Source organism: Halonotius aquaticus (genome assembly GCF_003605575.1).
Classification (GTDB): Archaea; Halobacteriota; Halobacteria; order Halobacteriales; family Haloferacaceae; genus Halonotius; species Halonotius aquaticus.
Map to the genome: position 1 here is coordinate 1 of NZ_QKNY01000009.1, position 55,120 is coordinate 55,120.

62 protein-coding genes and 2 tRNA genes (1 of these 64 cut by a window edge) are annotated in these 55,120 nt (G+C 61.6%); 29 read left to right on the forward strand and 35 right to left on the reverse strand.

Going from position 1 to position 55,120, the window contains the following annotated elements:
- Positions 1-447 precede the first annotated feature (447 nt).
- Positions 448-996, forward strand: a complete 549-nt coding sequence (locus DM826_RS13360) for a GNAT family N-acetyltransferase (RefSeq protein WP_394338543.1) — start codon at positions 448-450, stop codon at positions 994-996.
- A 52-nt stretch (positions 997-1,048) separates the two neighbouring features.
- On the opposite strand, the gene hypF is transcribed toward DM826_RS13360, so the two are convergent.
- From hypF to DM826_RS06305, 12 genes are all read right to left on the reverse strand, one after another.
- Positions 1,049-3,355, reverse strand: coding sequence for a carbamoyltransferase HypF (gene hypF, locus DM826_RS06250; RefSeq protein WP_205738806.1), 2,307 nt, complete (start codon positions 3,353-3,355; stop codon positions 1,049-1,051).
- A 26-nt stretch (positions 3,356-3,381) separates the two neighbouring features.
- Complete coding sequence (gene hypB, locus DM826_RS06255; RefSeq protein ID WP_120102547.1) at positions 3,382-4,179, reverse strand: hydrogenase nickel incorporation protein HypB; 798 nt, start codon at positions 4,177-4,179, stop codon at positions 3,382-3,384.
- Positions 4,176-4,568 carry a hydrogenase maturation nickel metallochaperone HypA/HybF gene (locus tag DM826_RS06260; protein WP_120102548.1) on the reverse strand — a complete coding sequence of 131 codons (393 nt, stop codon included), beginning with the start codon at positions 4,566-4,568 and terminating at the stop codon, positions 4,176-4,178. Before DM826_RS06260 ends, hypB begins: the two co-directional genes overlap by 4 nt.
- Positions 4,569-4,570: 2 nt before the next feature.
- Complete coding sequence (gene hypE / locus DM826_RS06265; protein WP_120102549.1) at positions 4,571-5,605, reverse strand: hydrogenase expression/formation protein HypE; 1,035 nt, start codon at positions 5,603-5,605, stop codon at positions 4,571-4,573.
- Entirely contained in the window at positions 5,602-6,744 is a 1,143-nt protein-coding gene (gene hypD, locus DM826_RS06270; protein ID WP_120102550.1) for a hydrogenase formation protein HypD, read from the reverse strand. The genes hypE and hypD overlap by 4 nt, the downstream gene beginning before the upstream one ends.
- Positions 6,734-7,054, reverse strand: a complete 321-nt coding sequence (locus DM826_RS06275) for a HypC/HybG/HupF family hydrogenase formation chaperone (RefSeq protein WP_120102551.1) — start codon at positions 7,052-7,054, stop codon at positions 6,734-6,736. The genes hypD and DM826_RS06275 overlap by 11 nt, the downstream gene beginning before the upstream one ends.
- On the reverse strand, positions 7,054-7,233 hold the full coding sequence (locus tag DM826_RS06280) for a hypothetical protein (RefSeq protein ID WP_120102552.1): 180 nt from the start codon (positions 7,231-7,233) through the stop codon (positions 7,054-7,056). Before DM826_RS06280 ends, DM826_RS06275 begins: the two co-directional genes overlap by 1 nt.
- Positions 7,230-7,721 (reverse strand): hydrogenase maturation protease, encoded by a 492-nt coding sequence (locus DM826_RS06285; protein WP_133304646.1) that lies wholly within the window; start codon positions 7,719-7,721, stop codon positions 7,230-7,232. Before DM826_RS06285 ends, DM826_RS06280 begins: the two co-directional genes overlap by 4 nt.
- Positions 7,705-8,556, reverse strand: a complete 852-nt coding sequence (locus tag DM826_RS06290) for a cytochrome b/b6 domain-containing protein (protein WP_120102554.1) — start codon at positions 8,554-8,556, stop codon at positions 7,705-7,707. Before DM826_RS06290 ends, DM826_RS06285 begins: the two co-directional genes overlap by 17 nt.
- On the reverse strand, positions 8,553-10,118 hold the full coding sequence (locus tag DM826_RS06295) for a nickel-dependent hydrogenase large subunit (RefSeq protein ID WP_120102555.1): 1,566 nt from the start codon (positions 10,116-10,118) through the stop codon (positions 8,553-8,555). The genes DM826_RS06290 and DM826_RS06295 overlap by 4 nt, the downstream gene beginning before the upstream one ends.
- Positions 10,119-10,120: 2 nt before the next feature.
- A complete protein-coding gene (locus tag DM826_RS06300; protein WP_120102556.1) occupies positions 10,121-11,353 on the reverse strand; it encodes a hydrogenase small subunit in 1,233 nt (410 codons plus the stop codon).
- A gap of 230 nt (positions 11,354-11,583) precedes the next feature.
- Positions 11,584-12,069, reverse strand: coding sequence for a metal-dependent hydrolase (locus DM826_RS06305; protein WP_120102557.1), 486 nt, complete (start codon positions 12,067-12,069; stop codon positions 11,584-11,586).
- Between the two features lie 175 nt (positions 12,070-12,244).
- On the opposite strand from DM826_RS06305, the gene DM826_RS06310 reads away from it, so the two are divergent.
- The gene (locus DM826_RS06310) at positions 12,245-12,427 is read left to right on the forward strand and encodes a hypothetical protein (protein ID WP_120102558.1); all 183 of its coding nucleotides are present in this window, start codon (positions 12,245-12,247) and stop codon (positions 12,425-12,427) included.
- A gap of 80 nt (positions 12,428-12,507) precedes the next feature.
- On the opposite strand, the gene DM826_RS06315 is transcribed toward DM826_RS06310, so the two are convergent.
- Both DM826_RS06315 and DM826_RS06320 read right to left on the reverse strand, forming a co-directional pair.
- A complete protein-coding gene (locus DM826_RS06315; RefSeq protein ID WP_120102559.1) occupies positions 12,508-12,858 on the reverse strand; it encodes a hypothetical protein in 351 nt (116 codons plus the stop codon).
- Between the two features lie 85 nt (positions 12,859-12,943).
- Positions 12,944-13,681, reverse strand: a complete 738-nt coding sequence (locus DM826_RS06320) for a DUF5806 family protein (RefSeq protein WP_120102560.1) — start codon at positions 13,679-13,681, stop codon at positions 12,944-12,946.
- Positions 13,682-13,801: 120 nt separating this feature from the next.
- On the opposite strand from DM826_RS06320, the gene DM826_RS06325 reads away from it, so the two are divergent.
- Both DM826_RS06325 and DM826_RS06330 read left to right on the forward strand, forming a co-directional pair.
- Positions 13,802-14,164, forward strand: a complete 363-nt coding sequence (locus DM826_RS06325) for a universal stress protein (RefSeq protein WP_120102561.1) — start codon at positions 13,802-13,804, stop codon at positions 14,162-14,164.
- Positions 14,161-14,706, forward strand: coding sequence for a GNAT family N-acetyltransferase (locus tag DM826_RS06330; protein WP_120102562.1), 546 nt, complete (start codon positions 14,161-14,163; stop codon positions 14,704-14,706). The genes DM826_RS06325 and DM826_RS06330 overlap by 4 nt, the downstream gene beginning before the upstream one ends.
- 1 nt (position 14,707) lies before the next feature.
- Here DM826_RS06330 and DM826_RS06335 read toward each other — a convergent pair whose 3' ends face one another.
- Entirely contained in the window at positions 14,708-15,157 is a 450-nt protein-coding gene (locus DM826_RS06335) for a universal stress protein (RefSeq protein ID WP_120102563.1), read from the reverse strand.
- A 110-nt stretch (positions 15,158-15,267) separates the two neighbouring features.
- On the opposite strand from DM826_RS06335, the gene DM826_RS06340 reads away from it, so the two are divergent.
- Both DM826_RS06340 and DM826_RS06345 read left to right on the forward strand, forming a co-directional pair.
- Positions 15,268-15,708, forward strand: a complete 441-nt coding sequence (locus DM826_RS06340) for a universal stress protein (RefSeq protein WP_120102721.1) — start codon at positions 15,268-15,270, stop codon at positions 15,706-15,708.
- Between the two features lie 60 nt (positions 15,709-15,768).
- Positions 15,769-16,212 (forward strand): type IV pilin, encoded by a 444-nt coding sequence (locus tag DM826_RS06345; protein WP_120102564.1) that lies wholly within the window; start codon positions 15,769-15,771, stop codon positions 16,210-16,212.
- Between the two features lie 18 nt (positions 16,213-16,230).
- Here DM826_RS06345 and DM826_RS06350 read toward each other — a convergent pair whose 3' ends face one another.
- Positions 16,231-17,316 (reverse strand): geranylgeranyl reductase family protein, encoded by a 1,086-nt coding sequence (locus DM826_RS06350; protein ID WP_120102565.1) that lies wholly within the window; start codon positions 17,314-17,316, stop codon positions 16,231-16,233.
- 66 nt (positions 17,317-17,382) lie between these two features.
- A complete protein-coding gene (locus DM826_RS13145; RefSeq protein ID WP_133304647.1) occupies positions 17,383-17,850 on the reverse strand; it encodes a hypothetical protein in 468 nt (155 codons plus the stop codon).
- A 449-nt stretch (positions 17,851-18,299) separates the two neighbouring features.
- Here DM826_RS13145 and DM826_RS12825 point away from each other — a divergent pair, with 449 nt between their 5' ends.
- The gene (locus tag DM826_RS12825) at positions 18,300-18,932 is read left to right on the forward strand and encodes a hypothetical protein (protein ID WP_133304648.1); all 633 of its coding nucleotides are present in this window, start codon (positions 18,300-18,302) and stop codon (positions 18,930-18,932) included.
- Between the two features lie 61 nt (positions 18,933-18,993).
- On the opposite strand, the gene uvrA is transcribed toward DM826_RS12825, so the two are convergent.
- A complete protein-coding gene (gene uvrA, locus DM826_RS06360; protein WP_120102722.1) occupies positions 18,994-21,942 on the reverse strand; it encodes an excinuclease ABC subunit UvrA in 2,949 nt (982 codons plus the stop codon).
- A 223-nt stretch (positions 21,943-22,165) separates the two neighbouring features.
- On the opposite strand from uvrA, the gene DM826_RS06365 reads away from it, so the two are divergent.
- The 8 genes from DM826_RS06365 (at position 22,166) to DM826_RS06400 (ending at position 27,097) form a co-directional block, all read left to right on the forward strand.
- Positions 22,166-22,459 (forward strand): DUF7562 family protein, encoded by a 294-nt coding sequence (locus DM826_RS06365; RefSeq protein WP_120102567.1) that lies wholly within the window; start codon positions 22,166-22,168, stop codon positions 22,457-22,459.
- Between the two features lie 167 nt (positions 22,460-22,626).
- A complete protein-coding gene (locus tag DM826_RS06370) occupies positions 22,627-22,941 on the forward strand; it encodes an EMC6-like membrane protein (RefSeq protein WP_120102568.1) in 315 nt (104 codons plus the stop codon).
- Positions 22,942-24,777 carry a ribosome biogenesis/translation initiation ATPase RLI gene (locus tag DM826_RS06375; RefSeq protein ID WP_120102569.1) on the forward strand — a complete coding sequence of 612 codons (1,836 nt, stop codon included), beginning with the start codon at positions 22,942-22,944 and terminating at the stop codon, positions 24,775-24,777.
- A 66-nt stretch (positions 24,778-24,843) separates the two neighbouring features.
- Positions 24,844-25,275: a hypothetical protein gene (locus DM826_RS06380; protein ID WP_120102570.1), complete on the forward strand. Its 432-nt coding sequence runs from the start codon at positions 24,844-24,846 to the stop codon at positions 25,273-25,275.
- Positions 25,276-25,371: 96 nt separating this feature from the next.
- On the forward strand, positions 25,372-25,647 hold the full coding sequence (locus DM826_RS06385; protein WP_120102571.1) for a ribonuclease P protein component 4: 276 nt from the start codon (positions 25,372-25,374) through the stop codon (positions 25,645-25,647).
- A 158-nt stretch (positions 25,648-25,805) separates the two neighbouring features.
- Complete coding sequence (locus DM826_RS06390; RefSeq protein ID WP_120102572.1) at positions 25,806-26,207, forward strand: response regulator; 402 nt, start codon at positions 25,806-25,808, stop codon at positions 26,205-26,207.
- A gap of 70 nt (positions 26,208-26,277) precedes the next feature.
- Positions 26,278-26,472 carry a methytransferase partner Trm112 gene (locus tag DM826_RS06395; protein ID WP_120102573.1) on the forward strand — a complete coding sequence of 65 codons (195 nt, stop codon included), beginning with the start codon at positions 26,278-26,280 and terminating at the stop codon, positions 26,470-26,472.
- Positions 26,473-26,518: 46 nt separating this feature from the next.
- Positions 26,519-27,097: a DUF7524 family protein gene (locus DM826_RS06400; RefSeq protein ID WP_120102574.1), complete on the forward strand. Its 579-nt coding sequence runs from the start codon at positions 26,519-26,521 to the stop codon at positions 27,095-27,097.
- A 3-nt stretch (positions 27,098-27,100) separates the two neighbouring features.
- Here the strand turns inward: DM826_RS06400 and DM826_RS06405 are convergent, their stop codons facing one another.
- Positions 27,101-28,219, reverse strand: a complete 1,119-nt coding sequence (locus tag DM826_RS06405; protein ID WP_165853260.1) for a DR2241 family protein — start codon at positions 28,217-28,219, stop codon at positions 27,101-27,103.
- Positions 28,220-29,098, reverse strand: coding sequence for a CbiX/SirB N-terminal domain-containing protein (locus tag DM826_RS06410; protein WP_120102724.1), 879 nt, complete (start codon positions 29,096-29,098; stop codon positions 28,220-28,222).
- 168 nt (positions 29,099-29,266) lie between these two features.
- Between DM826_RS06410 and DM826_RS06415 the strand changes: the two genes are divergently transcribed.
- From DM826_RS06415 to DM826_RS06430, 4 genes are all read left to right on the forward strand, one after another.
- Positions 29,267-29,776: a DUF7523 family protein gene (locus DM826_RS06415; RefSeq protein ID WP_120102575.1), complete on the forward strand. Its 510-nt coding sequence runs from the start codon at positions 29,267-29,269 to the stop codon at positions 29,774-29,776.
- A gap of 57 nt (positions 29,777-29,833) precedes the next feature.
- A complete protein-coding gene (gene cysS, locus DM826_RS06420) occupies positions 29,834-31,312 on the forward strand; it encodes a cysteine--tRNA ligase (protein ID WP_120102576.1) in 1,479 nt (492 codons plus the stop codon).
- A 43-nt stretch (positions 31,313-31,355) separates the two neighbouring features.
- Positions 31,356-32,189, forward strand: a complete 834-nt coding sequence (locus tag DM826_RS06425; RefSeq protein WP_120102577.1) for a hypothetical protein — start codon at positions 31,356-31,358, stop codon at positions 32,187-32,189.
- Between the two features lie 93 nt (positions 32,190-32,282).
- A complete protein-coding gene (locus DM826_RS06430) occupies positions 32,283-33,047 on the forward strand; it encodes a pirin family protein (RefSeq protein WP_120102578.1) in 765 nt (254 codons plus the stop codon).
- 51 nt (positions 33,048-33,098) lie between these two features.
- On the opposite strand, the gene DM826_RS06435 is transcribed toward DM826_RS06430, so the two are convergent.
- Positions 33,099-33,173: transfer RNA gene (locus DM826_RS06435), tRNA-Glu, on the reverse strand.
- 233 nt (positions 33,174-33,406) lie between these two features.
- Between DM826_RS06435 and nadA the strand changes: the two genes are divergently transcribed.
- Genes nadA through nadC form a run of 3 tightly spaced genes read left to right on the forward strand, consistent with a single transcriptional unit; the run spans position 33,407 to position 36,904 of the window.
- Positions 33,407-34,540 (forward strand): quinolinate synthase NadA, encoded by a 1,134-nt coding sequence (nadA, locus tag DM826_RS06440; RefSeq protein ID WP_120102579.1) that lies wholly within the window; start codon positions 33,407-33,409, stop codon positions 34,538-34,540.
- 1 nt (position 34,541) lies between these two features.
- Complete coding sequence (locus DM826_RS06445; protein ID WP_120102580.1) at positions 34,542-36,086, forward strand: L-aspartate oxidase; 1,545 nt, start codon at positions 34,542-34,544, stop codon at positions 36,084-36,086.
- Entirely contained in the window at positions 36,086-36,904 is an 819-nt protein-coding gene (nadC, locus tag DM826_RS06450; protein WP_120102581.1) for a carboxylating nicotinate-nucleotide diphosphorylase, read from the forward strand. Before DM826_RS06445 ends, nadC begins: the two co-directional genes overlap by 1 nt.
- Positions 36,905-36,922: 18 nt before the next feature.
- Here nadC and DM826_RS06455 read toward each other — a convergent pair whose 3' ends face one another.
- The 3 genes from DM826_RS06455 to DM826_RS13015 form a co-directional block, all read right to left on the reverse strand.
- Positions 36,923-37,774: an MOSC domain-containing protein gene (locus DM826_RS06455; RefSeq protein WP_120102582.1), complete on the reverse strand. Its 852-nt coding sequence runs from the start codon at positions 37,772-37,774 to the stop codon at positions 36,923-36,925.
- Between the two features lie 85 nt (positions 37,775-37,859).
- On the reverse strand, positions 37,860-38,603 hold the full coding sequence (psmA, locus tag DM826_RS06460) for an archaeal proteasome endopeptidase complex subunit alpha (protein WP_120102583.1): 744 nt from the start codon (positions 38,601-38,603) through the stop codon (positions 37,860-37,862).
- Positions 38,604-38,747: 144 nt separating this feature from the next.
- A complete protein-coding gene (locus tag DM826_RS13015; protein WP_165853261.1) occupies positions 38,748-38,924 on the reverse strand; it encodes a DUF7501 family protein in 177 nt (58 codons plus the stop codon).
- 183 nt (positions 38,925-39,107) lie between these two features.
- On the opposite strand from DM826_RS13015, the gene DM826_RS06465 reads away from it, so the two are divergent.
- Complete coding sequence (locus DM826_RS06465; protein WP_120102584.1) at positions 39,108-39,530, forward strand: DUF2391 family protein; 423 nt, start codon at positions 39,108-39,110, stop codon at positions 39,528-39,530.
- 24 nt (positions 39,531-39,554) lie between these two features.
- Here DM826_RS06465 and DM826_RS06470 read toward each other — a convergent pair whose 3' ends face one another.
- The 3 genes from DM826_RS06470 to hpt all read right to left on the reverse strand — a co-directional run bounded on the left by DM826_RS06470 (position 39,555) and on the right by hpt (position 41,812).
- Entirely contained in the window at positions 39,555-40,976 is a 1,422-nt protein-coding gene (locus tag DM826_RS06470; protein ID WP_120102585.1) for a sensor histidine kinase, read from the reverse strand.
- Between the two features lie 106 nt (positions 40,977-41,082).
- Positions 41,083-41,156 (reverse strand) — tRNA-Thr (locus DM826_RS06475).
- Positions 41,157-41,245: 89 nt separating this feature from the next.
- Complete coding sequence (gene hpt / locus DM826_RS06480) at positions 41,246-41,812, reverse strand: hypoxanthine/guanine phosphoribosyltransferase (RefSeq protein WP_120102586.1); 567 nt, start codon at positions 41,810-41,812, stop codon at positions 41,246-41,248.
- Positions 41,813-41,934: 122 nt separating this feature from the next.
- Between hpt and DM826_RS06485 the strand changes: the two genes are divergently transcribed.
- Positions 41,935-42,201 (forward strand): HAH_0734 family protein, encoded by a 267-nt coding sequence (locus DM826_RS06485; protein WP_120102587.1) that lies wholly within the window; start codon positions 41,935-41,937, stop codon positions 42,199-42,201.
- A 27-nt stretch (positions 42,202-42,228) separates the two neighbouring features.
- Here DM826_RS06485 and DM826_RS06490 read toward each other — a convergent pair whose 3' ends face one another.
- From DM826_RS06490 to DM826_RS06500, 3 genes are all read right to left on the reverse strand, one after another.
- Positions 42,229-42,417 (reverse strand): hypothetical protein, encoded by a 189-nt coding sequence (locus DM826_RS06490; RefSeq protein ID WP_120102588.1) that lies wholly within the window; start codon positions 42,415-42,417, stop codon positions 42,229-42,231.
- 41 nt (positions 42,418-42,458) lie between these two features.
- On the reverse strand, positions 42,459-42,725 hold the full coding sequence (locus tag DM826_RS06495) for a hypothetical protein (RefSeq protein ID WP_120102589.1): 267 nt from the start codon (positions 42,723-42,725) through the stop codon (positions 42,459-42,461).
- A gap of 90 nt (positions 42,726-42,815) precedes the next feature.
- Positions 42,816-43,334 carry an HNH endonuclease gene (locus DM826_RS06500; RefSeq protein WP_120102590.1) on the reverse strand — a complete coding sequence of 173 codons (519 nt, stop codon included), beginning with the start codon at positions 43,332-43,334 and terminating at the stop codon, positions 42,816-42,818.
- 1,029 nt (positions 43,335-44,363) lie between these two features.
- Here DM826_RS06500 and DM826_RS06505 point away from each other — a divergent pair.
- Positions 44,364-45,512, forward strand: a complete 1,149-nt coding sequence (locus DM826_RS06505; RefSeq protein ID WP_120102591.1) for a hypothetical protein — start codon at positions 44,364-44,366, stop codon at positions 45,510-45,512.
- Between the two features lie 118 nt (positions 45,513-45,630).
- Positions 45,631-46,524 carry a bifunctional methylenetetrahydrofolate dehydrogenase/methenyltetrahydrofolate cyclohydrolase gene (locus tag DM826_RS06510; protein ID WP_120102592.1) on the forward strand — a complete coding sequence of 298 codons (894 nt, stop codon included), beginning with the start codon at positions 45,631-45,633 and terminating at the stop codon, positions 46,522-46,524.
- Positions 46,525-46,529: 5 nt separating this feature from the next.
- Here DM826_RS06510 and DM826_RS06515 read toward each other — a convergent pair whose 3' ends face one another.
- Both DM826_RS06515 and DM826_RS06520 read right to left on the reverse strand, forming a co-directional pair.
- A complete protein-coding gene (locus tag DM826_RS06515; protein WP_120102593.1) occupies positions 46,530-46,760 on the reverse strand; it encodes a DUF7385 family protein in 231 nt (76 codons plus the stop codon).
- Between the two features lie 32 nt (positions 46,761-46,792).
- The gene (locus DM826_RS06520; RefSeq protein ID WP_120102594.1) at positions 46,793-47,584 is read right to left on the reverse strand and encodes a DUF7117 family protein; all 792 of its coding nucleotides are present in this window, start codon (positions 47,582-47,584) and stop codon (positions 46,793-46,795) included.
- Between the two features lie 269 nt (positions 47,585-47,853).
- Here DM826_RS06520 and DM826_RS06525 point away from each other — a divergent pair, with 269 nt between their 5' ends.
- Positions 47,854-48,126 (forward strand): helix-turn-helix transcriptional regulator, encoded by a 273-nt coding sequence (locus DM826_RS06525; protein WP_120102595.1) that lies wholly within the window; start codon positions 47,854-47,856, stop codon positions 48,124-48,126.
- A 49-nt stretch (positions 48,127-48,175) separates the two neighbouring features.
- On the opposite strand, the gene DM826_RS06530 is transcribed toward DM826_RS06525, so the two are convergent.
- Entirely contained in the window at positions 48,176-49,426 is a 1,251-nt protein-coding gene (locus tag DM826_RS06530; protein WP_165853262.1) for an AI-2E family transporter, read from the reverse strand.
- Positions 49,427-50,055: 629 nt separating this feature from the next.
- On the opposite strand from DM826_RS06530, the gene DM826_RS06535 reads away from it, so the two are divergent.
- Both DM826_RS06535 and DM826_RS06540 read left to right on the forward strand, forming a co-directional pair.
- Positions 50,056-50,985, forward strand: coding sequence for an HhH-GPD family protein (locus DM826_RS06535; RefSeq protein ID WP_120102597.1), 930 nt, complete (start codon positions 50,056-50,058; stop codon positions 50,983-50,985).
- A 73-nt stretch (positions 50,986-51,058) separates the two neighbouring features.
- Entirely contained in the window at positions 51,059-52,645 is a 1,587-nt protein-coding gene (locus DM826_RS06540; protein WP_165853263.1) for an FAD-binding domain-containing protein, read from the forward strand.
- Between the two features lie 102 nt (positions 52,646-52,747).
- Here the strand turns inward: DM826_RS06540 and DM826_RS06545 are convergent, their stop codons facing one another.
- Entirely contained in the window at positions 52,748-54,523 is a 1,776-nt protein-coding gene (locus tag DM826_RS06545) for a histidine kinase N-terminal 7TM domain-containing protein (RefSeq protein ID WP_133304649.1), read from the reverse strand.
- 82 nt (positions 54,524-54,605) lie between these two features.
- Positions 54,606-55,120: the 3' portion of a class I SAM-dependent methyltransferase gene (locus tag DM826_RS06550; protein ID WP_120102600.1), read on the reverse strand. The gene runs 259 nt beyond the window's last position; 515 of the gene's 774 nt are visible here — the last part of the coding sequence; the start codon falls outside the window, past its right edge; its stop codon occupies positions 54,606-54,608.

Sequence of the window (55,120 nt, forward strand, 5' to 3'; positions counted from 1 at the left end):
GAGGTTGTTGACGACAAAATTAAGCAAATGTTCCTCCTTTAGCTCGTTGTCAGCTCGGGGTGTTTGCACACCTTCTCCGAGCGGACACTTCTACTAACCCGATGTGATCGACTGAGTATCGCTTTCTGCAGTTCGCAGCTTCACGTTGTCATCGACCGCAGTCACCGCTTGATGCACCGCTATTCGAATTGCTCATCTAAAAGCGACCAGCGCCGCAGGTGACGAGCAACGATTCCCGAGACCGTTCGCGGCGCATCGTAACAGCTTCGTTGACTGGGTGGGATCACGTATGGCTCGACGCTGCAGCAGATGGTGACCAGTAGCCGTGTCGGTTGCTGTGTTGGTGACGCTGACAGACGAAACCAGTAGGATTATATAGAACATAATGATTAATCATGTTGTATGGGTGAGCCACCTGCGATTGGCTATGAGCGGTGTGAGGGCCGCATGTGCACGTGTTCACGATACTGTCCGCCCCGCTGCCCACGGTTCGTCGACAAGCAGGGCAGTCGCTGGACGGTTCGCCCGGCTCGGAAGGATGATGCCGACAAACTGGCAGCGTTGTATCAGTCCTTCGGTGCGGCCGACCGCACACTGGGGGTCCCACCGGCTGTGGATCACCAACGCCGGGCGTGGATAGAGCGATCGCTTGCAAATGGCCGGAATATCGTCGCCGAGAACCAAGAGCGAGTAGTCGGGCATGTCTACTATACGCCGGCGGATGCCCCTCGGCCCGAACTAGCCGTGTTCGTTCATCCAGCGTTTCACAACCGCGGCATCGGAACGGAACTGTGTAAGCATGCAGCGGCCGCCGCGGTGGAAGCTGACTGTGAGGCACTCGAATTACACGTCAGCCAGACCAATCGCGCCGCGATTACCGTGTACCAGCGACTCGGGTTTGAAGTCGTTGACAGAGACCACACCATACAGATGACGCTTCCGCTGCAGGCGCAACGCACAGAGACAGTGGCCACCGAGAGAAACAGACAGTCCTGAGTTGGCTCAAGCCGGTAAGACCATGGTGAAGATATCTCTTCGGCACCGCATCTCATCGATTGTCTGCAACAGAGATGTTTCTGGCAGTCGCGACGATGGCTTGTCCGTATGCGATCCCCCCGTCTCCTGGTGGTACCGCAGCTGGTTGGAGATAGCGACAGTCGCTCGGCTCGACGTGAGTTCGGAGCTGCCGCGAGATGGCACCGTTGTAGGCTACCCCGCCGGTAAAGCCGACAGCTCCGACATTCCGCTCGGCAGCCGTGTCGAGCGCGATCGTCGCTAAGCCGCTCGCTAACGCATGTTGTGCTGTTGCAGCGACATCGGCTGCCGACGCGTCGGCTGTGAGGGCAGCCAGCGATCGGACGAGCGTCTGCACATCGAGGACACGATCGCCAGAGCGTGTCTTATAGGGGATATCGATCGGCTGCGGGGTTCCGTCGCGTGCGAGCCCTTCCAGCCGCTGGGCGGGTTCACCCTCGTAGGTGCGGCGGTCACAGGCACCGACCAACGCGCTCACCGCATCGAGATACCGACCCGCGCTGGTCGTTGTCGGGGCGTTCACCCCGCGTTCAGCCTGCTGGCGGACGACAGCGGCATCATCGCGGCTTTCGACGGCACCGGTTTCCAGCAACCGGTCGTCGATCCGATCGGTATCCGCAAGCAGCGTCGCTAAGATGCGTGCTGGATATTCGATGGCAACCTCACCACCGGGCAGCCCAAACGACGAGAGGCCCCCAACACGTTCGAACCCCTCGTAGGTCACGTCCAACACTTCACCGCCCCAGATAGTGCCGTCCGGGCCGTAACCGGTGCCATCGGCCACGACCACAATCGCTCGGTTGACGTCGTGTTCGGCACACAGCGCAGCTGCGTGGGCATGATGGTGTTGGACAGCAACTGGGCCGGCCATCCCATCTGCCGCATACTGTTCGGCCTCCGTCGTCGTCAAGAAGTCGGGATGGCGGTCACAGGCGACGACATCGGGAGAGAGGTTCGTAAGCTCCTGAAGATGGGTAACCGCGTCACGGTGAAACGCCAGCGTGTTCGGGGAGTCGACAGCACCGATGTGTTGTGAGCTAACGACGCCGTCACTGCCGGCGACTGCGACCGTCGCATCCCGTTCGGGGCCAACGGCCAGCACGACCGGTGACTCGCCGTCGACACCGGTCGGATTCGGCAGCGTCGTCGGCGTCCAGCCACGTGATCGGCGGACGAACCGCGGGGTGTCGTCGACAACGCGTACCACGCTGTCATCACAGCGGGCGACGATCTCACGGTCGTGTCCGACCACGCCATCGACGACATCGCCGAGTCGATCCCAGACGCTCTCCGTCGTCGTACACATCGGCTGCCCGGGGCGGTTCGCACTGGTCATCACCACGGGGTCGTCCACGTGGTCGAACAGCAGGTGGTGCAGGCCAGCGTATGGGGTCATGACCCCAACCGTCGATAGCCCCGGGGCGACGACATCGAGCCACGACGCCGCTGTCGTCGTCTCAAGCAGCACAATCGGACTGCGGACGTCGGTCAGCAACTCTCGGGCCGTGTTGTCGACCTCGGCGAAGGCTTCGATAGCGTCGACCGACCGAGCCATACACGCGAAGGGTTTCGCCGGTCGTCCGGTTCGGGCTCGGAGCCGGCCGACTGTCTCGGGGTCAGTCGCGTCACAGACCAGGTGGATGCCGCCGGTGCCTTTGATCGCAAGGATCGAGCCGTCGGTCAACGCGTCGCCGGCCCGAGCGATGGCGTCGGTGCCTGTCGCCACACACTCAGCACCTGTCGCCACGCACTCGGCGTCGATCTCGTAGCGAAGCGTCGGCCCACAGTCCGGACACCCGATGGTCTGGGCATGACAGCGACGGCTTGTCGGCGTTTCGTATCGCTCGCGGCAGTCCTCACACAGTGGGAAGGCGGCCATCGAGGTACGGGCGCGGTCGTACGGCACGTCCTCGACGACAGCAAAGCGCGGGCCGCAGTCGACGCAAGCGGTCGCCCAGTACTCGTGGTAGCGTGAGTCAGGATCACGGAGGTCGTCGAGACACGCCTCACAGATACCCGTATCCGGCGGTACCGGCGCATCAACGCCCCCGGCGTGCTTGCCGGTCGAGTCACAGATCTCGAAGCCTTCGACGCCGGTTGGATCGCGCCACTCGACATCGACCGCCTCAACGGTCGAAAGCGGTGGCGGGTCGGTACGAACCGTCTGGAGTACCTGTTCGATAGCCGCTTGCGGCCCCTCGAAGGCGGCCTCGACAGCACCCCCTGTATTGCGGACGTAGCCAGCGATACCGGCGTCAACGGCCGTTCGGTAGACAAACGGGCGGAAGCCGACGCCCTGGACTGTCCCTGAAATCTGCACGGCGGCACGACAGCGCTCATCCATCGTCAGTGGTGGGCGTGGTCGTGTCCGGCGGCGCGCACGTCGGTGAGAAACGACGCCACCGCGTCGAGTCCGTCGCCGTCGCGGCCGTTCGTTCGGAACACGTCCATCTCGGGGGCAACATCGGCGATGTCCGACGCCATCCGGTCGATATCAGCACCCACGGCATCGGCAATGTCGATCTTGTTGATCACGGCGGCATCACAGGCCTCGAACAACAGCGGGTGTTTGCGAACCACGTCGTCGCCCTCGGTCGTACTCACGACGAGTACCCGGGCCTGTGCACCGAGTGGGAAGTCAGCCGGACACACCATGTTCCCGACGTTCTCGACGTACAACCGGTCGAGTGCGTTGAGGTCGAGATCGGTGAGCGCATCTCCAAGCAGCCCGGGATCGAGATGGCACTCCTTGCCTGTCGTGACGTTGGCAACGTCGACGTCGTGCGTGCGGAATCGACGTGCATCGTCGTCGCCGGCCACGTCGCCGACGACGACGCCGATGGCTTCGTCCGACGGCGCGCGCTCGATCAGGTGTTCGATCAGGGTCGTCTTGCCGCTCCCGGTGGCACCGAGAAACTCGACGACTGACACGTCGTGGTCGTGAACCAGCCGCTCGTGGAGGGCACGCGCCTGCTCGCGGTATTGGGCGAGCACGTCGTCGCTCATGTCGGTTCCATCGGCGTCGTCACCGTGACCGAACCGATGGGCGCGGGCGACCGGGAGCGGATTCTTGCGGCGCAGGACGCGGCGGAGTCGATGGATCGGGAATCGATGCGACCGTCGTGGGTGGGTGAACAGTGTCATGTGTGAACTCCCTCGTTGCATTCTGGGGCATCCGGAACGGTGATCGACGCCAGCCGACACTCCTTGCCGCTGGTGAACTCGACGCTCGACCCGCAGTCGGGACAGCGCGCCGTCGGCACCCGGCCGGCCGTCGCCCCGAACGACGGCGGCTCACCGGCCCAGCCACAGTCACAGGCCGCCTGTGGGTCGACCGACTCGATCTCGACTGTCAGGTCGGAATCCCCCCGGGTTTCGGCGACAGTTTCGAGACAAAACCGTAACTGGGTGGGATTGACGTGTGTTGCCACCCCGAGCTCGACGGTCAGCGTCTCGACGGTGTCGGCCCCGTGGTCGGCTGCGGCCTCGCTGGCGCGGGCGAGCAGTTCCTCGGCGACACTGAGTTCATGCATTATCAGCAGATTCGTGGGAGCTGTTCGCCCTCCGGTTCGCTCAGATAGCGACGCCCGAAGCCGGTATCGAGGACGACCCGCCCGGTGTGTTCGTCGGTCACCTCGCCGATCACCGCGGCATCGGCCCCGACGGACGTGGCCTGCAGGGCATCGACGACGGCGTCGGCGTCAGCCGCGTCCACGCCGAAGACGACTTCTCCCTCGTTGGCCACGTCGAAGGGATCGATCCCGAGGAGTTCGCCCGCCGCCGACACCGCGTCGTGCACCGGCACGGCTGGTTCGTCGACAACGATTCCAGCGGCGCCCTTCGTCGCCATCTCGTTGAGTGCGGTCGCAAGCCCGCCGCGCGTCGGATCCTTCATGGCCGTGATCGTGCCCGCATCGAGTGCCGCAGCAACAGCGTCGTTGACCGGGGCGACATCGCTGCGAAGCTCGCCATCGATATCGAACCCCTCGCGTTCGGCCAGCAGCGTGATGCCGTGATCACCGACGGCCCCTGAGAGGACGAGCTTGTCGCCCGGTGAGAGACCAGCATCCGGCACATGCGCACCCTGTGGGATGACGCCGACGCCCGTCGTGTTGATGACGACGCCGTCGACCTCGCCGCTGCCCATGACTTTCGTATCGCCGGTCGTGATCGCACAGCCGGCGGCCTCGCAGGTCGCCTCCATCGAATCAAGGATGTCCTCAAGCAACTCGACGGATGTGCCTGCCTCAACGATAAGCGAGCAGGTCAGCGAGAGCGGCTCGGTCGCGCCCATCACCGCCAGATCGTTGACGGTGCCCGCGACGGCCAGGCGGCCGATGTCGCCACCCGGAAACGAAAGCGGCGACACGACGTGGCTGTCGGTCGTGACGACCACTGATCGATCATCGATCTCGTGAACCGCACCGTCGTCGAGGGCGTCCAATCCGACCGCAAGATCGTCGCCCGCGCCGTTTTGGGCAAATCTGGAGACGACGCTGTCTTCCAGAAACGCACGGGTCTTACCGGTGCCCGCGCCGTGGGCAACGGTCACCGTGTCGTCGTCGCTCATAGATCGGGCTCGCCCCCGTATTCGTGCCAGATCTTGCAGGTGCCTTCGTCGGAGACCATACACGCACCGACCGGATTCGACGGCGTGCACTCCTCGCCGAACAGCTCACACCCCTCGGGGGAGGCCGTGCCGGCCATGATATCCCCACAGATGCACTGTTCGGTGAGTGGATCTCCAGCCCCGTCGACAGCGTCGATATCGAACTGGGCTCGGGCGCTGTGATCGGCGTAGGCCTCCCGCAACACGAAGTTGGCGTCCGGGATCTCGGCGATCCCGCGCCACTCGCCGGACGTGAGCGTGAACACGTCGTCGATGGCGGCCATCGCCGCCTCGTTGCCCTCCCGGGAGACACACCGCGGATAGGCGTTGTCGAGACCTCCCTCGCCGGCCTCGATGAACTCCAGGATGCGCCGGACGCCGTAGAGTACGTCCAGCGGTTCGAACCCGCCGACGACGACTGGGAGATCGTACTCGTCGACGAACTCCTCAAACAGCCCGTACCCCGTGATGGTCGCGGCGTGGCCGGCGGCGAGAAACGCATCGACATCCGTCTCGGGCATCTCCGCGACGACTTCCATCGCCGGCGGGACGTACTTGTGCGCCGAGAGCACGGAGAAGTTCTCGGGTGGATCGGCCTGAAGGACGGCTGCGGTGGGTGCGGCGGTTGTCTCGAATCCCGTGGCGAAAAAGACCACGTCCTCATCTGGGTTGGTTTCGGCGAGTTCGACGGCCTCGCTGGCGCTGTAGACGACCTCGACCGACGCCCCCTCGGCTTTGGCATCGGCGAGGCTTTTGACGGTGCCTGGCACGCGAAACATGTCGCCGTACGTTGCGACCGTTTTGCCAGCCTCCGCTAGCGCGACCGCCTCGTCGACCTCGGGCATGTTCGTCACACAGACCGGACACCCCGGCCCCATCGTCACTGAAAGGGCGTCGGGAAGCATGCTTCGCAGGCCGAACTTCGCGATGACCTGCTCGTGGCTCCCACAGACGTGCATGATCTCGACGGGCTCGTCGATGCGCTCCATCTGAGCCGCGATGTCGTCGGCGAGTTCGTCGGCAACCTCCGGGTCTCGAAACTGGAGGTCGGCAGCCCCGCCGTCGCCCGCATCGCTGGCGACCGGCTCGCTAGTCGTCATCGCCGCCCTCCGGTTCGACAGCCGCTTGCTCGCCGCCGAGGTCGATGTCGGCACCGCGGGGCGCGCCGATCTCGTCGAGGGCCTCCTCGGCGTCATCGCCGAACAGCGATTCGTAGATGGCGATGGTTTCCTCGACCTCCTGTTCGGGGATCTTCCGGATGGCGAACCCTGCGTGGTTGAGGATATAATCGCCGACATCGACGGCGTCACCGACCACATCGAGCCGGACGCGCCGTTCGACACCCCAGAAATCGGCGACTGCCTCGTGGTCGTCGATCTCGACGATCTCGCCGGGGACACCGAGACACATCAGCGCTCACCTCCAGGGCCCTCGCTGCCGGCCTGCGCACCGATGAGCTCCGGATCGCCCGGCAACAGGCGGTCTGGCCGGAAGAACCCCTTGACATGGTGGTCGTCGGCCTCATGGGCGTCGATTGCTCCTTTCTCGATCTCTTCCTCACAGTCCGTGCAGTACCAGGTTCCGTTCATAGTGGTGTGTTGAGTCGTGTGGTAATGTGTGAGACAAGCTCGGGGAGTGCGTCCGAAACGGGGTCGGACAGCTCTAACCCCGGCTCAAGGACGGCCGGCACCACGCCGACGAGTTCAACCGTCTCAGGGAGGTCGTAGGCGGCGTCGCCGACCGCGAGCGCGTCGCTAAAGCTAAAATCGTGCATGGTCACCTCCGGCGGGGTCTCGCCGGGGTCGTCGTAGCGAAACGTCCGGACACACCCCGGTTCGTCGTCAACCGCGAGTGCGTCGACGACGATCGCTCGGTCGCTTCCGCTCATCGCTTCGAGGGCCAGAAACGCGGTCGTGCCGGCGTGGCTCACCGTCGTCCCTGGTGGCAGCGATCGCTCCCGTAAGGCCTCGATAGCGTGGAAGCCGACGCCGTCGTCGCGCATGACGCGGCTTCCGACGCCGACGACGGCCTGGCTGGTCGGCAGCTCGGCCGTTCCGACCTCACCCGTCGTCGTCATCGTCACCTCCGAGCACGTAGGCGTCTATGTCGCCGAACAACATCGATCTGAGCGTCTCCCGGTTGCTGGGCAGCAGCGCGAAATACACGTGGCCCAGCACCATCGACACGACGATGAAAAACACGAACAGGTGGATCTGCTTGAGCAGGACGATGTTCAGCCAGCCATCCAGAAAGCCGAGCAGTTCGATCCACCAGGCCGGATCCGACCGCATCTCGGCGTACATTCCGAACCCGGTCACCACGAGGACGGCAAATAGGATGTTGATCCACCAGAAGAAGGTTTTCTGCATCGGGTGGTAGGCGACCCAATCACCCTCCGCCTCGTCGTACGTCTGGCGGGCGTCGTGATACCCCGGGATGTAGGATTTCAGCCCGACAAACGCCTGGGCAACACGAATCGAGACGCGGATATCGGCGAGTTCGGCCAGTTGCCGGTGGCCATCGACATAGACGTGATACAGCGGGAAGAGAACGAACAGGACGGCCATCAACAGGATGCCAGCCCAGAGATGCAGACCGAAAGCGATGTAGTAGCCGTCCCACGGCACGATGTTCAGTGGGCCATACGTGCCCGTCCAGATGGCGTACCCCGTTCCCATGAGGATGAACATCAACAGTGCCTGCGTCCAGTGGGAGAGGCGTGCGCCCAGCCCGTGACGCTCGACTGAGACCCGCCCTTTCATCGCCTGAATCCGGCTGTACCGGTCGTCGGCCGCCTCAGGCGACCGTAATACCGACCGTAGGAGCCCGAGCAGCTGGGCACTGATCCTGGATTCGGCCGCCGTCTCGCCGGGCGGGTTGCTGTCGGCGGCCTCCGGGTCGGAGGTCGTCATGTGTCGTCGGCCTCCTCACCGGCGATCGGCGCGTCACAGGCCGCCGTGAGCGCGCTGCCCGGCGATGCCGGCGTGATCTCCTCGGTATAGCTTGCCTCCGGGCTTTCGACGTGAACTGAACAGGCCAAACAGGGGTCGAACGACCGCACCGTTCGCATCACGTTGAGCGGGTTCTCGACATCGGCGACGGTCATCCCCTCGACGGCTGTCTCGAAGATGCTGGGCGTCCCCGAATCGTCGCGTGGGCCAAGGTTCCACAGCGTCGGAGTGATGATCTGATAGTTGGTGATGGTGCCGTCTTCAATCTTCACCCAGTGAGAGAGAGCGCCGCGGGAGGCCTCCCAGAGCCCGACGCCTTCGCCGCTGAAATCGTCGCTCCAGCCGGTGTTGACCGTCCCGTTCGGGTCGATATCGTCGAGTAGCTCGACGATCTGATCGCGGAGTAGCAACGCCTCCTGTGCGCGGGCGATGAGGCGGTTGAGCGTGCTGCTTTTGGTGGGATCGCCGCCGAGTGTCGCCCGGAGGTCGAAGGGATCCCTGTCGGTGACGATCAGGCGGGCGAGCGAACCGGTCTCCATGTTCATCCCGTTGTACCGCGGGGCTTTCCCCCACGAGTAGGCCCCCTCTTTGTCCGGTGCTGGCTTCGGTGGCGACTCCTCCATCGGCGACCCGCCGGAGTCGTCGGTGTACCACGAGTGGGCCGTGCTCTCGGTGATCGCGTTTTTGATCTCCTCGTCGCTGGGATGAGAGAGTTCGCCGTCAACGTAGATTCCGGAGGGGATCTGATCCTCGCCGTTCTCGTCGGGGTAGATGCCGTTGCAGTAGTATCGCCCCGGGCCAACGCCGAAGTCGTCGGCACCGGCCTCCTTCGCGGCGAACAGCAGCGAAACGATGTCGTGGAGCCCCTCGCCAAGCGTCGGATCAAACCGGTCGTTGCGGACGTTCTCGATCACCTCGGGAACGGCGTCAGTCGGCCCGAGCCAGTCGCTGACGAACTCGACCTGGTCGCTGATCTGCTGGAGTTTCTCGATGGTTGGATTGGCCGACATCCCACCGGGCGCGTAGGTGAGTGGATGGGGGGCCTTCCCGCCGAACTCGGCGAACCCCTGCAGCAGTTTGCGCTGGGCCTCCAAGGCGGCGGTGTACCCCGCTCCGTCCATGGGGTCGAGCCGTGTCAACCCTGTATCGGCGACGGCGTCGCTGTAGTCGGGGGCGACGAGCGCAAACATGTGAACCGCGTGGTTCCACAGCGTCGCCATCCGTTCCAGCAGGTTGCGCATCTTGCGGGCGGTGTCGGGGATCCCGTCGAAGACCCCCGCGTTCTTGGCGGCGTTCTCGATGGCCAACAGCGCGGTCTGTCGATGGACGGTGAAACAGACGCCACAGACCCGTTGGGTGAACACCGGCGCGTCCGACGGCGGGCGGTTCAACACGACCAGCTCCATGCCGCGGAACATGTCCATGTGGCTCTTCGCCTCAGTAACCACGCCGCCCTCGACATTCAGCGTGGTACTGTGATGACCTTCGATTCGTGTTGTCGGGTCGATTTCGATCTCTGGCATGCTCAGTCCTCCGTGCTGGTGGCCTCACTTGCACATTCACACTCGCTTCCGCAGGCACAGCCACCGTCGGGTCTGGGTGGCTCTTCCGTCGCGCTGTCGGCGTCGTCGCCGTCACCGTACCCCATCGCCTTCCGTCCAGCGTGGGCCCCAAGGCCGGCTGCGGTCGCGCCGACGGCGGCAACGCCGGCTGTCTCGATATCGCCGAGCGGGAGCCCCTGCTCCTCGATCGGCTGATAAAACGGCGTCATGTTGTCCCAGAAGGCGGGTTCCATACAGCCGATACACGGAGCCCCGACATTCCGGCAGACGCTCGTGCCGTCGTTCCAGAGCCGTACCGAGTCGTCGCAATGGCAGTACGGCCCTTTGCAGCCGACCGTGTAGAGACATTTTTCGGAATCTTCGCCGACGTGGTCGACGAACTCACCGCGGTCGAAGTAGCCACGGCGAGAACACTGATCGTGAACGAGCGGCCCGTAGAACGCTTCGGGGCGGTTGAACTCGTCGAGCTCCGGTGTGTGGCCGTTCAACAGCGTTGCTACAGTAAGCAACACGTAGTCGGGGTGAGTCATACAGCCGGGGACATTGATAACCGGGAGGCCGGCATTCGACCGAAAGTCGGGGCCAAGAACGCCCTCGTCGCCCTGCTGGTGGGTGAACTGGACGCCTTTCGCGCCGGTGACGTTGTCGTCCAGCCACGGCCCCTCCTCGGTGTCGTCGGTGACCGCCGGCGCGCCGTTTTGCGCCGACTGCCACCCGCCATAGCAGGCACACGTCCCGATCCCCATGACGAACTCCGAGCGTGGGGCCAGTTCCTTCACCCAATCAACGATCGGTTTTCGCCGTCCCTTCTCGTCGCGGCCGAAGGTCGCTGCCGACGGGATCTTCGTCGGGATCGCCCCCTCGATCATCAGGATGTCGGGGTCGTCGCTCATCGCGTCGATGGCGTCTTGGCCTGTCTCGGCCATGATCTCTGGATGGTAGGTGACGTTGAGTTTGAACTCGGAGATCGCCTCCTCAAGACTTGGCGACGTTCCCTGCAGCGTCGACATCGTACACGCCGAACAGGTCTGGCCTTGGAGCCAGACGACATCCTTCGTGCCGTCGGTCGCTTTGGTGAGTGCGGCTGCGACGTCTGTGCTGTACTCTGTCATGACGGTTCCGGCTGCTGAGGAGCCAACAAGGCGGAGGAAATTTCGTCTGGTCGTATCGGCGGTCGATAGCCCCAGATTGGCCATGGTTCCAGTGAGTGAAAATATCATTAATAAACGCACATTTGATTCTTAGAAACTGAGAACACCGAAGGAGAGTTTTGGTAGTGTGATGACCACCACTGGGTTTACACAATTTACACGCGAGAAGCGCAGACACAGAGCAGACGACTGTCGCAAACTCCTGTCTACGGAATCGCGTGCGAACCCGAAACGGGTCGGCAGCAAATGACCGAGGCCATCAGTGTCGGTCGCCGTTACCCAGAGCCAAACGCGACGAGTACCCACCCGCCAGTCACCACGATGCCGACGACGAAGAGCCCATAGTTGGCGAGCGTGTTGTCTGCCCGCGTTACTGACAGGGAGTAGGTTCGTGGCAGCGGCCACAGCAGGGGGATACCCGCAGGCGTGAGCGCGTCGCCAACGAGATGCGCACCGACGGTGAGGAAACCGAGCAAAAACCCGAACGTCCCCAGTCCCAGCCCGGCAACGCGAAACACATCGCCAAGGGCGACGCCAGCCACAGCGAAGAGGCCACCGACAAGCCCCGCAAAGACCAGCGAATGCGTCACCCCACGATGCTCGATCACCGGGAACCGATGGTCAATATCAGGAAGCATCGCAAGCCAAAGCAGTACCACACCGGTCAGCATCGCGGCTTCGGGTTCGCCGACGCTCACAAGCCAGTAGCCGACCGGCGCAAAGACAAGCAGCGAGACACCGAGGTGGCCCTTACGGTACATACACCAACCCCACCGAGTGGCCACAAAAGGGGTTCGACTGTGTCGGATCGATCGCCTGGAGCAAGAGGAAGCAGTCAGTCGATATCGACAGCGATGAGACCGCGGTTCTTGCGGCGTGTTTTACTTTCACTCCGCTTGGCGACCGCTTATGTTGAATTACCTCCTATCAAGGGGTATGAACGCACTCAAAGCACACACCGCAACTGACACCCCCGACGCTGAGCGTCACGATACCCACGGGCACACGATCGGCGACACTCAGCCCCCGACGACCGGCTTCGATGCCCGCGATCGGCTGCTTGGTCGGCTTGACGATACCACCGTTCAGCAGGCTGCTGCACCGCTAGCCCACGAATAACGAACGTTTGCTCGTCGCGTTACTACCTGGACGACAGCAGTGCCGCCGGTTGTGAGCGGGATGTGAGAGTCAAAAATGGGTTATTTGCCGCGTTGCCGCCGAACAGCCCACTCTTCTTTTGAGACAACATACAGGAGCACCTCAGTAGTAAGCCCCTCGTCGTCGTCGTCGGCATCGACAATGGAGTAATGGATCGCGCGGTCGACGACACGGAAGTTCATAGCCTCCTCACCGCGGGGTCGCTCGGTGTCGTTTGTATCGTCGATCTGGAAGTTTTGGAGGCTAACGAGGTCGCCGACAGCGGGCACCGGGGGTGAACAGCCCGAGACAGCACCGATCTCCTGTTCGGTATCATCATCGAGGAGGATGATCTCCGTCTGTTCGGACTGCTGGTGGTCGTCAGGCTCGTCCAAGGAGGCGTTGCTGGCCATACATTATAACAAATTAATGTGATTATTAAACTGTCGGCTGAAGCACTGTATCTACTGGTTCACCCCACACCACGGCCGCGAAGACTCACTCCGAGGCGTCGGGTGTGTGCGTGTGGCCACAGTTGGGACACTCAACTTCCTCGCTGCGGAGCTCCGCGCTCTGCTGGCGAACATCCCGCATCACCGAGGAGATCCGTTCTTCGGCGTCGAGTTCGTCAGCGACCGCGAGGTCAACGCCTTCGACCTCCAAGAGGAATTTGGCGACCTCGGTCACCTCATACATCAGATCATCGAGTTCGTCGGCCGTGAAGAAGCCCGACATCGCTCCGTAGAGAAACGTCGCACCGGCTTGCGTCACCTTATCCTCAAATGACGACCGGGCCTGGTTGACCGCCTGTGGGCTGTAGGTGTCGGTCATAAACGGGATTAGCTCCGGGAGGTTCTCGCCGATCTTCGTCATCTCGACGCCCGTTTCGGTGCGGAAATCCGCACACAGCCGGGCGATGGCCCACTCACGGGCGGTGATATAGGTGCGGTCGCGCAGAAACTCGTTGACGCGGTCGTACTGCGCGCCATCCATCTTCGTGAACCGCTCGTATTTGCGGACATCGGCTGGAATCTCCGTCTCAGCGTCGGCCGCTTGGCTCTCAGTTTGAGCGGTCGCGGGGTCGTCGTCGGCCGCTTGCCCCTCGGTCGGAGCAGTCGTGGGGTCGTCGCCGGCCGACTGGTCGCGTTCCTCGCGTGGCTGGCCGTCGTCACCGGCCGGCTGGTCGCCGTCGCCGGGCGGTGAGTGAGGCTCGGCGTCGGCTGCGTCGTCATCCATATTTCCACTCCGAACGGCCGCTTGAAAAACGTTGTCGTGGTCGCCGCCACAGCCGTGAGGGCGGTTGCAAGGCGGTCGGACGGACAACGCTTTTAGTGAGTCGCCGCAACCGTCTCTTGCATGAACGTACTCGTGGGGGTCGGCAGCCCAAACGACTCGCCGGCCGCCATCGAACGAACCATCCAGCGGGCGGCGAGGGTTGCCGACGAGCTGACCGTCGCCATCTGCAACCCCGATGCCGACACGGATGTGTCGCTTGCGGCGACTGTGACGGAAACACTGGAGGAACATGACATCACGGCCGCGACACGCCACGTTTCGGGCCAACCGGGCAGCGAACTCGTCGATATCGCCGAATCAGAGGGGTTCGACGAGATCGTCCTTGCCGGCGGCCAGACGAGTCCGATGGGAAAGATTACGATCGACAAAACGGTTGAGTTCGTCGTACTCAACGCACACACCACGGTGACTCTCGTCCGATGAATTCGGAACGTCGCTACCCTGAGACCATTTCAGGCCCGTTTGAGGAACCGCCAATCCACTTCAGCGATCGGGAGGATCGTGACATCGAGATCCGCCCGTATGATGGGTCAGAAGCGGAGTACGAGGCACTGGCAGAGATGTACGTCGAATTCGACCCCTCAGATCGTGCCCAAGGCATCCCGCCAGGGCGAGAGTCACGGGTGCGAACCTGGCTTGACGGCATCCTCGCCGATGACTGCTACAATCTGATCGCGTGGGACGGCGACACCGCCGCCGGCCACTCAACGCTCGTCCCCGACGGCGACGACGACTACGAGTTGGCGATCTTCGTCCTCCAAGACTACCAGGAGGCCGGGATCGGCACCCACCTCATCGAGTCGTTGCTCGGCTACGGCTACAGCGAGGGGATCAACTGCGTCTGGCTCACTGTCGAACGCTGGAATCACGCTGCTGTGTCGCTGTACGAAAAGGTTGGCTTCGAAACAACAGGCGCAGAGAGCTTCGAGCTTGAGATGGCGATCCGACTCGCCGAAGACGACTAACTCAGACCGACAATACCGGCTGACTCGCGTACAGCAGGACGTATTCGGCGGCTTTCTCTAAGACATCGGTATCGCTGTCGTTGGCTGGTTCCCGCGGGACAACGACGAAATCTGCCCCGAGTTCCTCGGCCGTATCGAGGACAACGCTTCCCGGGTGTAGCGTCTTGATCTCCGTCGAAAAACCACGGGTAACGGAGGTCGAGAGCTCGACGCTGGCGTCGGCAGCGATCTCATCGAGCCTGTCGCTGAAGGATTCGGTGTCGGTGGCGATCTCGGCGTCGGTGATCGTCCCGTCTGCCAGCCCACGCACGCGCGGCTCACCGAGGATGTAGGCCGCATGGACAGCCGCGTCGTACCGATCGGCGATCGCCACCGCGTACTCGACGGCGGTCGTAGACTCCGGGCTCCCGTCGACCGGGACGACAACGAGCTCGATATCGAGGTCGGCCATATCAACCACTCCACCCGGCGGCCACAAAAACACTCCCTTCCGTCGGTGTGATCGGCGACAGCCGAACCGAACACCAGCGTTTTATCATCGCTGCCACCGAACCGACTGGCATGTTCGAGACGATCGTCGTGGCGACCGACGGCTCCGACAGCGTCAGCCGAGCGGTCACTGTTGCACTTGATGTTGCCGATCGGTTTGACGCAACCGTCCACGCGCTGTCGGTTGTCGACACCGACACGAGCGAGGAGGCCGCCGACCGACGCGACGAACTGACCGCCCACGCCGAGGACGCCCTCGACCTGGTCGAAGGGGAAACCGATCAGCCCGTTGTGACAACGATCCGGGAGGGTGAGCCCGCCGAGGAGATCAGCGCCTACGCCGAGGAGATCGATGCCGATCTGGTCACGACTGGCACCCGCGGCCGCCACGGCGAAAATCGGTTTCTGCTCGGCAGTGTCGCCGAACGCGTCGTCCGAATCTGTCCAGTCCCGGTGTTGACGGTGCGGCAACTGGCAGCCTTCGAGGACGACGACCCCGTCGAGGCCGCATAGCCGCTCCCCGGAGCCACGCCGTAGCTTCAAGTACGAAGCCGCGGCCACGGCGGGATACCGATGGTCGAGCTTTCGTTTCCGACCGACAGCCGTGGCGTCTCGCCGGTGATCGGCGTGATCCTGATGGTCGCACTGACAGTGATTTTGGCAACGGTGCTCGGAACAGTGGTGCTTGATTTTGCCAGTGGGCTCTCCGAACAGCCGCCGCAGGCGGCCTTCGGATACGAACGCAACGATGCCGATGAGATCACGATCACCCATGTCAGCGGCGATCAGATCGACAACAATCGCGTTCGGATCACCGTCGACGGCGACGAGGTGTACCCCGATGACTCCGACGCGGCGGTCTCGAAAACCGGGTGGGACAGCCCGATCGAGGCCGGCGATACGGTCGATATCGAGCACACCGACGCGGATGGTGGTGACACCGTGCGGATCATCTGGCAAAACCCCTCAGGCCAGTCGGCAAACACGCTCAGCACGTGGCAGTGGCCGCAAGGATAACGGCACAGACGCCGGCAGCTATGAAAACACCCGCTTGAGGTGTTGCTTCGAGAACAGCGAGGTTGGCTTGTCCATGTGGACGCCGATTTCGCCCGACAGCGCGCGGAGGCCGAACCGCTGGATCGGTTCCGGCAGCGAGTAGCCACGCCGGATCAGGTGGCCGAGTCTGATTTCACTTGAGAGCGTTTCACGCCACGCGGATTCGTAGATCCCGAGTGAGTCGGGGCGATCCGGCTGGATGTGGCGGGCCGCGCAGTCGGCAGCGGTCATCCCGTAGAGGATGCCGCCACCGGTGAAGGGCTTCGTCTGTGCGGCCGCGTCGCCGATAAGGAAGACGCGGTCAGTTGTGACCGTCTCCGGCGGCCCAATCGGAATCGCGCCCGAACAGAAGTGGTCGGTGTCGACATCGTACTGTTCGGTGAGGATATCGAAGCGGTCGTTGACATCAGCACCCGGCGCGGCTGCGAGTCCGTACTCGACGCCAGCCTCGCCGCGAGGGATGCGCCAGGCGAAGAATCGCGGGACAGTGAGATGGACATCGACGTAGTCGCCGTGGTCGTCCTCGTCGGTAAAGGCGAGGACGCCGTGGAGCTTTTCTTTCGGTTCGGGGAGTTCGACTGACTGCCGGACGCGAGAAACGGGGCCGTCACAGCCAGCGACCATGCGGGCCTCGATTTCCGTGGGTTCGGCTTCGTCGGCGACGCTGACGGTAAGCACGACACGGTCGTCGCGTTCGTCGACGCCGGTGACGGTGTGGCCTTCGCGGATCTCCGCGCCGGCGTCGCGGGCGGCGTCGGCGAGCGTGCGGTCAAGTTCGACGCGGTCGATGACGTTCGAGATCTCGTCGGTTTTGTAGAACAGATTGGCGTCGCTGTCGGGGCCGCCGGTGTAGAAGTTCGCGCCGTAGACGCGGTTCTGGAGGAGGTCGTCCTTGGCGTCATCAGGGACGAAGTCCCAGATGTCGGTGCTGACGTGACCCGAGCAGGCAAGTGGGGTGCCGACAGTGCCCTTTTCGAGGCCGAGCACGTCGTAGCCCGACTCGGCGGCCCGGCGGGCGAACCGCGCGCCGGCAGGGCCGACGCCGACAACGACGAAATCGTACATTACTGTGGGTTTGCGGAAGCGGTGGTATAGGTTGTTTGTTTTCAACTCTTTGAGATTGTTGTGTGGTTATCGGAGGAGAATCTGCACACCCATCCCGAATAGGATACCTGCTCCATGGGCTACAATATTTTTGATAGCACCTGAAGAGGAGATAATGTTTGATGGCAGAGACGCGGAAAACGCCATTACAGAGACACATACACAAATTAAAATCAAGAGACTTAATCGAGAATTCTCCATCATCCAATTGTGAAGCTTCGGGAATGAAGACATATATTGAGTATTAGATCCAGCAGACACAGCGGTCAAAGATGAGAGGCCCGCTAAGGTCCACAACTTTCGAGACGTTGTAATTCCAAGTTGGAGCAACAGAATAGAGAAATACATTCCCATAGAAAGAATAGATATTTTCTCTTCCTGTTCTTGAACAAACGTGCCGATTATACTCATTAACAAAAATCCGCCAATAGCCCCGACAACGCCTGAAAATCCTCTATCATTTTGTATTCCGAAATCCATGATCACCTCAAACATTACATAACTACTCAGACTAGCCACAAGCGGACCAAGGATGATTAGGAGGAAAAACGCCGACCAAAATTTCCGGCGCTCATCCAGAAAACAATACAGACTCCAGCAAGGGAATATAAGTAGCGAGTACCACACTAGATTATTAATTAGATGGCTGCTGGCAGATTGATGACTGTGAATCAGTGAGTTTGTCCAAAAAGTGTACACGACTGGATCAGTATGATCCAAAACAAGTGTCTGCTGAATAGGAACGGGCGTCAAATAGTAGATGCTTGCAAGGATTAGCGGGATCAAGCTAAGAATAATTCCTTCAACGATACGTTCGCTCGTGTCAGGCTTATTGAATTGCATTCGCATCAGCAGCTTTGTCTGGGTAAATATTTGATCTAGATTTTATTTTACACCCTCAATTACATTACCGAGCACAAAATATTGTGAAGCATAATCTACCCATGTCCGGCGATCAGGGGGACTCCCATCCAGCTCGAAAGGTCGATCCTAGAGAGTTGAAGAAAACTTTGGCAGAGTATAATCAAAAAGTTCCAGCAGTACGATCAAATGTTATCGCCCAAGAATTCTCGGATGTTGACCCACAAACAATTCGGAACAATTTAGATGATTTGGCAGATTCTAAACATATATGTCGATTCAATGATGGTGACTCCAAATTCTACTGGTTTCCCCGAAATAACGACGAGCAGGGGTCAGTAGAATACAGCGAGATCGTTGATGATTCAGTTGACTGGGAAGAGATAGATACTAGTCAAATACCGACTAATATAGCTGAGGAGATAGCAACAAATCGTCTACCATACTATCGTCCACGTAGTTTTTGGAGTAAGATAATTAATTTCTGCCAAATTGGAGTGATGGCTACATTTGGGTTAGTCATATTGGGTTTAGGAGGAATAGTTGATGGAACGCTTGGAATGAACCAAGAGATGGGAGTTATTTTGTTCAACAACGGATTACGGCTCTCCCTTGTTTTTCTACTAGGATACGTGGTCTCATTGGGGTTAGACCACCTTGCATCAGAAGGGAGGATTCCAAAGTCCCCGAGGTATTTTAATATCTTTAACAAATGATGCAATTTTGATTGAATATATCCGTTTTATGTTTTCAGAATGATGAAAGCGGGAGAATAAATCAGTCGTCGCTGGCGACTTTCGCGGGCTTGCGTCGATCCGAGCGCGGCCCCTCGATGTCGATATCGGGGAGGTAATCGCGCAGATAGCGACCGGTGTGCGACTCGTCGGTACGAGCGACCGATTCGGGTGTGCCGCTGGCGACAACGTCACCGCCGCCCTCACCACCCTCCGGGCCGAGGTCAATGATATGGTCGGCGTTTTTGACGAGATCGAGTTCGTGTTCGACGACGACGACGCTGTTGCCGTTGTCAACGAGTCGCTGGAGGACGTCGATCAGTTTGCGTTCGTCCTCCTTGTGGAGGCCCGTGGTTGGCTCATCAAGCAGGTAGAGCGTGTCGCCGGTCTGTTTTTTGCCGAGTTCCTCCGCGAGTTTCACACGCTGGGCCTCGCCACCCGACAGCGTCGTGGATGGCTGGCCGAGCGACATGTACCCAAGGCCAACATCCTTCAGGAGTTTGAGCCGGCGGCGGATCTGGGTGTTGGCCTCGAAGAACTCGTAGGCTTCGGCGACCTCCATGTCGAGCACGTCAGCGATCGTCTTGTCCTTGTAGGTCACATCCAGCGTTTCGTCGTTGTAGCGCGCGCCGTCGCACTCCTCGCAGGGCACCTGCACATCAGAAAGGAAGTTCATCTCGATGGTGACCGTTCCCTGCCCGCCGCAGGACTCACACCGGCCGCCTTTGACGTTGAACGAGAAGCGGCCCTTCTTGTAGCCGCGCTGTTTGGCGAGTTTGGTTTCAGCGAACAGCTCTCGAATGTAGTCGAAGACCCCGGTGTAGGTCGCGGGGTTCGATCGCGGCGTTCGACCGATGGGACTCTGGTCGATCAGCCGAACCGTTTCGATCTCGTCGACGCCCTCCAGTGCGTCGTGTTCGCCCGGATCGACCGAGGTGTTGTCGTTCATCTTGCGGGCCAGCCCCTTGTAGAGGATTTCGTGCATCAGGGTCGATTTGCCCGATCCCGAAACGCCCGTAATCGCGGTGAAAACGCCCAGTGGGATCGGCACGTCGAGGTTCTTGAGGTTGTGTTGGCGCGCGCCGCGGACGCGGAGTTCGCCGTCGCGGTCGCGTCGCTCGTCGGGGACAGGGATCTCCTTGCGACCCGCGAGATAGTCGCCGGTTGTTGAGTCCTCAGCGTCGCACACGTCGTCGAAATCACCCTGGACGACGATCTCACCGCCGCGCTTGCCCGGGCCAGGCCCCATGTCGATGATGGTGTCGGCCCGCCGCATCGTCTCCTCGTCGTGTTCGACGACAACGAGCGTGTTGCCGAGATCGCGCAAGCCTTCGAGGGTGTTGAGCAGGCGGTCGTTGTCGCGCTGGTGGAGCCCGATCGACGGCTCGTCGAGCACGTAGAGCACGCCGACGAGGCCGGAGCCGACCTGCGTCGCAAGGCGAATACGCTGGCTCTCGCCACCGGAGAGCGTCGATGCTTCGCGGTCAAGCGTGAGGTATTCGAGCCCGACCTCCTCCATGAAGCCGAGCCGTGCGCGAATCTCCTTGAGAATCTCCTCGGCGATGGTGCGGTCGCGCGCCGAGAGGTTCTCTTCCATGCCCTCGAAGTGACGCCGCGCCTCGCCGATCGACATCTGATTGACCTCGGTGATCGACGTACCGTCAACGAGGACGTGACGGGACTGCTCTTTGAGCCGCGTGCCGTCACACTCCGGACACTCGGTGACAGCCATGTACTCCTCGATGTGCTCGCGGGTACCCTCGGAGTCGGTTTCGACGTGCCGGCGGCTCAGGTTCGGAATGACGCCCTCGAAGCGTTTCTCCTTCCGGCGGGTGCCGTTGCGGGTCGACCGCTCGAAGACGACCTGCCGATCCGTTCCGTAGAGGAACTGGCGTTGAATGTCGTCGTCGATCTCTTCCCAGGGTGTGTCGAGGGCGACGCCGAAGTGCTCGGCGACCGAGTCGATTCGCGTCCGGTAGTACGACCGGTTGTAGCTCCAGGCCTCAAACACGTGTTTCAGGGGTTTGCTCGGATCCTGAATCACCAGGCCCTCATCGACTTCCTTCGCTTGGCCGATGCCCTCACACTCCGGGCAGGCTCCGTAGGGGCTGTTGAACGAGAACGATCGGGTCTCGATCTCGGAGAATTGAAACTCGCTGTTGGGGTTGCCAAGCGTCTCGGAGAACTCGACGGTGAGGCGGTCGTCGCCGTCGCCGCCCAGATCGCCCGTCGAGCGCGTGTTCGACCCGATCGGCGGGTTCTCCGGCGGATCAGGAATGATCGCCTTGAGAACGCCGTCAGCCTCCTCAAGTGCGGTTTCGACGCTGTCAGTGAGCCGCGAGCGTGCGTCGGCGGTGAGCTTCACGCGGTCGACGATCACGTCGATCGTGTGGTCGTAGTTCTTGTCAAGCTCTGGGCTCTCCATCGTCAGATCGAACTGCTCGCCGTCGACCTCGACGCGGGCGTAGCCCTCACTGACGAGCTCTTCAAACAGCTCCTCGAAGGCCCCTTTCTGATCGCGGACGATCGGGGCAGCGATCTTTGCACGCGTCTCTTCTGGGAACTCCAGCAGTTGCGTAATCATCGCCTGAGGGCTTTGCTCGCCGACCTCCTCGCCGGTGATCGGATCGTACTGGGTGCCAGTACGGGCGTAGAGGAGTCGCAGGTAGTCGTGGAGTTCAGTGACGGTGCCGACCGTCGAGCGAGGGTTGTTGGCGGCGTTTTTCTGATCGATCGAGATCGCCGGCGACAATCCCTCGACGGCTTCGACTTTCGGCTTGTCCATCTGCCCGAGGAAATTTCGGGCGTAGGCCGACAGCGATTCGATGTAGCGTCGCTGCCCCTCGGCGTAGACCGTATCAAAGGCCAGCGAGGATTTCCCGGAGCCTGACAGGCCGGTGACAACGGTGAGTTCTTCGCGTGGAATCTCCACGTCGACCTCCTTCAGATTGTGTTCCTCCGCACCGCGGACGTCGATGACATCGCGGCTCATCGGTGATGGATCACCCGAGAGCGACGACAACGAGTCGATGTGGCGACAACGCAGTTCATACCACAGGCACGGCTTCGACCGACTTAACGCGCCCGCTCCGTGGGTCGGCATGTCGTGGCCGACGGCCAGACCGGCGGGTGCGACCGCCGGTGGCGTGGCCACGGGGAGACCTCTTTGTGGGCTGAAACAAACGCTAAGTGGGTCGCTGTCATAGCGACCAGGTATGCTGGGCTCCGGTGGTGGTGATACGACGGTCGTCTGCATCGCCTGCGGGGAGTCACTGCCACGGTCGGAGGCCCGCGAGTACGACAAAACCGGCGACCGCTGGGAGAGACACGACAAGGAGTTCGAACACTTCTGTAAGGATTGTTTCCGGGAACTCTCCCATCAGCCGCGGTCGGGGCTTGAGTCCCTCTTGGTCGACATTGAGGACGACGGCCTCTCGGAGACGGAGTTTCTCTCCCGGTATCTCGACCGTGTCGATGACGACGAGGCGGTCGAAGAGCCCGATTCCTGACGCGGACACCGGCGTGTCGGGCTGTGTCGCCGTCGTGATCTGTCGACGCGACGCCGTTGGTACCGCCATCGTCGACGTCGACAGGCAACGACCCGTGCCATCGTCGCCGACGCCAGTGCTCAGGCCCAAGCGAACTCCTTTTGATGACGGCTCTCAGAACGGTGGGTATGGCAACTGACACAACGACCGGGCTCTCCGAGCATATGCGGGGGGTGACGGTCACGACGATCGCCTGTCTGGCCGGGCTGGGGGCCGCGCTCGGATCAGCGACGATCTTCGGCACCACGGCCGCCGACGCGGTCGGCACGGGGCAGGCACTCCTCGTGGCGACGGCGATCCTCATCCAGTTCCCGATTCTCAAGGTCGTCGGCGTCGACATCAGCGACTTCGGGATCAAGGACAATCTCTATATCGCGTTCATGACGTTCTGTCTCTGGTTTATCACCTACACGGTGTTGCTCACGTCGGCGGTGGGAGCGTAGATGGCCGACGACAGCATCGCGGTCGTTGACCTCGACCGCTGTCAGCCCGATCGCTGTAACTACGAGTGTGCAAACTTCTGTCCGCCAAACCGGACGGGCGAGGAGTGTATCATCACCCGCGAAGACCGGTTCGCGGACGACGACCGCTATGAGGGCGACCCAGACCAGATCAGCATCTCCGAGGAGCTGTGTCTCGGTGAAACCTGCGGCATCTGCGTCGAGAAATGTCCCTTCGATGCCATCGAGATCATCAACCTCCCCCAGGAGCTCGACGACGAGCCGACCCACCGCTACGGCGACAACGCCTTCGCGCTATATGGGCTCCCGGTTCCCGCACCGGGCAACGTCACCGGCATCCTCGGCCCCAACGGGATCGGAAAGTCGACGGCGGTCAAGGCGTTGGCTGACGAAATCGTGCCGAATCTCGGCGAGTACGGCGGCGACGCCACCTGGGAGGCCGTCCTGGATCGCTACCGCGGCTCCGAACTGCAGAACTACCTCACCCAACTGATGGACGAGGAGATCACGGTCGCCCGCAAACCGCAGTATGTCGACCAGATCCCCAAACAGTTCGACGGCAACACCCGCGAGCTACTGGAGCAAACTGACGAACGCGGCGCGCTTGACGAATTGGTTGAACGGCTCTCGATCCAGCCGATCATGGATCAGCCCATCGACTCGATCAGTGGCGGCGAACTCCAGCGCGTCGCCATCGCGGCGACACTCGCCCGAGACGCCGACTTCTACTTCCTCGATGAGATCACGCCGTATCTCGACATCGGCCAGCGAATGGTCGTCGCCCGGCTGATCCGCGAACTCGCCGACGACCCCGAGGCTGAGCGATCGATGCTCGTCGTCGAACACGATCTGGCGATTCTTGATCTCTTGGCTGACACGCTGCACGTCGCCTACGGTGAGGCCGGCGTCTTCGGCGTGATGACCGATCCGAAATCCGTCCGCAACGGGATCAACGAGTATCTTGAGGGCTACCTCAACAACGAGAATATGCGGATCCGGCCGGAGTCGATCACCTTCGAGGAACACGCCCCCCGAGAGACCACCCGCGGGACGCCGCTGGTAGAGTACCCCAAACTCTCGAAATCCTACGGCGACGGCGAATTCTCCCTTGATGTGGACAGTGGGCTGATCTACGAGGGTGAAGTGCTGGGCGTGGTCGGCCCCAATGGAATCGGGAAATCGACACTCGCCAAGCTGTTCGCCGGCTCAATCGAGCCAGACAGCGGCGACCTCGATTTCGATCTCGATATCTCGTATAAACCGCAGTACATCGAGATCGACCAGCCGATGCGCGTCGATAGCTTCCTCTCGTCGATCACCGACGAGTTCGGCACCTCCTACTGGGATACAGAGGTTGCCAAACCCCTCCAGCTGAACCCGATTATGGAACAGCAGCTCACCGATCTCTCCGGTGGCGAACGCCAGCGTGTCGCCATCGCGGCCTGCCTCTCCGAACCGGCCGACCTCTACGTGCTCGACGAGCCCTCCGCACACCTCGATGTCGAACAGCGCGTCCAGGCCACCTCGGCGATCCGCCGCTACGCCGAGAATCACGACGCGACCGCGCTCGTCATCGACCACGACATCTACATGATCGACCTGCTGGCCGACCGGCTGATGGTCTTCGACGGCGAGCCAGCCCAACAGGGCCATGCCACCGAGCCACAGGAGATGCGCGCTGGTATGAACGACTTCCTCGCGGATCTGGATATCACCTTCCGCCGCGATGAGGGCACCGGGCGTCCCCGGATCAACAAACCGGGCAGCCAGAAGGACAGCCAGCAGAAACGCGACGGCGAGTACTATTATTCGGCGTAGTCGGTGTCGCAGACGACACGCCCTAAACCAACAACCGTTTTCCGTCCCCCGGGCGAACGCGGAGCCATGACAGACGACGAGGAATCCACGCCGGACGCTGAGGAGCCTGAGACCCCAGAGCAGCCCGACGCTGCGGACGCCGACGGCGAGGAGAAATCCTTCCGTGAGCGCGTCGAAGAGATCCGCGAGAAACGACAGCAGGAACGCGAAGAGGGCGGCGAAGGCCAGCCAAGCCCCGAGGAGATGATGGGCGGCGGTGGCGCGCCCGGCGGCATGGGTGGCGGCGGTGGCGGCAACCCCTTCGCCCAGATGATGAGCGGGATGATGGGCGGCGGTGGCGGCCCGGGCGGCATGGGCGGCGGCCCGCCAGGCATGGGTGGCGGCGAGGAGTCGTCCAACGACAACGAACAACTCGTCCGTGAAATCCGTCAGCTCCGCGATGAGGTGCGAGATGCCAACCGCGAGCTACGCCGGATCGCCGACGCGCTCGAAGACTAAGCTACGCTCGCCGAGAGCCTCTTTTCAACAGCGAGTGGCTACAGGTTCGCGGTGGGTCGCAACACCTAACACGCACTCGGCTCCGAGATACCGACAGTGAGTATCGCCGCCGAGCGTATCGAGCGACTGTTCGCTCTCGCAAAGGAGGCGACCGCCAACGGCGAGTTCGACCGCTCACGGGAGTACGTTCGGCTGGCCCGCCGCATCGCCGAACGGAACCGGTGTGGGCTGCCGCGGGCATTCAAGCGGTTTACCTGCCCGCGCTGTGCGGTCGCCCTCCGGCCTGGTGTCAACGCGCGCGTCAGACTGCAGGACGGCCATGTCGCCATCAGCTGTGACTGTGGGGCGATCAAGCGGTATCCATACGACTGATCACGAATCGCTGGGAGCGATACACAGCGTTGTGATGGTATAGTTACAAAAATCCGCACAGCGAGGCGGCGGGCCGGCGGCTGCGGTCGCTTGTGCTGTCACCAAACGGATACGATTAACATACAATTATTAATCAGTAGCAACCAGAGTCGATAGCAATGGCAGCACCGCATGTGCTCCTCGTGGAAGACAGCGATTTCATGGCGACCCGGGTCGCCGAGACGCTGGAGGAGATCCACGGCTTCTACGTGACGACCGTCGATACGGCTGATGACGTCCGAGCGGCACTCACGGAGTACGACGACATTGAATGCATCGTAACAAACTACGAGCTCCCGGAGACAAATGGGGTCAAACTCGCCGCCTCGATCAACGGCCGAAACGAGGAGCCGGAGATCCCGATCATCATTCTCACCGGCAAAGAGCTCGAACCGATCGCCAGCGACGCGATCCGGGCCGGCGTCACGGAGTTTGTCTACAAGGGCGACCACGCGACCGGCGAGATGGATGTCCTCGCCAATCGAATCAGCCTCGTGTTGAAAGCCTACAGCGACCGCTGATCAGCCAAGCGGGTGAGCACAGCCGACGGAACCCGTAGGCTTTTGTTGATTCCGACCCCAGCAGATGGTAATGAAGGAGTCGCTCATGGACATCCTCTGTTGTCCGGTGGACAAACACGACCTCGAACTGACCGTCGACACAAAAGACGACGAAGAGATCATCGAGGGGACACTCACCTGTACGGAGTGCGGGGAGGCCTACCCCATCGAGGACGGCATCCCGAACCTGCTGCCGCCGGATATGCGGGACGAAGCCGCGGCCTGATCCGGTGTACCTGTAGCTTTTTGTTCCGTGGGGTCGATTCACAACCGTGTCGCAACTGACAGTATCGCTCAACGACGACGGCCTTCATTCGATCACCGCGCCCGATAGCTTCGAGACCAGCGGGCCCGTTGAGCTCCTGTTAGACAACCACGGCGAGGCCGTCCACGTCCATCTCAATCTCGATGAGACGTTGTCAGCCGTCGCCGACATCCGGGCGAACAACCATTACGTCGAACCCGAGAACGAACGCCCGGTTTCGGTCGCCGTCAACCCACGATCGGCGGCGGTGACCGGTCGGCTCAAGATCGCCACCGGATACGGTTCGGAAGTCGCTTACACGACGATTAGCGTAAAACCGCCGTCAGAGGATCCAAACCGCGTCACCGTCGACGAATCGCTATCGAAACCCCAGCGTGAGCCACCGGCGGAACCAACCACCGCCGAACAGCTCGCCGACGCCGTCGCCGGCGGGAACTCGACTGGACTGCTGGTTGGCTTCGGGCTGCTCGCAGTGGTGCTGGCGGTTGCTATCGCCGTCACACTCGAAAGCGGCGTTGTCGTCGCGGGTGCGATCGTTGTGCTGCTTGGCGTTATCGTTGCTGTCGGCCTAGCCGTACGCGTCTAGTTCTCATTTGCTATCGTCGTCGTGGCCATCGGGATGTGTCGGCGTCCCCGACAGATTGCCATCGTCGTCGAACCGCTTCTCGCGGAGGTATCGCGCCCGGTAGCGGTTGGCTCCCTCGGAGAGGTCGGCTTCGCGGATATCGTCGACGGTGCCATCGGCGACCGCGTCGATGATGGCCTCGATCTGTTCCTTTTCGCTTGGGGTGAGCTCGAACTCGTAGGTCTGGGTGTCCTCCCGTTCCAGTTTGGCCCACTCCCGCCCCGCGGCGACAACCATCGAGCACGGTTCCCGGCAGGGGAAGACGCAGTCGCCGCCTTCGGCAGCTAACGGTTCGTCCTCGGAGAGCTGCCATTCGCGCCGTTTGAGACACTGGGAGTCGTCACAACACGCGGCAGCCGCCCACTCAACGGCCTCGTCGGGCAGGACGGTAATCAGATTGTAGATCCCGCTTTGTCGATCCTGTTCGTCCCGCCAGTGGTCGATATCGAGGTCGCCACGCTGTTCGCGGTGCCAGTTGACGATCGTTGCCGGATAGAACGCTTCGACTGCCTCATAGACCTCAGCGGCGGTGAGTTTGGGGAAGATCCAACCAGAGTCAAGCGACGGCGCGGTTCGAAGCGGACGGTAGCGACCGTCGGCATCACGCGTCCCGATATCACGGGCGTCAAACGGATCCGTGTGCATTGTCAGCGCGTCGCCGTCGGCGTCGCTGTCGTTGACATGACGAATCTCGTAGCGACGATCGCCGTCGGCTGCCAGTGTGGTCGTTATGGTGAGTTCGCCCCACTCGCGGTCGATGCCGGATTCGAGGTCGTCGTAGCGAGCCGGAACCGAGCGGTCGTCGGCCAGTTCAAGCCAGCGACAGAACGCGTGCTTGCGCTCAGTAGTGACCTGCTGGGTGTAGAAATACCAGTTCGAGATGTAGGCTGCCTGCTCGCCGGCGACCGTACTGAGTTCGGCAGCACCGAGGCTGGTCTGGTGGTCGGGCGTCTCAATGGAGTAGGTGTCTTCGGCGGCGTCGTAGTCGGCAGCCAGCCCGTCGTACTCGATTGGTTCCGCCGCAAGCTGTTCTCTGAACGCCGCCAGTTGCGTTTCTGAAAGCGTAGCGTCGGCAACAGACATCTATTCACCCGCCACCTGTGTCGCTGGGTTGGTTCGCTGTCGCACCCGCGCGATCGCATCACCGATATCCGCACCGGCGTCAGCGGCGCGTTCGAGCACCACATCGGCGGTCAGTTCCTCGGTGCCGACTGCGCCGCCGTACCAGATCCGGTGGCCGTCGACGGTCGCGGGCACGTCGTATCCGTTCCGATAATCCTCAGTGAGCCCCATGTCCTCAGGGATATCCTCCTGGGTGTGGAAGCCGTCGGCGATAAACAGCGGGACGACAATGATATCCTCGCTGTCGAAATGGTGGGTCACATCGTCGACCTCCGGCTCCTCGTCCATGAACAGGGCCTTGACCTCGTCGAACCGCCCGATATCTCGGAGGCGTTCGGTGTGGTACTCGATCGCTTTCGCGCTGTTTTCGTTGCGCTCGGTGCCGTGACCGACGACGGCGAACCCAAATCCGTTACCCACTTCGGGATCGCCGGTGACCGATTCCGCGCGGCGAACGAGGACATCCGTCATCGCCTCGTGGGTGCCGACGGGGCCGCAGTAGTGTACCTCCTTGTCGATGTCGCTGGCGACCAGCGTGGCGGTATCCGCCGAGATACCATCGGAGTTCCACAGCTCCGGCTCCCAGCCCTCTAACCGGAGTTCTCGTGGGATGACCCGCTCGGTGAAATACCCCTCACTGATGAACAGCGGGACGACGTAGATCTCGTCGCCGTGGGTTGTGCGGAGCACCTCACGAAGCGAGGGCTGCTCCTTCCAGAAGCCGGTTCGCACCTCGTCGAAGGCACCGGTTGCCCGGATGGTATCGGCGTGGGTGTGTGTCGGCGTCGCCGAATCAGGGTTGAGATGCGACCCGTGGGCGACGATGACCAGCGATTGCATACGCGGGGCTTCGGGCGTCGATGGCTTATGGACTTCGGGCGATCGGTGATCGGGGTTGCCGAGACACCGAGCAAGCGGTGGTTTTTGCGCCAATTTCCACCGATCGGTCATCGATGACTGTCCGACCGACGGCGAAATCATCATTACCGTCGGCGACACGCCTCTGGTATGTCACTTGCCGCCGAAACGCGTGAGGCCGTCCGCCAGCGCCCCACGCTCTATGACGCGCTGCGGGCGGGCATCCTCAACTACACCGCCGCCGCCGACAGCCTCGATATCGACGGCGACACCGAAGCGATCGCTACCGCGCTGCGTCGATTCGGCGAGTCGCTGTCGACAGAGGATGGCGACGAAAAGCCTGACCGCTCGATGACGGTTCGCATGGAGAGCGGCATCGACCGTGTCGACACCGACGCGCAACTCGCTGTCGGCGGTGTCGGCTTCGGCACCAACGCGGCCACAGCGCCAGCCTCAGATGTCGCCGAGGAGTCGCCATCGCTGACGGCGATTCAGGCGACTGGCGATGTCGACAGCGACCTGTTAGCGACGGTGCTGGATCGGCTGCGGATCGCCGACATCGAGGTACGGGCGGCCGGCATCGCCGACGACGCGCTAGTCGTGGTTGTGCCGCGTCGAGCAGGGGCGACAGCCCTCCGGCTGGTTGAGGCCGCGGCGTAGTCGACAGCGCAAAAATTCGACGGCTTCAAACGCCCGCCGGTATCACCACCGACAACAATGGCGCTGTCCGTGACGAACTCCCTGACAGACGAGCGTGAGGCATTCGAGCCGACCGGCGATGAAGTCCTGGTGTACGTCTGTGGGCTGACCGTCTCGGATGATCCCCACCTCGGCCACGCACGACTCTGGACGCACGCCGACGTAATCGCCCGCTGGCTGGCCGCTTCGGGCTACGACGTGCGGCACGTCGAGAACTTTACTGACGTCAACGAGAAGATCGCCGCCCGGGTCGGCGAACGCCCGGAGTGGGACACCGAGGCCGACGTGGCACGGCACTACATCGCTCGCGTCATCGAGTACATGCGCGGGCTGAACTTCCGACGCGCAACAGTCTACCCGCGTGTCTCCGAGCACATCCCCGAGATCATCGAGTTAGTCGAGACGCTGATCGAGGCCGGCCACGCCTACGAGGCCAACGGCTCGGTGTACTTCGATGTGACCACCTTCGACGACTACGGCAAACTCTCGAATCAACAGCCCGACGACCTCGAAGCCCAAGGCGATCCCGACGAGCGAAGCGAGAAGCGCAACCCCGCGGATTTCGCTCTCTGGAAGGCCGGCGGCGTCGCACCCGATGCCATCGAAGAACACGCCAAACACGACCACGGCGACGACCACCCAACCGGACAGACGTGGGAGTCACCGTGGAGCGAGGGTCGCCCCGGCTGGCACATCGAGTGCTCGGCGATGTCGATGACGCATCTCGACGACACGATCGATATTCACATCGGTGGCCACGATCTGGTCTTCCCGCATCACGAAAACGAGATCGCCCAAAGCGAGGCCGCCACCGGCCAGCAGTTTGCCAACTACTGGCTGCATACCGGCCTGCTTCAGACCGACGACGAGAAGATGAGCTCCAGTCTCGGGAACTTCTTCACCGTCGAGGATGCCCTCGAAAAATACGGCCCGAACGTCATCCGCACGTTCTACCTCTCGACGGAATACGGCTCGAAACAGACGTTCTCCGAGGCAGCGATGGCCGAAGCCGAGGAACGCTGGGAACGACTCGAACGCACCTACCACGCCGCTGTCGCGGCCTGTGATTCCGTCGATGCGACCGCGAAAGCCGAGGACAGCGACCTCCGGGCGGCGGTCAGCGACACCACCGAGGAATTCACCGCGGCGATGAACGCCGATTTCAACGTTCGGGAGGCGATGGCCGCGTTGCGCTCGCTGACAACCGCTGTCAACCGCCACATCGAGGAAGCAGAGCCCTACGACTATCAGGGGCTCAAAGCCGCCATCGAGACCTTCGAGTCGCTTGGTGGCGATGTCTTCGGCCTCCAATTCGACACAGAGACCGACGGCGACGTTGCACTCGCCAGTGAGGTTGTCGAACTCGTCTTAGACGTGCGTGAGGCCGAACGCGAGGCCGGCAACTACGACCGTGCCGACGACCTTCGGGACTCCTTGGCCGACCTCGGCATCGAGGTACAAGACAGCGACGATGGGCCGACGTTCCGGTTCGAGTAGCTGAAACGTCACATATTTGTCTCGTTGCCGTCAGCCATCCGATATGGACGGTCGTCGACTCATCGAAGCCCTCCTCGGCGTCTACGTCGCAACGCTGGTGCTCCCAGCATTTGCGGTGTTCGGCTGGGTCGCCGTCGCCTCGGCATCGCTCGGATCGATCCTCGCCGCTGGGCTGGCTATCGCGGCGGCGACCGCGATGGCAGCGACCACCATCGCCGACCTGCCGGATCGCGTTACCTCACCGTCGGTCGTCGTCGCGACGATCCTGCCGCCCTTGCTATTTTTACCGTATATGATCCTTGCCCGACCCGAATCAACCCCCGATGTATTCCCGGTTGTCGGCCTCCTCGCTGTCCTCCCTGGGATCGGCGTGCTGCTCGCTGCGGCCGAGATTCGGAACCGTCGACTCCGAGCACAAGCGAGCGAATATGCGGTCGTGACGACCGGCGACGACGCCAATGAGAGCAGTCTCGGTCGATCGATCAGAGTTGCTGCCGCCGGCGGGGTCGGCCTCATCGTCGTCGGTGTCGCGGTATCGATCCTAGCGTTCGACGGCTTCGATGGGAACTCAACCTTGTTCACCTCGCTGACCGGGTTGTCATCGCTGTTCTTTCTGTTCGACAACGACAGCCAAGAGTTGGCGGTTACCGACAAAGGGCTGCGAGTCAACCGCTCGATGACGCCGTGGGCCGATTTCGATAGCTTCCGTGTCACCGACGAGAAGATCAAACTCAAACGCGCCCGGTGGTGGCTTCCGACCCGGGATTTCGACCGTGAGGAAATCGACGATGACGCTGCATTTATCGAAGCCATGGGTGAGTTTCTGGCGCGCACAGATACCGAGACGGAACGAGCCACGGCGACACCGGAGCGATAGCGACGGTGCTGTGACCGCGTCGATACCGGAATAGCGGGTGGCAACGCCAGTTGCACAGAACAGCTATCCCGGCTGATCACGTATCGACGTGGAATGGAACACACTGACGCGCCACAGTCGGAGCGGCCGATCTACACGGCACCGCGAACCGAGATTGCACAGGAGCAAGGCCGGTTCCGGACGTATTTCAATTTCCCCGGGCGGATGGTGCCCGGCCACGACGACCACGGCTACGGCCCGCTGGCGACGGTCGTCGAGTCGTTCATGGATCCCGGCACGCTGATCCGGATGCACCAACACCGCAACGAGGAGATTATCTCGTGGGTACCGGAGGGCGTCATGCGACACGACGATCGCGAGGGCAATGAACTGGTGACTGACCCCGAACACCTGCTGGTGATGAACGCCGGCCGGGGATTCTGGCACGCCGAGGAAACCCATGGCTCGGATCCACCGCTCCGGATGCTCCAGTGTTTTGTTCGCCCACACAGTCTCGACCTGGATCCCAAACTCCAACACGAACCGATCTCCGAACCGACCCAAAACGCGTGGCGACACCTCTTCGGCCCTGAGGGAAGCGACGCCCCACTGGGTGTCCGCAACGATATCCACTGTTATGACGCTCGACTCGACGCCGACACGTCGGTCACGCTACCGACGCGACCAGGCTGGCACACCTACTGTTATGTCTTCGATGGCTCAACCGAGGTCGGCGACGAAGCCGTCGGCGAGACCGAAAGCGCACTAGTAACCGCCGACGAGGCGGCGACAGTCACCGCAGCCGAGGATTCGGTCGTCGTTGCCTTCGATATCAACCCCGACGCCCCGGTTACTCGACAGGGAACCATCGGTCGGTGAAAGCTCGTCGAGAGAACAGCGGCTACGAGAGTTGAGACGACAGCAGGAAAGTGCTCCGGCAGGGATTTGAACCCTGGTCATCACCGTGAGAGGGTGATATGATTGGCCGGACTACACCACCAGAGCAGGCTGCATTCGCCTGAATGCATCCGATTGTAGCCGGGTTGGTATCAAAACAGTTGCGCTTCGGCCGCCCCATGTGACAGCGTGACGAATGACAGTATGATGGTCACCCCGTTCGTGGACGTGAAATCGTCGTCGACGGTGATATACGAACATCTACAGCCGAAAAGCAGTATTGAATAGAAAACCTCTTCAATACAGGTGACGTGCCATAGATACCCAACGGATCCGACTCTATGGCCAACATGGAAACAGCGACGTTCGATACCGAACTGAGCCTTTTTAAGTACGACAATCTCGAACAGCTGCCGGCGAGCCACCGCGACCTGACCGAAGCCGACCGCGAACCACGCATCGAAGCCGCGCTCGACGAACTCGGCGACGACGTGGTCATCCTCGGCCACAACTACCAGCGACGCGAGATCGTCGAACACACCGATTTTATCGGTGATTCCTACGCCCTGAGCAAACACGCTGCTGAGGCCGACGCCGAGTACGTGATCTTCGGCGGGGTGACGTTCATGGCCGAATCCGCCGACATCATCACCGACGACAACCAGACAGTCATCCTCCCCTGCATGGAGGCTTCATGCCCGATGGCGGGGATGGCCGAAGCCCTGCAGGTCGACGCCGCCTGGGAGCAGATCACCGCCGCCGACCCCGACAGTGAGATCATCCCGATCACCTACATGAACTCCTACGCCGACCTGAAGGCCTTTTGCGCCGAACAAGGCGGCCTCGTCTGTACCTCCTCGAACGCCCACAAGGCCTTCGAGTGGGCCTTCGAGCGCGGCGATAAGGTGCTCTTCCTGCCGGACAAACACCTCGGCGAAAACACGGCCCACCGCCTCGGCATGGAGGATTCGATCGCCGAGTGGAACCCCTGGGATCCCGAGTCGAAGGACGCCGACGAACTCGAAGACGCCGAAATCGTCCTCTGGGACGGCTACTGCCAGGTTCACGAGCGATTTACCGCCGACCACATCGCTGACGTACGCGAGCGACACCCCGACGCCAACGTCGTCGTCCACCCCGAGTGCCGTCGCGAAGTCGTCGAAGCCGCCGATGTCGTCGGCTCCACGGCGACGATCACCGAAGTCGTCGAGGAGGCCGACCCCGGCGAAACGTGGGCCATCGGCACCGAAATTCACCTCGCCAAACATCTCGACCGCTGGCACGACGACGTGAACGTGGTGCCGCTCTGTGGCGACGCGTGTATGGACTGCGATGCGATGCGCCAGATCGACCCGAACTACCTGACGTGGGTGCTCGAAGAGTTGGCAGCGGGCCGCGAACACAACGTCGTTGAGGTCGCTCCCGAGGAGAAAGAACTCGCCGGCGTCGCCCTCGACCGCATGCTGGAGCTCTAAGATGACACCGGACACACCAACAGCAGACACCCCACGCACCGCTGACGTGCTCGTCGTCGGCTCCGGGATCGCCGGCTGTGCGGCCGCCCTCGCCGCCGCGCGCAAGGGCGAAGACGTGCTGCTCGTCACAAAGGCCAGCGAACCCGAAGACGCCGCCTCCGATTGGGCACAGGGCGGCATCGCCACCACTCGCGGCGACCCTGAATCACTCAAAGCCGACATTATCGACGCCAGCGCGGGCGTGGCCGACCCCGAAGCGGTCGACGTACTCGTCGAGCACGCCGCCGACGCCGTCCGCGACGTGTTGATCGAGACGCTGGGTGTCGAGTTCGACACCCTCGACGACGAGTACGACTTCGCACAGGAGGCCGCCCACTCCGAGGATCGCATTCTCCATGTCGACGCCGCGACCGGCCAGCACGTCCTCCGGCCGTTTCTCTCGCATCTCGACGCGGTCGACAACGTCGAGATCCTCGAATCGACGGCCGCCCTCGAACTCCTGCGCCACGAGGGCCGCGTCCACGGCGCGCTGCTCGATACCGAACCCGACGGCGAACCGGTCTTCGCCGGCGCGACCGTCCTCGCCACCGGCGGCATCGGCGACTGCTTCGAGCAGTCGACCAACCCGCCGGGCTCGACGGGTGACGGCATCGCTATGGCGTTTCTCGCCGGAGCCGAGGTCGAGGACATGGAGTACGTCCAGTTCCACCCGACCGCGGCCGATGTCGAGGAACCCTTCTTGCTGAGCGAGGCGGTACGCGGCGAGGGGGCGCTCCTTCGGAACGCTGATGGCGAGCGGTTCATGCCCGACTACCACGCCGACGCCGAACTCGCACCACGGGATGTCGTCGCCCGCGCCGTCCAAGACGAGATCGACGCGACTGGGGGCGTGACGCTCGATGTCAGCCCGCTGGAGCAACCCTTCGAAGAAGCGTTCCCAAATCTCGCTGACCGCTGTGCCGACCACGGGATCGATCCCGCCGACGGGATTCCGGTTGCACCCTGCGAGCACTTCCTCTGTGGCGGTGTCGCCGTCGACGACCACGGCCGCGCGACGCTGGACCGCCTCTATGCTGTCGGCGAGTGTGCACACACCGGCGTCCACGGCGCGAACCGACTCGCCTCGACGAGCCTACTGGAAGGCCTCGTGTGGGGCCTCCGCGCTGGCCGTGATGCAACGGGCTTCGAACCGGAAGCAATCGAGTACCAACGGCTCCAAAACAGCGATCCTGCGCTGCCTGACCGTTTTGCTGGTGAGAAGTTCCACCGACTGCGGCGCGTCGTCAGCGACGAACTTGGCCTTCGACGAACGAAAAGCGGGATCGACAGCGCGCGTGGACTCCTCCGGCGACTCAAAGGCGAAGTCGATGCCTACACCCGGACGCGAACTGCCCGGAGCCTCTATGAACTCCGGAACGCCACGGTCGTCGCCATCCTGATCGCCAACGCCGCTGCCGACAACGACGAGAGCGTCGGCTGCCACTATCTCGTTGACGACGCGGCAGCGGAAAACGAATCGACAGCGGCAGCGACAAACGGGGACTGATGCTTACGGCCAGTCAGATCGACCGGTGGCTACAGGAGGATATCGGCCACCACGACGTGACCAACGACGTGGGCGGGGACACGCGTGGGCGACTCGTTGCTAAGGAATCCGGCGTTGCCGCCGGGATCGACGCGGCCGCAGCCGTGTTCGACCATCTTGACGTCGACGCCGACCGCGAGGTCAACGACGGCGACGCTATCGACGCTGGCGATGTCGTCCTGCAGACAAACGGGGCGGCCCAAGCGACGCTCCGGGCCGAACGCGTCGCGGTGAACCTTGCGGGCCACGCCTCGGGCGTCGCTACGAAGACACGCGAGGCTGTCGACCGGGCCGAACGCGTCGCCAGCGACGTGCGAATCGCCGGGACGCGAAAGACGACGCCTGGGCTGCGCGGGATCGAGAAACGTGCCGTCGTCGCTGGCGGCGGCGACAGCCATCGACTCGACCTCTCGCATATGGTGATGATCAAGGAGAACCACATCGCCGAGATGGGACTCGAACCCGCCGTCGAGCGGTTCCGCGAGCGCGTCTCGTTTGCGACGAAGCTCGAAGTCGAAGCCGAATCGACCGAGCAGGCCCGCCGTGCGGCCGCGGCGGGTGCCGATATCGTCCTGCTGGATAACATGACGCCGGGCGAAACCGCCGAAGCGGTCGACGCCCTCGCTGACGACACACCCGACGTGCTGACCGAAGCCAGCGGCGGCATCGCCCTCGACGACGTCGCCGACTACGCCGCCACCGGCGTCGACATCATCTCGATGGGGTCGCTGACACACTCGGCTCCGAGCCTCGATTTCTCGTTCCGAACCGGTGAGTGAGCGGCGTCGACACGCACGCTACTCGGCCGGTACGGATGTCTCGTCGGCTGGCACCGTTTTGTCGACTGTTAGCTCGTCACCGACAGCGATTGTCTCGCCCCAACTCGCCTCGGGAACTGCGGTGTTGACCATCAGCCGAAAATCGTGGTTGAACCAGTCGCCGCCGCTCCAGTCGGGCATCGTCGCCCGCCGCTGTGCGATGAACGTCTTGTTGAAGTCCTCGATCTCGTTGCCGGTGTCGGGATCACGGCTCGGGACGACACACCGCTGGCAGGGGTTGACCCCGAGGAAGTCGGCGTCGCCGATCGTGAATCGGACGCGGCTCTCGCGGTCGGCGAAGAGATGGTCTTCCCAAAACGGCGGTACGCCACCGAGGACGATATTCGGGCGGAGACGACGACGCATCCCTGCTGGATCGACGCCGTCGAACCAGCCGGCGACGGTTTCGATCGTCGCTTCGCTGATGATCGTCGGCCCTGAAGCAGTGGTGTCGTCGGGGAAGCCACCCTCGTGGTTGTGGTCGAGCGTGACGGGGTAGCCGAACCACGCACGCAGCCAGTCGGTGAGGGCGGCCGTTTCGTCGTTGGCCACGGCTCCGAGTTCGAAGCGGCGTGGCTCTTGTTCCGGCGTCGACAACGTCACCGCCTCTGCGCGCGCTGTCTCGCCATCGTAGGCCGCACGGATCGGATGCACCTGCCGGTCGTTTTTTCCGTTGACGTAGTCGCCGTCGCCGTCAAACAGCGCGTACTCGCGGTCGCCGGCAAGCCCGCCGTTGGTGACAATCTCGACACGCTCGACCGACCGTTCGTCGAGCGATTTGATCGGGTACATCAATATGTGTTCAACCGTCGCCGACTCCGGAGGGTGCATGTCGGCAGGACAGCACACTGAATAGAAAATCCATCGGTTCAACCAAATATTCAGCGGCGTCGACGGGGACGCGTGAGCCGCTGGCTTACTCGTCGGCTTCGTCGGCGTCAAGGTCGATATCGGCGTCGTCGAAGATCTCCTCGATCTCGTCGACGCTCAGCGAGCGGTACCCCTCATCCGCAGAGAGAGTGGAGATACTGACTTCCTTCGGGCCGAGTTCATCAGTCGCAACGCGGAGCGCGCGTACCGCAAGCGCGAGGCCGTCGTCGTGGCTGATCTCGTCGTCCCATTCCTCTTCGAGGAATTCCTGGATGTCCGCACCGGAGCCACCGATGACCGTCGCCTTCCACTCGTTGGGGGTTCCCGAGGGGTCGGCCGCGAACAGCCGTGGCTCACCGTTGTCGATCCCGCCGATGAGCAGGGCTGCCCCGTACGGACGGGTGCCACCGCGCTGGGTATTTTCCTGAATGTGATCGGTGAGTCGCTTGGTGAGCGCCTCCACGTCGATCGGCTCGCCGTACCGGAGCTGGCTGACCTGGCCCTGCTGGCGGGCGAAGTCGATCAGCTGACGAGCATCGGCGACGTGGCCCGCGGAAGCCGCACCGACGTGATCGTCAATCTTATGCAGCTTTTCGATACTCTCGGATTCCATCAGCGAGGAGCCCGCGCGGCTCTGGGCGGCCAGCACGACGCCGTCGGCTGTTCGGATGCCGACGCTTGGCGCACCACGAGAGACGGCTTCGCGGGCGTACTCAACCTGATAGATCCGACCGTCCGGCGAAAACAGTGACGTGCCGCGGTCGTAGGCCTGCTGGTCGTTCCCTCTCATCGCTGTCCTCCAAACCGGCGACCAACTGCGTACTGATTCATCTGTCACCACCTAAGAGACCGATAGGAAAAACCCTTGCTACCCATTCCGGGGCACTGCCCGCTGGTCGCTGTCGCACCCTGCGGCTGTCCCGACTGCCACCGATCAGCCGGCCCAGCCACCCGGCATATCGCCGTCGACGCGCTCACGCCATAGCTCGAAGGCCTCGTTGCACTCAGGGTGTGACTCGATGTGTTCCATGAAGCCGGCGCCGGCGGAGCCGATAGGTCGCTCACAGAACGGACAGCGGTTGGGCTCGACGGAATTGGTAGCTGTTGCCATACCACATGCTTTGTCGCCAGCCATATAACGATTGTGCACGATCAATCGATCTTTCTGACGAAACAGCTCCGATAAATCGAGTTCGGCGTGAGAAACAGCAGCCCACCAGACAGCACTTCACAAGGGCAACACCGCTGAGCCGCCAGCCGGTAGCTCTTCCATCCAGCATGCGAAAGGGTGGGTATGAACGAACGACGAAAACACAAACTCGCCGACACCGCCCAACAGATCGTCGGCGGGTTTCTGCTGGCCGGGCCATTCGTCGTCACCGAGGAAGTGTGGTCGCTCGCTCGCAATATGACGCCGCTGCACAGCATCGTCCTCATCGGTGCCGTGATGGCGATCGGCTACGGCGGTCTCTACGGTGCGGACAACGATCGTGATCCACGACGCGAGGCAGCGATCGCTGGCGTCCCGATCCGCTTCATCTCGGTGTTACTCGTTGCCTTCGGCTCTGTCGGCGCGCTTGCCATCGCGATTACCGCACCGGCTGTGTTCCTGAGCGATCTTGAGCCGGCAGCCCGCGCAGCAGTCACCGTCCGAGCGATCAGCATCGCGGCTGTGTTTAGCGTTGTTGGGGCTGTAACGACCGATAGCCTCTTTTGAGATGGTGTGGCGGCCGCCGGTGGGTCAGTCGATATCCGGATCGTAGATCTGGAGTTCGACAACAAATATCGCCCCGGTTGGCTCGGCGTCTTCAACCCAGATCTCGCCGTTGTACTGATCGACCAGTTTCGAGACGAGATAGAGCCCGATCCCCGAGCCCGGGCTTTCGGCGCCCTTGCGACCCTTCTCGAATACAGCCTCCTTCTCGCTGTCAGGAATCCCCGGCCCGTTGTCGGCGATCCGGAGGACGATCGTCGTGGCCGTCCGGTCGGCAGTGATCTCGATCGCAGGGGCGTCGGTATCGTTGTGCCGGATCGCATTCGTGAGGAGGTTGCCGACCACCGATGACAGCAGTTCGTTCGCTCGAACGACGGCGTCGATCTCGTCGCCGACGGTGATCGTTACGTCGTCGTGTTTTGAGCGAAGCTTGCTCACCTCAGTGTCGACGATTGCGCCAAGGTCGATCGCTTCGAGGTCAACGGTGGTCGTTCCCTCGATCGAGTCGACGAAGTCCTTGGCGATCTGGGCGAGTTCTGCGATATGGTCACTCGTTTCTCTGATCCGCTCGACCATCTCGATGGCCGCTGGATCGGTGTGATCCGGGAGGACGCCTGCCCACCCGGAGATGACGTTGACATCGTTTTTGATGTCGTGGCTGACGATCCGGTTAATGAAGGTGAGTTCCTCTTTTTTGCGGCGGAGTTCCTCTTCGTTGTGTTTCTGGAGGGTGATCTCACGGGTGACGATCTGTACCGAATCCTCCTCGCTGCCGGTCTCCAGCGGAACCACGATGTTGTGAAAATGCCGGAGGCCGATGCTGTCCTGAAACGTCACAACGCTGCCGGCGGTAATCGCTCGTTGACCCTGTGTGCGGCGGTTTTCGGCAACATCCTCGGGCAGAATCGAGGACAATTGCTGGCCAACAAGCTCGTCGGTGGTGGTGTTGAACGCCCGCGCCATCGTCTCATTTGCGGCCAAGATCGTCCCATCGAGTCGCACCTGGCTGATCTCGTCGGGGGCGTTGGCGACGAGGCGTTCGTATTTCTGCTGGGTGCGGTGTCTATCGACGACGTTATCGATACGGTTGGCCAGCAGTTTGAGCGCGTCAGCCTCGTTGATATCCTGTTTGAGGATGTACTCGTCGACGCCCTTGCGGATCGCGCGACTGGCGACTGTCTCATCGCCCTCGCTGGTGACCAAAATAAAGGGGACATCGGTTTTGTCGACAATGGCATCATACAGCTCCAAGCCGGTGAGATCCGGCATCTGGTAGTCGCTCACGATACAGTCGACCGTGCCCTCGGCGGCGATCGACACCGCCTCCCGAGGATCGGTGACAGCGGTCGTTGCCATCCCGTGTTCCTCGCTGAGCGTCTCGGCGACCAGGGTGGCAAAGAACTCACTGTCGTCGACAACGAGTATCGAGAGCGATTCGTGTCTCACCATGTGGGTGGTTTGTAGTCGTAGCGTGTCGGCGGGTTTAATTCTGCAGGTGTGGGTGTCGATCGCGATAGTAAGATAGAGCGATACGACCAACCAACATGCTACCCAAAGCCGGAGGAGGGAATTGAACCCTCGGCCTAATCCTTACGAAGGATTCGCTCTGCCAGGCTGAGCTACTCCGGCACGCCGTCCGTGGCTACTTCCTCGTTGCGTGATTGCAGAAATAAGGGTTGCGAAACAGCCGCCGCGCCGTCGGTGGTCTCGACGCCGGCTCAGTCGTCGCCCATCGCGTCAATGATCTCGACTTCGCCGTCTTCGACGGTCACGTTGATCAACGTCTTGACGTGGTAGTCAGTTTCATCAAGCTCGTTCGGGCCGGCCTTCTTGATCACCGCGACCACATCGGCGATCTCCGTGCCGATCTCGGTCAGCGCATCGAGGATGGCCGCCATCGTCCCACCGGTCGAGAGCACGTCGTCAAGGACGAGCACGCGGTCGCCGGGCTCGACATCGTTGATGTACATCTCCGATTCGGAGTAGCCGGTCTGTTTCGACAGCGACACCTCACCGTCAAGCCCGTAGGAACGTTTCCGGATGACGACCAGCGGGATATCGGTCATCAGCGAAACGGCCGTCGAGATGTGGATGCCCATCGCCGCCGGCGTGACGATCTTGTCGACGTTTTCGATCTCGGCCTTCCGAATAATTCGGATGACAATCTCCCGCAGCAGTTCGGGGCGCAGCATTGGTACCCCGTCGCTGATCGGATGGACGAAATACTCGTAGTCGCCCTTTTCGATGATCGGTGCGTCGAGAAGCGACTGCTGCAAGCGATCCATACCACTTCTTCACCAGACGAGACCTAAAGATGACGATCCTCCCAGCGAGGCGCGAGCGACGCCGGGGGTGGCCGGATCACCCGCATCGAAGCCATTAACAGCCAGCCAGTCGAAGCCCGGGTATGCAACATCTCATCGTCACCGGCGACCCCGGTATCCGCAAGGGCGCGATCATCGACTACGATGGGCGCGAGCAGATCTGTTTTGCGATCCAGCGACAGGGCGACTGGCACGGCCCCGATGAGGTACAGCTGTGGTGTACGATCGGCACCGAAGACGAACGCGAAACCTTCGAGAAACGGGAGTACGTCCCCAACTGGCTCGATGTCGACACCATCGACGCCGAGTCACTTGAGGTCATCCAGGCGAACAACGAACTGTCCGTCTAACCACCGAGCGGTTCGATCGTGTGCCGATCAGGCAGCCGCGCCGAACATACCAGCGAGGTTCATCGCCTGCTTGGCGATAAACACTTTTACCTTGTCGATCGTCCCCGCGCCTTCGATCGTGATCTCGCCGCTATCGTAGGCCTGGTTGAACGTCGCGACCGGATCCGCAGCCGTGTAGAGCGAACAGGCCGTCTGGCGGTCGGTCTTGACGATCACGTTCGGGTTCTCGGCCTCGCCGAGTTCGACTGACGTGATCGCTAAGGAGCCGTCAGCCTGTAGGGTGTAATACTTCTGGGAGCGTTCTCGACCTGTAGTTCGGTGGTGTTGGATGCCGCAACCGAACCCACCATTGACGGGACGGCGTCGGTGTTGTCGTTGTACACAGCAACGACCTGATCAATCTGTATTTCACCCGTCTCGCCACCACAGGTAATCGGTGGATTTGACTGGGCACTAACCGAGCCGGTGACGCCAGCAACGAGTGCGACGACGACCACCAGCGTCACAAAGAGTGTTCGATGCATACTGTATCATTTGGCTGCAGTCATAATTGCATTTTGTCAAATTATCGCCGCGTCCAGCCGTTCGAAATCGCCAATCTGGAGCCACACCAATCAGTCTGTCAGCTCGCCGTCGATGTACTTCTCGGTGAGCGGGTCAGCCTCGGGAACCCGACCGTACTCCGCGAACCGAGCATACAGGATCCAGTAGTACGCCGGATTGTGTTCGTCCTCAGTCGCCGGGAGGCTCTGGACGGTGTTGACGATGGGATCGATACTTTCGACCAGTTCGTCGGCGTCGAGCTCGCCGCTGATTCCCCCTGCCGCATCGCGGTAGGCGGTGGCTAGCTTCTCGGTGGCAATCACCCCAAAGTACGCGAAATCGACCTCGGGGCGTGTATCGGTAGCGACGTAATCCTCGAAGACCGGTTCGTACTCCTCAGGGTCGAGGAAGTCGTCGGGCGCATACCGCGCGCAATGAGTACAAAGCGTTGCGATGTTGTCGGGATCGTCGCGGCCATCGAACGCCAATGGAACGATATAGTGGTCGACCATCTCCTCGGGGGAACCCTGCTGGCCGCACTTCTCGCAGGCGACCAAATCATGGGCAGTGGTATCAGTCCCCGCAGACATATTCAAGAGTACGAAGCCCACGGTATTTAGTTATACTTGGAGACGCCCTCACACACAGCCATGGTGGGCCTGCTCACGACCCGGCAGCCGCTCCCAGTGGCCGCCCCGCTCGCTCATCGGGAGAGCATCCAGAGAAAGCCGATGACGGCGACGATGATGATGATAACGACAACACCCGTAAGGACGACAACCTCCTGTGTCGCCGCCGGGTTCGCTGACTCACCGATCATACGACGCCCAACAGCCGGGAGTGATAAAACTGTACGCCCTGGCAGTGGTCGCAGGTCGGCAGTGCTACCGGGGCAGCGATCAACAGAAAATCGACAACAGAACAACGGTAAGCGAGATTGGTGTCTCGGTTCTCAGTGTTGAAGCCTGCATTCCGATGTCAGTTAGACAGGTTCACAGGCTGTATCAGTATCAAGGAGAATTTTAGTGATAAAGCTGTGCGTTAAATTATCACAACTGATGTAGAGAGGCCGGAACAACGCTCGGCAACGCGGTCGCACCAGAACCAGAGAGTTGGCGGAACAGGCACCCGGGATTCGCGGGAGCCATCACTACGAGACAACAGACACAACAGCACAGTGACATCAGCAACGCTCTTAGGAGCGTTTCAGTTGAACCGCCCACCTGGTGTCTGAGAGAAGGTTCACCATGTTCAGCACTGAGAACCGAGACACCAGATGGACAGACGGTAGTACGACAGGCAGGGTCTTAAACATAACGCGTAGGAGATGTGATTGCCATCGATACAATCGCCCAGCGGCGACAGTACCGAATACCCCAAGATCAGATACGTTTCAGGTAATAAGTAGTGGTACACTACAGTAATAGCCCACTTATTACAAACTTTCCTCATATTTTCCATACAATATTTACTTTGACCAGTTTTATTCCTGTCAACTGACAAAAATACAGTATTAAACGTGTAGTTATGAGTGAGTATGTGTATGTATCGACAAGCGACCACGAGTGGGGCGTGCCAAGAGCCACGCCGATCCCACGTGAGAGGCAGAGAATCAAACGATGAGTGATGACAATCCCGTAACTGAGTCGATATCGCCAGGCCAAGAGCGAATCCTCGAGGTCGCCGCAGCACGACCGGAGCTAACGACCGCTGAGATCGCCGCCGAAACCGGACACATCGTCGCAACCGTCCGTGATACGCTGGCGGCTCACGGCGACGCCATCGACGACCAGGCTGATGGGTCGACAACCGGCAGCAAACCAACCGACTCGGCGTCGTTCAATGCCACCGAACAGGTCGTCCTCGAAGCGGCGTTGCGGAATCCTGACTCGACAAACCGGGAGATCGCCACCCGTGTCGGCACCCACGTTGGGCTGGTTCGAGATATCCGCGATGCCTATGAGGCGGTAGCGACACTACCCGACGACGAACCGACGACAGCCGACGAAGCGAGTGGGTCAGCAATGGAGTTCAACCAAGAGCTACTCTCGGCAGCCCAAGAGCGGATTCTTGAGACTGCCAGGGAGAACCCGGCGTTGACCAACAGGGAGATCGCCGACCAAACCGGCACGCGACTCCCGCTTGTGCGGGATACGATCGCCGCCCACGGCCCCGAGACAACGACGAGACGACAGGCCAGCGGCGCAAAACCGACTGATTCAGCCACATTCAACGAGACGGAGCAGGCCGTCCTTGAGGCGGCACTGCGGAACCCGGAGGCGACCAACAAGGAGATCGCTGTACGCGTCGACAGCCATGTTGGGTTGGTTCGGGATATCCGCGACGCCCACGAGGAGACCGCAACCCTCCCCGACAACCACGACATCGCGGCGACAGCAACAGCAGATACCGAAGCCGCCGGCGATCACGATGCGCTCTCGGAGATACAGCAGGCGATCCTTGCAGCGGCCGCCGACGCACCCGAAGACACCTACGCCGAGATTGCTGAGACGGTCGGGGCCCGGCTGCCGCTGGTCAGAGATACCCTTGAGGCCCACGACATCGACGACACAGCAACCGCAGCGTCGACGGCGACAGACGACACGGCTACAGGGGATGAATCGCTGTCCGCCCTCCAACAGGAGATCATCGAGCAGGCGGCAGCGAACCCGACCCAAACGTACGCCGAGATCGCCGCCGAAACCGGGGCGCGGCTCCCGTTGGTCAGGGATACCCTCGAAACCCACGGCGACAAACAGCCTGCCTGAGGAGGCCGGCACGATCGCCAACAGCAGCCACAACAGAGGCTTCGGCGCACGGAGACGACGCGACAGCCGGGGGGCCGGTTCCGAATCCTTTTGCCGATCCCCCACCCTCATCCGCGTAATGACCGAGATTATCGACGGCAACGCTGTCGCCAGCGACATCCGCGCCGAGATTACCGACTGTGTTGAGACACTGCAGGACAGCGGCGTCACACCCGGCCTGGCGACCGTCCTGATGAGCGACGACCCCGCCAGCGAGACCTACGTCTCGATGAAACAACAGGACTGCGAGGAGGTCGGCATCAACGGGATCCACGTCGAGATCGATCCCGACGCACCAGCCGAAGAATTGTTCGAAACCATCGACCGTCTCAACGACGACCCCGAGGTCCACGGGATCTTGGTGCAGTTGCCGGTGCCCGACCACGTCGACAAACGCGCGGTCATCCGGGCGATCGACCCCGCAAAGGACGTTGATGGCTTCCACCCCGAAAACGTCGGTCGGCTTGTCGCCGGCGACGCGCGATTCAAACCCTGTACCCCCCACGGTGTCCAGAAGCTCCTGGAAGCCTACGAGGTCGACACCGAAGGCGCGGACGCGGTTGTCGTCGGCCGCTCGGATATCGTCGGCAAACCCCTTGCTAATCTGTTCATCCAGAAAGCCCCGCAGGGCAATGCGACGACGACGATCTGTCACTCCCGTACCGACGATCTCGAAGCCAAAACGAAGACAGCAGATATCGTCGTCGCCGCCGCCGGCGTCCCGGAGTTCATCGATGGCTCGATGCTCAAGGAAGGCGCGACCGTCATCGACGTGGGCGTCAACCGCGTCGATGCCGACACGGAGAAGGGGTACGAGCTCGTCGGCGATGTCGACTACGAGAGCGCGGAAGCCGTCGCGGGTGCGATCACCCCCGTTCCCGGTGGTGTTGGCCCGATGACGCGGGCGATGTTGCTGTACAATACGGTGGCCGCCGCGAGCGAACAACACGACATCGACATCGAGTTGCCGTAGCCTCGTCAGTGTCGGAAGAGGTAGACGCCGTCGTCCTGGTTCAGTAGGCAGAACCGCGCACCGTCGTTTTCGGGAAACTGTTGGGTTCGACCGCGCAAGATGAATAAGCGATCAAAGGCCGCCGCACACACCGGGCAGGAGACACCATCGCGGTTGTCGTACAGGCCGGTGTCGCTGCTCTCTCTGAGTTGTTTCATCTGGTGGCGGTGATCGTGGATATCAAACGGTTCGGACATGGGTAGCGCAAGGAGCGAAGGGGGCTTTGGTATTATGCCTGCGAGAGCCGCGTCAGTCGATCACGGGCGGCGGTGAGTGCCGCCTCGTCGTCCGTCCGGAGATACCGACCAACAGCACGGGCGCTTGCGACGAGATCGGCCGCAACCGCCGGCTCAACATCGCCTTGGAGGGCATTGAGGCGGTTGACGTGATCTCGGAGTCGGCTGAGAGTCGTCGCTGCCGCCTCGTCGGGTGTCGCATCAAGCCACGTTCGGAGGTCGCTACAGTAGACAGCCACAGCGTCGGCGACAGCCAACCCCCACGCAGCACGGAGATCGCTTGGCACCTGTGCGGCAGCCAGTGAGGGAGCGTCGATATCGGTGTCCGTCGTGTCGTTGTCAGTATCGTCGACGGTGGTGTCGACAGCTTCAGCGGCGGCATCGTCAGCGAGTGTTTCGTATAGCGATAAAAGGTATAATTCGGCGTCGGGGGTCGGTGCTTGGCGACGAGCGAGGATATCGACGGTGTGCAGCAACGTCCGGGCTGTGAGATAGCGATCGTCGAGCGGTTGGAGTTCACCGCCGTTGATGAACCCGCGTTTGCGGGTGTACTCCCGAAGCACCGATTTGAGATCGTTGGCGTAGGTCGCCACCGACTCCTCGGCGATCCGACCGCTAAACGTTGCCAGCGGCAGCGCAGCGGGTGTATCGGTGTGGAGCTGGCGTTCCTCATCGCGGCCGACACTGCGGAGTGAGCCGCAGCTTGGACAGGCGACGCTGCCGGTCTCGTAGTACGACCACTCGGTATTACAGGCTTGACAGACACGCTGGCCGCGAATCTCCATACCGACCGTTGCCGATGCAGCTAAAAAGGGATTCGGGAGCCAGCAGTGGTGGCATCGTTGCCCGTCCCAAATTTCGCCCGACGGGAGCCGCTTTTTCGGTAGAGTGGCCGCCATATGCAACGACGCAAAAGCAAAAAGACAGATAAGACACGTAACACGCGACGAATGATCCCCCGCGAGGAGCCGTAATAGGCCACTCTATCGGCTGGATCGATAGTGAGCCGACATATTTATTTAAACAAAAGAATAACAATCGAACGGACATTACGATGTATGACCTCACAGGGTTTCAGCGTGATCTACTGTACGTGATCGCCGGCCTCGATGAGCCACACGGGCTGGCGATCAAGGACGAACTCGAATCGTACTACGAAAAGGAGATCCACCACGGCCGGCTCTACCCCAACCTCGATACCCTCGTCGAGAAGGGGCTCGTCGAGAAGGGCCAACGCGACCGGCGGACAAACTTCTATACGCTCACCCGTCGCGGTAGCCGCGAGATCGACGCCCGTTCCGAGTGGGAAGCCCAGTACCTCGACTAACGCGTTCAATCAGTCGGGGAGCAGCCCGCTTGTCCCCGCGCCCTCCGGCTCACGACTCCGTCGCGGATTCGTCGTCAGCGGCTGACTCCGAAGTTGTGGATTCGTCGGCTTCCGTCGACCCGTCGTCAGCGTCGGGTGTGGAACTCGTCGCAGTCGTCTCCGAGTCTACCTCGGCGGCGACCGCCGCAGAGAACCGCTGGAGCGGCGGCTGGCTGTCGTGGGTCGACGATGATCCGAGATCAAGCGAGGGGACGACGACAACGGCAAACTGGACGATCACAACCAGCAAGGCCGGCATCAAAAACAGGCCGTACCAGCCGAAAAACAGCGGCCCGAGAATGTAGGCGAGCATGAGCGAGCCGATGTGAACGTTCTTCCCGGAGACGTAGGGCCGGAGGAGAAAATCCGGGATCGAGTCGACGACAATGACCGAGACGATCGCAAAGAGCACCACAAACCACAGGCTCTCGCCGCCGGTGGTCACCACCCCGCGGACAGCCATGTAGAGCCCGACCGGGACGTAGATGATCTTCATACCGACAATCGGGATCAGACTTGCGGCGCCCGCAAGCGAGCCGACGAGGGCGGCTGCCGGAATGGCTGCGCCCGCCGGTGCAAAGACGTTCAGTACCGAGTAGGAAATGACCGCGATGGTGCCGGTGATGATCGCATTGAGGATGTTGCCGAAAAAGATGCTGCTCAGATCGCGATCAACAGCCTGCAAAAACTCTTCGAACACCGTTTCTCGGGTGTCGAAGTTGGTGTGAATCCATCCGGCAAGGCGGTCATCGTCCCGAAGCAGATAGAAGGCGAAGACGACGATGGCTAGCAGATTAATGAGGATAATCCCAAGCGTTGTCGCCGTTTCGGCGAGCGAGACAACCGATTGGAGGATCGACCCGGAGAGTTCGCCAGTAACCAACTCGCGGGCCTCCGGCGACAACAGAAACGACGGATCGGTCAGGCGACTGTAGGTTTCGGGATCGATCCCAAGTTGCTGGGGGCCAAGCGCAGCCACGTTCGTCAGCCGTCGGAGTTCGCGGGAGACAATGAGCAGCGCGTAGCCGACCAGCAGAAACGCCGGTAACACGAGGGCGATAATCGAGAGGCCGGCGGCAACGGTCGGATGGTCGATCCGGTCGACCAGCCGCCGGTACACCGGGCGGGCGGCGTAGTAGACGAACAGTCCGACAACGACGAGCCCGATAAACGAGCTGAGGACGTAACCGATCGCGCCCAAGAGGACGATCCCGGCGAGCAGCCACAACGGGTGATCGCGGACGACAGAACGGAGGGCCATATCAACGTGGCCGACAGGCGACAAAAAAAGCATACCGGCTCACGACCGAAGCCACACAGCAGCGGAGCGCGAGCCACAGCAGCCCAATATACCGGGCGGGGGCGACGCACCAACAGTGAGGGATCCGCAGAGGTACCATGACAGGCGGACGACACACCAATATCAGTGCTGAAAAATTGAGCGAGAGATATTTATACGTATCTCGCCCACATTGAGGTAGTCCCTTGAGTCATTCAAGACGACTACCCCCCGAACAGGTGTGGAAGTTTCCCCCGACTTCCAGTCCTTCGATTTCTACGAGTCAAGTCACACATACCGTACCGAGAGGACAGTGTTGATCGAAGAGTGAGATGAGCTGCGCTGGTCGTCGGCATCAGATCAAATTATTAGAATTGATTTTGTCCGCGATGAATATTTATACTCTCATCGGCAACGTACTGGTGTCGTCAGATAAAGAGAAGGCGACATTGACCCCCCTAGAACCCCGCTACCCCACTGCCATGGTGGTAGCACTGCAGTTGTAGTATACAACCCCCTTCCTCATTATAATTTCGGTCAGTGAGCCCCGCCTGTGAGTTGCAGCCACTGAGAACAGTATTCATAAGCCTGCCGACCACTGAGCGTCGTCAATGAGCGAGGCCAACGACAGCGCGACCGCGTTGCTCCCGGGCGAAGACGCCCTCGCTGCCGTCCGATCAGGGTTGATTGCGTGGTACGAGGCCGACCACCGCGAGTATCCGTGGCGAGAAACCGACGATCCCTACGCCATTCTCGTCTCGGAGATCATGAGCCAACAGACCCAATTGGGTCGTGTGGTTTCAGCATGGGCGGACTTCCTCGATCGGTGGCCGACCGTGGAAGCGTTGGCCGACGCACCGCGAGGCGAGGTGGTCTCGTTTTGGAGCAGCCACAGCCTCGGCTACAACAACCGCGCGAAATACCTCCACGAGGCGGCAACGCAGATCGTCACCGAATACGACGGCGCGTTTCCGGAAACACCCGATGAGCTCCAGGAGCTGATGGGTGTCGGCCCCTACACCGCCAACGCCGTCGCGTCCTTTGCGTTCAACACTGGCAACGCCGTTGTCGACACGAACGTCAAACGCGTCCTGTATCGCGCCTTCGACGTGCCTGATGACGACACCGTGTTCGAAGGCGTCGCCGACGAGCTCATGCCGGCAGGCGACTCGCGGGTTTGGAACAATGCGATCATGGAACTCGGTGGGGTCGCCTGCGAGAAGACGCCACGGTGTGATGCGGCGGGCTGTCCATGGCGGGAGTGGTGTCACGCCTACGAGACGGGTGATTTTACCGCCCCAGACGTGCCGACCCAGCCGAGTTTTGAGGGGAGTCGCCGGCAGTTCCGTGGACGCGTAATCGAGACACTTGGCGAGTACGACGAACTACCGCTGTCAAAACTGGGGCCACGGATCCGTGTCGATTACGGCGGCGACACCGGCCGTGAGTGGCTTGAGGGGTTGGTTTCTGACCTTGCCGACGATGGGTTGGTCGAACGACGCGAGCGAGCGGATGAAACAGTGGTACGGCTCCAAAGCTAACGACATACCGGATTGCGGTTCGTCGCTTCGGGTCGGCACGCGGCTTATTAGCATCTGTGCCCAACGAACACGTGTGAACGCACCATCCAGCGCGGCGCAGCTTTCGGCGGTGTCACAGCAGGTGGATGGTGTCGATGACATCTGTCTCGTCTGGCACTGCCGCAACTTACGCACAGACGACCACCCTGCGATCGAGTATGCCACCGAGCAGCATGCGGCGATACTTCCGGTTTTTATCGTTGATCCGGCGTTCTACGGCGCGGATGGGTTGGCCTGTGACGCCCGGATTCAGTTCATGCTGGAATCGCTCGCTGATCTGACCGACCAGTATGCGTCGCTTGGCGGTGGACTCACCATGTTGCATGGCGAGCCGGTCGAACTGCTCGAGGAACTCGATGCACACGTGGCCCAGATCGTCACGACCGCAGACCCAACCGGAAGATACGGCCTTCGCCGAGACAACGCTGTCGCCGAGGCGTGTGATATCACCTTCGTCGACGCCGATGGGCTTCGTCGTGACGTCCCTGACACGCGAGACGGCTGGAGCGACCATGTTGAGTCGTACCTCACCGCGCCGATCCACGAGGTCGACGGCGAGGAGATACCGATTCACGATGTCGACACCGATATCGATCCGGCGTGGGTCGAGAACTACTACGATATCTCGCCGGAAAAACAAATCTCTCGGGTCGGCGGAACCGAACACGCAGTGCAGGTGTTGAACGAATTTATTGACACGCTCTCGGAGTATCCAGGGAATATCTCAGCACCGACCGATGCGCGCACCGGAACCAGTCAACTCTCACCATATCTGCGGTTTGGCTGTCTTTCGGTGCGGCAGGTCTACCAAGCCGTCGACGACGCATCTGGAAGTGGTCAGGCCACCGAGATGTTCACATCTCGGCTCTACTGGAATCGCCACTACAATCAAAAACTCGCCGATTGGGCGGGCTGGATGGACCAGGCGGTAAACCCCGTCTTAGAGGACTTTCATCAGGAGACGCATGACCCCGACCGCGTCGAGGCCTGGAAAACGGGGACGACAGGGTATCCGATGGTTGATGCAGCAATGCGATGTCTCCGTCAAACCGGATGGCTCAACTTTCGGATGCGGGCGATGTGTGCCTCGTTTTTGTGTGATTTGCTCCAACAGCCCTGGAAGATCGGGGCTGATTTCTTTTATTACCATCTACTTGACGCAGATCCGGCGATCAACTACACCCAGTTTCAACTGCAGGCCGGCGTCGACGGCACCAACATGCTGCGGATATACAATCCGCGAAAGCAGGTGCGCGACAACGATCCCGACGGCGAGTTCATCAAAAAATGGGTGCCGGAACTCGATGCACTGCCAGTCGAGTATCTGGATCAGCCGGAAAAAACGCCGCTCCACGTCCAAGACGAGGTTGGTGTACGGATCGGGGAGACGTATCCATACCCGATCGTTGAGTACGAAGCAGCACGGGAGGCGATCATCGAGAAAATCGAGGCTGTGCGAGCGGCGGCGACAAAAGCGCTGCAACACCCAGAGGTGAACCGCCGCGCATCGCTCTCTCAACGCGGCGGCGCAACGCAGCCGACAGCCGATGTGGCGATCGAGGCTGTGACCGATACAGAAGAAGAACAGAATGGGCAGTCATCGCTGGACGATTTTACCTGAGTGAAGCCATAGCGACCACTGATTCGCCGGGAATGCGCGACAGCCAACAGAGCTCCACAGTGCCGGTGGTGGCGGGCGAAATCGAACAAATGGGAGTGGAACTCAGGGTGCCGCCTCGGCGTTAACGGGCTGGTCAGTGACGAATTCGACGCCCGTGATCTCGAAGCGGGCGCCACCCGCGGCGCTGTCAGTGACGGTGATCTCCCAGCCGTGTGCGTCGACGATGTCCGCAACGATCGAGAGGCCAAACCCGGTGCCATCGGTGGTCGTTGTGTATCCATGCTCGAAGATGTCCGCCCGCTCGCTCTCCGGAATCCCACACCCAGTGTCTTCGACGAAAAATCCTGTCTGGTGGAGTGACGTATCAGACGACCCCGTCTCGGAGAGCACACCAACACGCAGCGTTACTGCCCCATCGGTATGTTCGACCGCGTTTCGGTAGAGGTTCTCAAACAGCTCTCCCAGTCGGTCGGCGTCGGCAATCACGGTCGTTGTGGCTGGGATCGCCATTGCAACGTCGCAGTCGGTGAGATCAACGAGGCCCGTCGCTGCTGTCGCCGCATCCGCGAGGGCAACCTCGTCAGTGTCCTCGATCGTCTGGCCGACCTGTGCCAGGGTGAGCAGGTCGTCGATGAGCCGTTCCATCCGATCGTGGGCCTGCGTGATGGCCGCAAACTGTTCGTCGTCAATATCGTCCTCGATGCGCTGTAGATGGCCGTAGGCAACGTTGAGCGGGTTCTGTAAGTCGTGAGAAACGGTGCTGGCAAACTGATCAAGCCGCTCGTTTTGGCGTTTGAGCTCTCGCTCTCGGTGTTTTTGCGCGGTGATCTCCCGAAGGACGAGCAGCCGACCACGGGGGCTGTGATCGGCACCGATCGTCGAAACGTCCGGGGCGAAGTACCGGGTCGTGGTGCCGTCGGCAACGCTGAGTTCGTCTCCATCGGACGGCCCGCGGAGGATGCGTTGGATATCATCGCTCAGCGATCCAAAAAAGTCGCCGACGGACAGCCCATGCCACCCATCCGGCGCGCTCACTAACGCTCTGGCGGCAGGATTGCAGTCAACAACACGACCGTCGGCATCAAGCATGACGACTGGATCGGTCAGCTGGGCAACAAGCTGCTGGCGGCCCATCGGAGCAATGTCCAAAAGTCGGTAGCGGAAGATGCCAACGGCAAAGCCGACCGCGGTGACCCCATAGGCAACCCCGGTGACGCTCAACTCCGGTGGAACGATCCCAGCGACCAACAGTCCGACAGCCAGCAGTGGCGAGATAGCCCCGACGCCGACCGCGACCGCTTGGCCGGTATACAGGTCACCACGGTGCTGAAGCAGATACCGGCCGAGAATACCAATGGCACTGAGGACAATCGCGGAGACACCCAGCACCACGGCAAAAAATGGGCGTTTGAGCGTTCGGTCAAGCGAGACCCACTCGCCGAAGGTGACACCGAGAACCGTCATCGGGCCTTGGGTAACCAGCCCGTTGGCAGCATACAGAAACTCGGGGGCAACAATGACGGCCATCGTGAGCCCCAGCGGGGCTGCGAGGGCGAGTCCGGCAAGCCACCGATTCAGCAACCGGGTCGTATTGGCGTACGCCAGTGCAAACCACAAAAACGAGTAGCTGGATAGCCAGATGCCGATCGCGTTGAGCACGTTGAACCCGAGGAGTTTCAGCCCCGGTTCGGTGACGATCCGCAGGAACGTTTCGGTGAGCAGCGAACTACTCAGGGCGATCATCAACGCGATAAAGGCGAGCAGCGCTGACTCATGGCCGCGACGCTGGTACTGTCGCAGACCGTACGCTGCCAGAACAGTCGTGAGAAGAAGGCTACCGACAAGGAAAGGGACACGCGGCGGGAGTTGGACGGCCACAACGGGGGTGGGTGACCCACCCAAATGGAAGTTATGGTGCCGGCGGTTGGGGAGTCGTCGGTGGCGAAACCACAGTGCGTCGCTACTGGTTCTCGGCGACGACAGCGACAGCAGTCAACTGCTCGTCGTATTTCGCAAGCACCGACCGCATCGCACTGAGCCGGCGGCGTGCCGCCGGGGTTGTGAGCACATTGTATCCGAATTTCAGCGTTCGCAGCAGCCCCTCATCCGCAATGACTCGCCGCGGGGAAAGCAACGCCATCGGTGCGCTGTCGGTCCAGGTCACATCGAATCCCGCGGCTTCGAGCCGATCGATCCACTCCGATTCGGTGAGTGGACGTGAGTTCACGCGAGTTACCTCGGCGAGGTCGTCGTAGATCGCAGTCTTTGTTTCCTCGGGGATATCGTCGGGCACAAGGCCGAGTTCGTGAATGCCGTACCGGCCACCCGGACGCAAGAGCCGAGCGGCCTCAGCGAGGATCTCAGCTTTCCCGTCGTCGGGTTGCAGCGTCAGCATGGCTTCACCGTAGACCACATCCGCCGACTGGGCAGCCAAGTCGGTGTTGCCGGCATTCCCGACGCGAATCTCACAGTCGT

Excerpts from the sequence above, each read along its gene's own strand:
- DM826_RS13360 (WP_394338543.1), top strand. The coding sequence starts at position 448 with ATGTGCACGTGTTCACGATACTGTCCGCCCCGCTGCCCACGGTTCGTC.
- hypB (WP_120102547.1), bottom strand. The coding sequence starts at position 4,179 with ATGACACTGTTCACCCACCCACGACGGTCGCATCGATTCCCGATCCAT.
- DM826_RS06260 (WP_120102548.1), bottom strand. The coding sequence starts at position 4,568 with ATGCATGAACTCAGTGTCGCCGAGGAACTGCTCGCCCGCGCCAGCGAG.
- hypE (WP_120102549.1), bottom strand. The coding sequence starts at position 5,605 with ATGAGCGACGACGACACGGTGACCGTTGCCCACGGCGCGGGCACCGGT.
- hypD (WP_120102550.1), bottom strand. The coding sequence starts at position 6,744 with ATGACGACTAGCGAGCCGGTCGCCAGCGATGCGGGCGACGGCGGGGCT.
- DM826_RS06275 (WP_120102551.1), bottom strand. The coding sequence starts at position 7,054 with ATGTGTCTCGGTGTCCCCGGCGAGATCGTCGAGATCGACGACCACGAG.
- DM826_RS06280 (WP_120102552.1), bottom strand. The coding sequence starts at position 7,233 with ATGAACGGAACCTGGTACTGCACGGACTGTGAGGAAGAGATCGAGAAA.
- DM826_RS06285 (WP_133304646.1), bottom strand. The coding sequence starts at position 7,721 with ATGACGACGACGGGTGAGGTCGGAACGGCCGAGCTGCCGACCAGCCAG.
- DM826_RS06290 (WP_120102554.1), bottom strand. The coding sequence starts at position 8,556 with ATGACGACCTCCGACCCGGAGGCCGCCGACAGCAACCCGCCCGGCGAG.
- DM826_RS06295 (WP_120102555.1), bottom strand. The coding sequence starts at position 10,118 with ATGCCAGAGATCGAAATCGACCCGACAACACGAATCGAAGGTCATCAC.
- DM826_RS06300 (WP_120102556.1), bottom strand. The coding sequence starts at position 11,353 with ATGGCCAATCTGGGGCTATCGACCGCCGATACGACCAGACGAAATTTC.
- DM826_RS06305 (WP_120102557.1), bottom strand. The coding sequence starts at position 12,069 with ATGTACCGTAAGGGCCACCTCGGTGTCTCGCTGCTTGTCTTTGCGCCG.
- DM826_RS06310 (WP_120102558.1), top strand. The coding sequence starts at position 12,245 with ATGAACGCACTCAAAGCACACACCGCAACTGACACCCCCGACGCTGAG.
- DM826_RS06315 (WP_120102559.1), bottom strand. The coding sequence starts at position 12,858 with ATGGCCAGCAACGCCTCCTTGGACGAGCCTGACGACCACCAGCAGTCC.
- DM826_RS06320 (WP_120102560.1), bottom strand. The coding sequence starts at position 13,681 with ATGGATGACGACGCAGCCGACGCCGAGCCTCACTCACCGCCCGGCGAC.
- DM826_RS06325 (WP_120102561.1), top strand. The coding sequence starts at position 13,802 with ATGAACGTACTCGTGGGGGTCGGCAGCCCAAACGACTCGCCGGCCGCC.
- DM826_RS06330 (WP_120102562.1), top strand. The coding sequence starts at position 14,161 with ATGAATTCGGAACGTCGCTACCCTGAGACCATTTCAGGCCCGTTTGAG.
- DM826_RS06335 (WP_120102563.1), bottom strand. The coding sequence starts at position 15,157 with ATGGCCGACCTCGATATCGAGCTCGTTGTCGTCCCGGTCGACGGGAGC.
- DM826_RS06340 (WP_120102721.1), top strand. The coding sequence starts at position 15,268 with ATGTTCGAGACGATCGTCGTGGCGACCGACGGCTCCGACAGCGTCAGC.
- DM826_RS06345 (WP_120102564.1), top strand. The coding sequence starts at position 15,769 with ATGGTCGAGCTTTCGTTTCCGACCGACAGCCGTGGCGTCTCGCCGGTG.
- DM826_RS06350 (WP_120102565.1), bottom strand. The coding sequence starts at position 17,316 with ATGTACGATTTCGTCGTTGTCGGCGTCGGCCCTGCCGGCGCGCGGTTC.
- DM826_RS13145 (WP_133304647.1), bottom strand. The coding sequence starts at position 17,850 with ATGTTTGAGGTGATCATGGATTTCGGAATACAAAATGATAGAGGATTT.
- DM826_RS12825 (WP_133304648.1), top strand. The coding sequence starts at position 18,300 with ATGTCCGGCGATCAGGGGGACTCCCATCCAGCTCGAAAGGTCGATCCT.
- uvrA (WP_120102722.1), bottom strand. The coding sequence starts at position 21,942 with ATGAGCCGCGATGTCATCGACGTCCGCGGTGCGGAGGAACACAATCTG.
- DM826_RS06365 (WP_120102567.1), top strand. The coding sequence starts at position 22,166 with ATGCTGGGCTCCGGTGGTGGTGATACGACGGTCGTCTGCATCGCCTGC.
- DM826_RS06370 (WP_120102568.1), top strand. The coding sequence starts at position 22,627 with ATGGCAACTGACACAACGACCGGGCTCTCCGAGCATATGCGGGGGGTG.
- DM826_RS06375 (WP_120102569.1), top strand. The coding sequence starts at position 22,942 with ATGGCCGACGACAGCATCGCGGTCGTTGACCTCGACCGCTGTCAGCCC.
- DM826_RS06380 (WP_120102570.1), top strand. The coding sequence starts at position 24,844 with ATGACAGACGACGAGGAATCCACGCCGGACGCTGAGGAGCCTGAGACC.
- DM826_RS06390 (WP_120102572.1), top strand. The coding sequence starts at position 25,806 with ATGGCAGCACCGCATGTGCTCCTCGTGGAAGACAGCGATTTCATGGCG.
- DM826_RS06395 (WP_120102573.1), top strand. The coding sequence starts at position 26,278 with ATGAAGGAGTCGCTCATGGACATCCTCTGTTGTCCGGTGGACAAACAC.
- DM826_RS06405 (WP_165853260.1), bottom strand. The coding sequence starts at position 28,219 with ATGTCTGTTGCCGACGCTACGCTTTCAGAAACGCAACTGGCGGCGTTC.
- DM826_RS06410 (WP_120102724.1), bottom strand. The coding sequence starts at position 29,098 with ATGCAATCGCTGGTCATCGTCGCCCACGGGTCGCATCTCAACCCTGAT.
- DM826_RS06415 (WP_120102575.1), top strand. The coding sequence starts at position 29,267 with ATGTCACTTGCCGCCGAAACGCGTGAGGCCGTCCGCCAGCGCCCCACG.
- cysS (WP_120102576.1), top strand. The coding sequence starts at position 29,834 with ATGGCGCTGTCCGTGACGAACTCCCTGACAGACGAGCGTGAGGCATTC.
- DM826_RS06425 (WP_120102577.1), top strand. The coding sequence starts at position 31,356 with ATGGACGGTCGTCGACTCATCGAAGCCCTCCTCGGCGTCTACGTCGCA.
- DM826_RS06430 (WP_120102578.1), top strand. The coding sequence starts at position 32,283 with ATGGAACACACTGACGCGCCACAGTCGGAGCGGCCGATCTACACGGCA.
- nadA (WP_120102579.1), top strand. The coding sequence starts at position 33,407 with ATGGCCAACATGGAAACAGCGACGTTCGATACCGAACTGAGCCTTTTT.
- DM826_RS06445 (WP_120102580.1), top strand. The coding sequence starts at position 34,542 with ATGACACCGGACACACCAACAGCAGACACCCCACGCACCGCTGACGTG.
- nadC (WP_120102581.1), top strand. The coding sequence starts at position 36,086 with ATGCTTACGGCCAGTCAGATCGACCGGTGGCTACAGGAGGATATCGGC.
- DM826_RS06455 (WP_120102582.1), bottom strand. The coding sequence starts at position 37,774 with ATGCACCCTCCGGAGTCGGCGACGGTTGAACACATATTGATGTACCCG.
- psmA (WP_120102583.1), bottom strand. The coding sequence starts at position 38,603 with ATGAGAGGGAACGACCAGCAGGCCTACGACCGCGGCACGTCACTGTTT.
- DM826_RS13015 (WP_165853261.1), bottom strand. The coding sequence starts at position 38,924 with ATGGCAACAGCTACCAATTCCGTCGAGCCCAACCGCTGTCCGTTCTGT.
- DM826_RS06465 (WP_120102584.1), top strand. The coding sequence starts at position 39,108 with ATGAACGAACGACGAAAACACAAACTCGCCGACACCGCCCAACAGATC.
- DM826_RS06470 (WP_120102585.1), bottom strand. The coding sequence starts at position 40,976 with ATGGTGAGACACGAATCGCTCTCGATACTCGTTGTCGACGACAGTGAG.
- hpt (WP_120102586.1), bottom strand. The coding sequence starts at position 41,812 with ATGGATCGCTTGCAGCAGTCGCTTCTCGACGCACCGATCATCGAAAAG.
- DM826_RS06485 (WP_120102587.1), top strand. The coding sequence starts at position 41,935 with ATGCAACATCTCATCGTCACCGGCGACCCCGGTATCCGCAAGGGCGCG.
- DM826_RS06495 (WP_120102589.1), bottom strand. The coding sequence starts at position 42,725 with ATGCATCGAACACTCTTTGTGACGCTGGTGGTCGTCGTCGCACTCGTT.
- DM826_RS06500 (WP_120102590.1), bottom strand. The coding sequence starts at position 43,334 with ATGTCTGCGGGGACTGATACCACTGCCCATGATTTGGTCGCCTGCGAG.
- DM826_RS06505 (WP_120102591.1), top strand. The coding sequence starts at position 44,364 with ATGAGTGATGACAATCCCGTAACTGAGTCGATATCGCCAGGCCAAGAG.
- DM826_RS06510 (WP_120102592.1), top strand. The coding sequence starts at position 45,631 with ATGACCGAGATTATCGACGGCAACGCTGTCGCCAGCGACATCCGCGCC.
- DM826_RS06515 (WP_120102593.1), bottom strand. The coding sequence starts at position 46,760 with ATGTCCGAACCGTTTGATATCCACGATCACCGCCACCAGATGAAACAA.
- DM826_RS06520 (WP_120102594.1), bottom strand. The coding sequence starts at position 47,584 with ATGGAGATTCGCGGCCAGCGTGTCTGTCAAGCCTGTAATACCGAGTGG.
- DM826_RS06525 (WP_120102595.1), top strand. The coding sequence starts at position 47,854 with ATGTATGACCTCACAGGGTTTCAGCGTGATCTACTGTACGTGATCGCC.
- DM826_RS06530 (WP_165853262.1), bottom strand. The coding sequence starts at position 49,426 with ATGGCCCTCCGTTCTGTCGTCCGCGATCACCCGTTGTGGCTGCTCGCC.
- DM826_RS06535 (WP_120102597.1), top strand. The coding sequence starts at position 50,056 with ATGAGCGAGGCCAACGACAGCGCGACCGCGTTGCTCCCGGGCGAAGAC.